Origin of the sequence: Streptomyces lincolnensis (assembly GCF_021173675.1) — a bacterium.
GTDB classification, from domain to species: domain Bacteria; phylum Actinomycetota; class Actinomycetes; order Streptomycetales; family Streptomycetaceae; genus Streptomyces; species Streptomyces lincolnensis_B.
Genome location: NZ_JAIHON010000005.1, coordinates 687,032 through 744,702 on the forward strand (window position 1 = coordinate 687,032; position 57,671 = coordinate 744,702).

47 protein-coding genes and 1 pseudogene (2 of these 48 running past the window's edge) are annotated in these 57,671 nt (G+C 72.8%); 31 read left to right on the forward strand and 17 right to left on the reverse strand.

The window, feature by feature from the left end; translation table 11 throughout:
- A protein-coding gene (locus K4B79_RS17300) for a TIGR03767 family metallophosphoesterase (RefSeq protein ID WP_232027500.1) crosses the window boundary here: on the reverse strand, positions 1 to 839 show its 5' end (the start). The gene continues 937 nt to the left of window position 1, outside the view; the window shows 839 of its 1,776 coding nt (coding positions 1–839); its start codon is at positions 837 to 839; its stop codon lies beyond the left edge, outside the window.
- A gap of 275 nt (positions 840 to 1,114) precedes the next feature.
- Positions 1,115 to 1,573 carry an NUDIX hydrolase gene (locus K4B79_RS17305; protein WP_232027501.1) on the reverse strand — a complete coding sequence of 153 codons (459 nt, stop codon included), beginning with the start codon at positions 1,571 to 1,573 and terminating at the stop codon, positions 1,115 to 1,117.
- Between the two features lie 247 nt (positions 1,574 to 1,820).
- Between K4B79_RS17305 and K4B79_RS17310 the strand changes: the two genes are divergently transcribed.
- Entirely contained in the window at positions 1,821 to 5,132 is a 3,312-nt protein-coding gene (locus K4B79_RS17310) for a S8 family serine peptidase (protein WP_232027502.1), read from the forward strand.
- A gap of 67 nt (positions 5,133 to 5,199) precedes the next feature.
- Here the strand turns inward: K4B79_RS17310 and K4B79_RS17315 are convergent, their stop codons facing one another.
- Both K4B79_RS17315 and K4B79_RS17320 read right to left on the reverse strand, forming a co-directional pair.
- Entirely contained in the window at positions 5,200 to 5,925 is a 726-nt protein-coding gene (locus tag K4B79_RS17315) for a hypothetical protein (RefSeq protein ID WP_232027503.1), read from the reverse strand.
- Position 5,926: 1 nt separating this feature from the next.
- Positions 5,927 to 6,454: an RNA polymerase sigma factor gene (locus K4B79_RS17320; RefSeq protein WP_232027504.1), complete on the reverse strand. Its 528-nt coding sequence runs from the start codon at positions 6,452 to 6,454 to the stop codon at positions 5,927 to 5,929.
- A gap of 307 nt (positions 6,455 to 6,761) precedes the next feature.
- Between K4B79_RS17320 and K4B79_RS17325 the strand changes: the two genes are divergently transcribed.
- A complete protein-coding gene (locus tag K4B79_RS17325) occupies positions 6,762 to 7,778 on the forward strand; it encodes an aspartate-semialdehyde dehydrogenase (protein WP_232027506.1) in 1,017 nt (338 codons plus the stop codon).
- 19 nt (positions 7,779 to 7,797) lie between these two features.
- Here K4B79_RS17325 and K4B79_RS17330 read toward each other — a convergent pair whose 3' ends face one another.
- Positions 7,798 to 8,280, reverse strand: coding sequence for a DUF1203 domain-containing protein (locus tag K4B79_RS17330; RefSeq protein WP_232027508.1), 483 nt, complete (start codon positions 8,278 to 8,280; stop codon positions 7,798 to 7,800).
- Positions 8,281 to 8,392: 112 nt separating this feature from the next.
- Between K4B79_RS17330 and pepN the strand changes: the two genes are divergently transcribed.
- On the forward strand, positions 8,393 to 10,981 hold the full coding sequence (pepN, locus tag K4B79_RS17335) for an aminopeptidase N (RefSeq protein WP_232027510.1): 2,589 nt from the start codon (positions 8,393 to 8,395) through the stop codon (positions 10,979 to 10,981).
- 72 nt (positions 10,982 to 11,053) lie between these two features.
- Here the strand turns inward: pepN and K4B79_RS17340 are convergent, their stop codons facing one another.
- The 3 genes from K4B79_RS17340 to K4B79_RS17350 all read right to left on the reverse strand — a co-directional run bounded on the left by K4B79_RS17340 (position 11,054) and on the right by K4B79_RS17350 (position 14,241).
- Positions 11,054 to 11,812, reverse strand: a complete 759-nt coding sequence (locus tag K4B79_RS17340; RefSeq protein WP_232027511.1) for an SDR family NAD(P)-dependent oxidoreductase — start codon at positions 11,810 to 11,812, stop codon at positions 11,054 to 11,056.
- An 85-nt stretch (positions 11,813 to 11,897) separates the two neighbouring features.
- Positions 11,898 to 13,265, reverse strand: coding sequence for an RNA polymerase subunit sigma-70 (locus K4B79_RS17345; protein WP_232027512.1), 1,368 nt, complete (start codon positions 13,263 to 13,265; stop codon positions 11,898 to 11,900).
- A gap of 40 nt (positions 13,266 to 13,305) precedes the next feature.
- Entirely contained in the window at positions 13,306 to 14,241 is a 936-nt protein-coding gene (locus tag K4B79_RS17350; protein WP_232027513.1) for an EamA family transporter, read from the reverse strand.
- A 120-nt stretch (positions 14,242 to 14,361) separates the two neighbouring features.
- Between K4B79_RS17350 and K4B79_RS17355 the strand changes: the two genes are divergently transcribed.
- Positions 14,362 to 14,862, forward strand: a complete 501-nt coding sequence (locus K4B79_RS17355; protein WP_232027514.1) for a MarR family winged helix-turn-helix transcriptional regulator — start codon at positions 14,362 to 14,364, stop codon at positions 14,860 to 14,862.
- 22 nt (positions 14,863 to 14,884) lie between these two features.
- Here K4B79_RS17355 and K4B79_RS17360 read toward each other — a convergent pair whose 3' ends face one another.
- Complete coding sequence (locus K4B79_RS17360; RefSeq protein WP_232027515.1) at positions 14,885 to 16,336, reverse strand: FAD-dependent monooxygenase; 1,452 nt, start codon at positions 16,334 to 16,336, stop codon at positions 14,885 to 14,887.
- A gap of 155 nt (positions 16,337 to 16,491) precedes the next feature.
- Between K4B79_RS17360 and K4B79_RS17365 the strand changes: the two genes are divergently transcribed.
- The gene (locus tag K4B79_RS17365; RefSeq protein ID WP_232027516.1) at positions 16,492 to 17,094 is read left to right on the forward strand and encodes a TetR/AcrR family transcriptional regulator; all 603 of its coding nucleotides are present in this window, start codon (positions 16,492 to 16,494) and stop codon (positions 17,092 to 17,094) included.
- Positions 17,095 to 17,256: 162 nt separating this feature from the next.
- Here the strand turns inward: K4B79_RS17365 and K4B79_RS17370 are convergent, their stop codons facing one another.
- From K4B79_RS17370 to K4B79_RS17380, 3 genes are all read right to left on the reverse strand, one after another.
- Complete coding sequence (locus K4B79_RS17370; protein WP_232027518.1) at positions 17,257 to 17,556, reverse strand: hypothetical protein; 300 nt, start codon at positions 17,554 to 17,556, stop codon at positions 17,257 to 17,259.
- A 127-nt stretch (positions 17,557 to 17,683) separates the two neighbouring features.
- Positions 17,684 to 19,777 carry a 4-alpha-glucanotransferase gene (malQ, locus tag K4B79_RS17375; RefSeq protein WP_232027520.1) on the reverse strand — a complete coding sequence of 698 codons (2,094 nt, stop codon included), beginning with the start codon at positions 19,775 to 19,777 and terminating at the stop codon, positions 17,684 to 17,686.
- Positions 19,778 to 19,871: 94 nt separating this feature from the next.
- Complete coding sequence (locus tag K4B79_RS17380) at positions 19,872 to 20,123, reverse strand: hypothetical protein (RefSeq protein WP_232027522.1); 252 nt, start codon at positions 20,121 to 20,123, stop codon at positions 19,872 to 19,874.
- A gap of 240 nt (positions 20,124 to 20,363) precedes the next feature.
- Between K4B79_RS17380 and K4B79_RS17385 the strand changes: the two genes are divergently transcribed.
- From K4B79_RS17385 to K4B79_RS17405, 5 genes are read left to right on the forward strand one after another with little or no spacing between them, the layout of a single operon-like run.
- A complete protein-coding gene (locus K4B79_RS17385) occupies positions 20,364 to 20,969 on the forward strand; it encodes an RNA polymerase sigma factor (protein WP_232027524.1) in 606 nt (201 codons plus the stop codon).
- Positions 20,966 to 21,970, forward strand: coding sequence for a zf-HC2 domain-containing protein (locus tag K4B79_RS17390; protein WP_232027526.1), 1,005 nt, complete (start codon positions 20,966 to 20,968; stop codon positions 21,968 to 21,970). The genes K4B79_RS17385 and K4B79_RS17390 overlap by 4 nt, the downstream gene beginning before the upstream one ends.
- A gap of 47 nt (positions 21,971 to 22,017) precedes the next feature.
- Positions 22,018 to 22,806 carry an ABC transporter ATP-binding protein gene (locus tag K4B79_RS17395; protein WP_232027528.1) on the forward strand — a complete coding sequence of 263 codons (789 nt, stop codon included), beginning with the start codon at positions 22,018 to 22,020 and terminating at the stop codon, positions 22,804 to 22,806.
- The gene (locus tag K4B79_RS17400) at positions 22,803 to 24,131 is read left to right on the forward strand and encodes a hypothetical protein (protein ID WP_232027530.1); all 1,329 of its coding nucleotides are present in this window, start codon (positions 22,803 to 22,805) and stop codon (positions 24,129 to 24,131) included. Before K4B79_RS17395 ends, K4B79_RS17400 begins: the two co-directional genes overlap by 4 nt.
- Entirely contained in the window at positions 24,128 to 24,748 is a 621-nt protein-coding gene (locus tag K4B79_RS17405) for a hypothetical protein (RefSeq protein ID WP_232027531.1), read from the forward strand. The genes K4B79_RS17400 and K4B79_RS17405 overlap by 4 nt, the downstream gene beginning before the upstream one ends.
- Before the next feature lie 130 nt (positions 24,749 to 24,878).
- Here K4B79_RS17405 and K4B79_RS17410 read toward each other — a convergent pair whose 3' ends face one another.
- Positions 24,879 to 25,415 carry an HNH endonuclease gene (locus K4B79_RS17410; RefSeq protein ID WP_030044337.1) on the reverse strand — a complete coding sequence of 179 codons (537 nt, stop codon included), beginning with the start codon at positions 25,413 to 25,415 and terminating at the stop codon, positions 24,879 to 24,881.
- A 340-nt stretch (positions 25,416 to 25,755) separates the two neighbouring features.
- Here K4B79_RS17410 and K4B79_RS17415 point away from each other — a divergent pair, with 340 nt between their 5' ends.
- The 14 genes from K4B79_RS17415 (at position 25,756) to K4B79_RS17480 (ending at position 44,884) form a co-directional block, all read left to right on the forward strand.
- Entirely contained in the window at positions 25,756 to 26,853 is a 1,098-nt protein-coding gene (locus K4B79_RS17415; RefSeq protein WP_232027532.1) for a mechanosensitive ion channel family protein, read from the forward strand.
- A 212-nt stretch (positions 26,854 to 27,065) separates the two neighbouring features.
- Positions 27,066 to 28,277 (forward strand): ROK family transcriptional regulator, encoded by a 1,212-nt coding sequence (locus K4B79_RS17420; RefSeq protein WP_232027533.1) that lies wholly within the window; start codon positions 27,066 to 27,068, stop codon positions 28,275 to 28,277.
- A 70-nt stretch (positions 28,278 to 28,347) separates the two neighbouring features.
- Positions 28,348 to 29,679: an ABC transporter substrate-binding protein gene (locus K4B79_RS17425; RefSeq protein ID WP_232027534.1), complete on the forward strand. Its 1,332-nt coding sequence runs from the start codon at positions 28,348 to 28,350 to the stop codon at positions 29,677 to 29,679.
- 2 nt (positions 29,680 to 29,681) lie between these two features.
- A complete protein-coding gene (locus K4B79_RS17430; protein WP_232027535.1) occupies positions 29,682 to 30,623 on the forward strand; it encodes a carbohydrate ABC transporter permease in 942 nt (313 codons plus the stop codon).
- A 2-nt stretch (positions 30,624 to 30,625) separates the two neighbouring features.
- Positions 30,626 to 31,519, forward strand: a complete 894-nt coding sequence (locus K4B79_RS17435) for a carbohydrate ABC transporter permease (protein WP_232027536.1) — start codon at positions 30,626 to 30,628, stop codon at positions 31,517 to 31,519.
- Between the two features lie 7 nt (positions 31,520 to 31,526).
- The gene (locus K4B79_RS17440) at positions 31,527 to 32,792 is read left to right on the forward strand and encodes a 6-phospho-beta-glucosidase (protein ID WP_232027538.1); all 1,266 of its coding nucleotides are present in this window, start codon (positions 31,527 to 31,529) and stop codon (positions 32,790 to 32,792) included.
- Positions 32,783 to 33,754 (forward strand): N-acetylglucosamine kinase, encoded by a 972-nt coding sequence (locus tag K4B79_RS17445; RefSeq protein WP_232027539.1) that lies wholly within the window; start codon positions 32,783 to 32,785, stop codon positions 33,752 to 33,754. Before K4B79_RS17440 ends, K4B79_RS17445 begins: the two co-directional genes overlap by 10 nt.
- Before the next feature lie 309 nt (positions 33,755 to 34,063).
- On the forward strand, positions 34,064 to 35,485 hold the full coding sequence (locus tag K4B79_RS17450) for a hypothetical protein (RefSeq protein ID WP_232027618.1): 1,422 nt from the start codon (positions 34,064 to 34,066) through the stop codon (positions 35,483 to 35,485).
- A 14-nt stretch (positions 35,486 to 35,499) separates the two neighbouring features.
- The gene (locus K4B79_RS17455) at positions 35,500 to 36,558 is read left to right on the forward strand and encodes a glutamate ABC transporter substrate-binding protein (protein ID WP_232027542.1); all 1,059 of its coding nucleotides are present in this window, start codon (positions 35,500 to 35,502) and stop codon (positions 36,556 to 36,558) included.
- Between the two features lie 48 nt (positions 36,559 to 36,606).
- The gene (locus K4B79_RS17460; RefSeq protein WP_232027543.1) at positions 36,607 to 37,941 is read left to right on the forward strand and encodes a hypothetical protein; all 1,335 of its coding nucleotides are present in this window, start codon (positions 36,607 to 36,609) and stop codon (positions 37,939 to 37,941) included.
- The gene (locus K4B79_RS17465; protein WP_232027544.1) at positions 37,938 to 40,571 is read left to right on the forward strand and encodes a serine/threonine-protein kinase; all 2,634 of its coding nucleotides are present in this window, start codon (positions 37,938 to 37,940) and stop codon (positions 40,569 to 40,571) included. The genes K4B79_RS17460 and K4B79_RS17465 overlap by 4 nt, the downstream gene beginning before the upstream one ends.
- On the forward strand, positions 40,572 to 41,918 hold the full coding sequence (locus K4B79_RS17470) for a PP2C family serine/threonine-protein phosphatase (protein ID WP_232027545.1): 1,347 nt from the start codon (positions 40,572 to 40,574) through the stop codon (positions 41,916 to 41,918).
- A gap of 98 nt (positions 41,919 to 42,016) precedes the next feature.
- Entirely contained in the window at positions 42,017 to 43,363 is a 1,347-nt protein-coding gene (locus K4B79_RS17475) for a vWA domain-containing protein (protein ID WP_232027546.1), read from the forward strand.
- Between the two features lie 60 nt (positions 43,364 to 43,423).
- Complete coding sequence (locus tag K4B79_RS17480; protein WP_232027547.1) at positions 43,424 to 44,884, forward strand: FHA domain-containing protein; 1,461 nt, start codon at positions 43,424 to 43,426, stop codon at positions 44,882 to 44,884.
- 33 nt (positions 44,885 to 44,917) lie between these two features.
- Here K4B79_RS17480 and K4B79_RS17485 read toward each other — a convergent pair whose 3' ends face one another.
- Positions 44,918 to 45,898 carry a methyltransferase domain-containing protein gene (locus K4B79_RS17485; protein ID WP_232027548.1) on the reverse strand — a complete coding sequence of 327 codons (981 nt, stop codon included), beginning with the start codon at positions 45,896 to 45,898 and terminating at the stop codon, positions 44,918 to 44,920.
- A 97-nt stretch (positions 45,899 to 45,995) separates the two neighbouring features.
- Between K4B79_RS17485 and K4B79_RS17490 the strand changes: the two genes are divergently transcribed.
- From K4B79_RS17490 to K4B79_RS47785, 6 genes and pseudogenes are all read left to right on the forward strand, one after another.
- Entirely contained in the window at positions 45,996 to 46,409 is a 414-nt protein-coding gene (locus K4B79_RS17490; protein ID WP_232027549.1) for a globin, read from the forward strand.
- A gap of 142 nt (positions 46,410 to 46,551) precedes the next feature.
- Entirely contained in the window at positions 46,552 to 49,800 is a 3,249-nt protein-coding gene (locus K4B79_RS17495; RefSeq protein WP_232027551.1) for an FtsX-like permease family protein, read from the forward strand.
- A gap of 69 nt (positions 49,801 to 49,869) precedes the next feature.
- Positions 49,870 to 52,608 carry an ABC transporter permease gene (locus K4B79_RS17500; protein WP_232027552.1) on the forward strand — a complete coding sequence of 913 codons (2,739 nt, stop codon included), beginning with the start codon at positions 49,870 to 49,872 and terminating at the stop codon, positions 52,606 to 52,608.
- 57 nt (positions 52,609 to 52,665) lie between these two features.
- Entirely contained in the window at positions 52,666 to 53,631 is a 966-nt protein-coding gene (locus K4B79_RS17505; protein WP_232027553.1) for an ABC transporter ATP-binding protein, read from the forward strand.
- A gap of 24 nt (positions 53,632 to 53,655) precedes the next feature.
- Positions 53,656 to 53,889 (forward strand): annotated as a pseudogene (locus tag K4B79_RS47780) (NAD(P)-binding domain-containing protein); the annotation flags it as partial.
- Positions 53,890 to 54,015: 126 nt separating this feature from the next.
- On the forward strand, positions 54,016 to 54,315 hold the full coding sequence (locus tag K4B79_RS47785) for a GntT/GntP/DsdX family permease (protein WP_269463632.1): 300 nt from the start codon (positions 54,016 to 54,018) through the stop codon (positions 54,313 to 54,315).
- 39 nt (positions 54,316 to 54,354) lie between these two features.
- Here K4B79_RS47785 and K4B79_RS17515 read toward each other — a convergent pair whose 3' ends face one another.
- From K4B79_RS17515 to ettA, 3 genes are read right to left on the reverse strand one after another with little or no spacing between them, the layout of a single operon-like run.
- Positions 54,355 to 55,023 carry a hypothetical protein gene (locus K4B79_RS17515; RefSeq protein WP_232027555.1) on the reverse strand — a complete coding sequence of 223 codons (669 nt, stop codon included), beginning with the start codon at positions 55,021 to 55,023 and terminating at the stop codon, positions 54,355 to 54,357.
- Entirely contained in the window at positions 55,020 to 55,433 is a 414-nt protein-coding gene (locus tag K4B79_RS17520) for an acyl-CoA thioesterase (RefSeq protein WP_232027556.1), read from the reverse strand. Before K4B79_RS17520 ends, K4B79_RS17515 begins: the two co-directional genes overlap by 4 nt.
- 6 nt (positions 55,434 to 55,439) lie before the next feature.
- Positions 55,440 to 57,104 (reverse strand): energy-dependent translational throttle protein EttA, encoded by a 1,665-nt coding sequence (ettA, locus tag K4B79_RS17525; protein ID WP_232027557.1) that lies wholly within the window; start codon positions 57,102 to 57,104, stop codon positions 55,440 to 55,442.
- Positions 57,105 to 57,430: 326 nt separating this feature from the next.
- On the opposite strand from ettA, the gene K4B79_RS17530 reads away from it, so the two are divergent.
- Positions 57,431 to 57,671 carry the start of an NUDIX domain-containing protein gene (locus K4B79_RS17530; protein ID WP_232027559.1) on the forward strand. Its footprint extends 551 nt past the window's final position, so 241 of the gene's 792 nt are visible here — the first part of the coding sequence; its start codon is at positions 57,431 to 57,433; its stop codon lies off the right edge, out of view.

A 57,671-nucleotide genomic window follows, 5' to 3' on the forward strand; every position in this document is an offset into this window, starting at 1 on the left:
GAGTCGTGGTTGCCGACCGTGGAGTACCAGGGCATGTTGAGGCCCGGGCTGTTCAACTCCCGCATCGCGGCGGCCAGATAGCCCTGGATGTGGGGGAAGCCGAGCTGCTTGTCGGCGTCCCGGACGGCCGTGTCGGGCTGCCAGTACTGCTTGATGCCGCTGTTCTGGACGCCCTCGTAGTGGCGGGGGTCGCCGGAGTTGGCGGTGATCCGGCCGCCGCTCATGATCGTGAGGAACCACTCCAGCTCGGTCCCCGCGTTGTTGTCCGTGTTGTCGCCGGTGGTCATGGCGAAGTGCAGCGGGGAGCCGGTGACGGGGGCACCCCGCAGCGCGTTGATCCGCTCCACCAGCGAGATGGCGCCGGGTACGGTCAGCGCCTCGTGCGGCCGCCAGGCGTGCACGTCGGTGGAGCGCAGGTACTCCAGCCGCATCGGGTGCTGGGTGTCGATCAGGTGCAGGTCGGTGAGCTGCACGAACGCGGCGAGCGCGGTACGGCGTCCGATCCGGCCGCTCTTGGGCGCGGCCAGCTCGCCGCGGACCTTGCGGTGCCAGCCGGGGCCGTCGCCGAGGCGGCGGAAGCCGGAGTTGTTGCGGGGGGCGGCCACGGTCGCGGCGGTGGTGCCGCGGGTGTAGGGCACGAGGGGGGCGGCGGGGGCCTTGCGGGACTGGGCGACGGGAGCCCCGGCGGCGGCCTGTCCGGTGGTGGTGGCGGCCTGGCTGTCGGTGGGCCGCAGGGCGTAGCCGACACCCGCGGAGAGGGACACCGCCGCGGTGGCGGCGAGGACGGAACGGCGGTGCGGCCCCAGAGCGGAACCGGCGACAGAGCGTATGCGCGACATGGCGCGATCTCCCCGAGTGCGAACGCGTCGGCAGTGGTCGCGGGCACGGTCGCTGTCGCGAACATCCCGCTCACTCTGGATCGTTGGCACCGGGAATGACCTGCGCGTGAACGAGACGGCAACGGGCAACGCCGATCACCGTACGTGGATCTTGGCAAACCCTGTGCGTCCATGACAGCTCCCCGAACGGCCGGGAGGCGGTCACGCGCCGTTCATTTTGCGGGGCAGTGCAATCATTTCGCGGGCAGCGCGATCATCGCGCGGGGCAAGTGCGGTTATCCCTCGGGGAGCGTCACCCGTCCCGTGGCCGGCCGCTCCCGCCACAGGCCGAGGCCGAAGTCGACCAGGGGCACCCGGACCAGACCGGCCACGGCGTCCAGATCGTGCCAGGCGGCCATGTCGGTGGATCCGCCGACCTCGTAGCGGAGTTCGCCGCCGGTGATCCGCCCCTCGTAGACGATCCCGACGCCGTGGTGGTCGACGGAGCGGCGCAGGCGGCGGGAGTGGATGCGGCGCCGGGAGCGCACGCCGAGCAGGCCGGTGACCTCGACGCGGTATCCGGTCTCCTCGGTCACCTCGCGCAGGACGGTGTCATGAGGGTCCTCGCCGTGCTCCATGCCGCCGCCGGGCAGGGTCCACTCCGCCCGGCCGGCGCGGTCGATCCACCGGGCGAGCAGGATCTGTCCGTCCCGTACGCACACGGCGTAGGCCGCCACCCTCAACTTCCGTCGCATGGCAGGACGTTAGCCCAGGACGGCGATCGCCTACGTCCCTCGGGGACCGTTCTGGGCGACTCAATACCTTCACACACCCCTCACCCCACATCACCTGATATGCCATCGGGGGTTTTCCCCATGGGCCTATATCGATTCGGTCAACTCTCCCTAAACATCCTTCCCATGCGTAAGGCTGTGCGACTGCGACCGGGGCTGATCAGTCCTGGTCGCACACCGTTCGTTCCTTTACCAACAAGGGATGCCGATGACCCTCACCCCCCAGCGCGACCGTGAGTCGACACCGGGCGCGAGACGCGTGGCCCGAATAGCCGTGGCCGCCGGCCTGGTGGCCGCGCTCTCCGCGGCCGGGCCGATACCCATGGCCCTGGCCGCCGACGAGACACCCGTCGCCGCCGACCCGGGCGTGAAGTCCGCCCACGACAAGCTCGGCTCCGACGACGCCGACGCCCTCGCCGAGGCCAAGGCCGACGGCGAGAAGAGCGTCACGATGATGGTGGCGACCGCGCCCGGGAAGACCGAGCAGGTCGCCGATCAGCTGGACTCGCTCCAGGGCGGCCTCGTGGGCCGCACCGACGACAAGCTCGGTTACGTCCGGGCCACCATTCCCACCGCGAAGGCCGACTCGGCCATCTCCGCCGCCACGAAGCTCTCCTCCGTGCACGGCATCGACCTCAAGCGGGACATCCCGCTGGACGACCCGACGCCGGCCGCGGACGCCGCGAAGGGCGCCACGGCCCAGGGGACGACGAGCTACCCGGCGCCGAGCAGGAAGACGCCCGCGGAGAACCCGTACAACCCGTCCTTCGAGACGGGTGCCGTCGACTTCGTGAAGAAGAACCCGAAGGCGGACGGCCGGGGCATCACCATCGGCGTCCTGGACTCGGGTGTGGACCTCGCCCACCCGGCGCTCCAGAAGACCACCACCGGCGAGCGCAAGATCGTCGACTGGATCACCTCGACCGACCCGGTCTCCGACGGCGACGGCTCCTGGCGGCGGATGCTCACCTCGGTGGCGGGACCGGTGTTCTCGGCCACCCCGGTCGGCGGCTCCACCGAGTCGTTCACGGCCCCGGGCGGCTCGTACAAGTTCAACTACTTCTACGAGTCCGCGACGGCCGGCGGCGACCAAGCCGGTGACGTCAACCGCGACGGCGACAAGACGGACGTCTGGGGCGTGCTGTACGACGCCGCCACCGGTACCGCGCGCGTCGACCTCGACGACGACCTGGACTTCACCGACGAGACGCCGATGAAGCCGTACAAGGACGGCTTCCAGATCGGCTACTTCGGCACGGACAACCCGGGGACCGAGGTCGCCGAGCGCATCCCGTTCGTGATCGAGATCCGCAAGGACGTCGTCTACAACGCCGCCGGTGCCAAGGCCGACTACGTCAACATCGGCATGATCTCCAGCGAGCACGGCACCCACGTCGCCGGCATCACCGCCGCCCACGGCCTGTTCGGCGGCAGGATGAACGGCGCCGCCCCCGGCGCGAAGATCGTCTCCTCGCGCGCCTGCGAGTTCGGCCCCGGCTGCACCAACGTGGCGCTCACCGAGGGCATGATCGACCTCGTCGCGGGCCGTGGCGTCGACATCGTCAACATGTCGATCGGCAGCCTGCCCGCGCTGAACGACGGCAACAACGCGCGCGCCGAGCTGTACACGCGGCTCATCGACACCTACGGCGTCCAGCTGGTGATCTCCGCGGGCAACTCCGGCCCCGGCGCCAACACCATCGGCGACCCCGGCCTGGCCGACAAGGTCATCTCGGTCGGCGCCTCCATCTCCAAGGAGACCTGGGCCGCCAACTACGGCTCGGTCGTGGAGAAGAAGTACGCGATGATGCCGTTCTCCTCGCGCGGCCCGCGTGAGGACGGCGGCTTCACCCCGACCCTGGTCGCCCCGGGCGCCGCGGTCAACACCATCCAGACCTGGCTGCCGGGCGCCCCGGTCGCCGAGTCGGGCTACACCCTGCCGGCCGGCTACGGCATGCTCCAGGGCACCTCGATGGCCTCCCCGCAGGCCGCGGGCGCCTCCGCGCTGCTGCTGTCCGCCGCCAAGGCCAAGGGCATCGAGCTCACCCCGGCCACCCTGCGCACCGCGCTGACCTCCACCGCCGACCACATCAAGGGTGTGCAGGCGTACGAGGAGGGTGTCGGCCTCATGAACATCGTCGACGCCTGGACGTCGATCCGCGAGGGCGCCACCGCCCACGAGTACGCGGTCAAGGCCCCGGTCGACACCGCGATCGACCAGTTCCTGAAGACGCCGGGCTCCGGCACGGGTCTCTACGACCGTGAGGGCGGCCTGAAGGCCGGTCAGAAGAAGACGTACGACATCACGATCACCCGTACGTCCGGCGCCGACAAGGCGATCCGCCACGAGCTGCACTTCGAGAACAACGCGGCGGGCACCTTCCGGATCGTCGGCTCCGACGAGGTGAAGCTGCCGCTGAACCAGCCGGTCACCGTCAAGGTCCAGGCCGCGCCGAAGTCCGCCGGGATCAAGAGCGCGATCCTGGAGGTCGACGACCCGAAGACCGAGGGCATCGACCGTCAGGTCATGACGACGGTGGTGGTCGCTCAGGAGCTGAAGTACAGCTACTCGGCGTCGGACACGGTCCAGCGCAACAGCAACCACTCGTACTTCGTGACCGTGCCCGAGGGCGCCAAGTCCCTCGAAGTCGCGATCGGCGGGCTGAAGGGCACGAGCCAGACCCGGTTCATCGCCATCCACCCGTACGGCGTTCCGGTCGACACCACCAGCACGCCGAACTGCTACAACAACTACCTCGACGGCAACGGCTGCCGCCCGGACGTGCGTTCCTACGCCGACCCGGTGCCGGGTGTCTGGGAGATCGAGGTCGAGTCGCGCCGCACCTCGCCGCTGCTCGACAACCCGTACAAGCTCGACGTCGCCGTCCTCGGCGCGGCCTTCGACCCGGAGACCGTGACCGTGCCCGAGGCCAAGGTCGGTACCCCGGCCGCCGCCTCCTGGAAGGTGACGAACAAGCTCGCCGCGCTCGACGGCAAGCTGGTGGGCGGCCCGCTCGGCTCGGCCAAGTCGGCCCGGCCGACCGTCGCGCAGGGCGAGACGCACGAGACCACGGTCGAGGTGCCCGCGGGCGCCGCGTCCCTGGACGTCGCCATCGGCAACGTCTCCGACCCGGCCGCCGACCTCGACCTGGTCGTGCTGAACGCCGCCGGTGACCAGGTGGGCCTGTCCGCCGACGGCGACTCGGAGGAGTCGGTCTCCCTGCCGAAGCCGGCCGCGGGCACCTACACGATCCAGGTCATCGGCTACGCGGTCCCGGCCGGGTCCACGGCCTACGACTACCAGGACGTGTTCTTCTCCCCCGCGCTCGGCTCCGTCACCGTCGACGGTTCGACGCCGGTGAAGCTCGGCACGGGCGACTCCGCGAACGTCTCGGCGAGCGTCACCGCCCAGGCCGCCGCTCCGGAGGGCCGTGAGTTCTTCGGCCAGGTCCAGCTGGTCAACGCGCGCGGCACGGCCGCGGGCATCGGCAACGTGAAGATCGAGAAGGTTCTGCCGTAGTCGAAGGTTGTGCCGTAGTCGTTCCTACGGTGGTGAGGGCGGGCGTCCGTGCGGGCGCCCGCCCTTCTCATTGCCCGCAGGTCAGTCCACGTGACTCGGGCAGCGAGGCGATCACCCTGACCCGGTCCCGGGCGACCGCCTTCTCGCCCACGGCCCAGTAGTCGGCCTGGCCGGACTCCCGCACTCCGATCAGCACGGGGTCGCCCTTGCGGAGGGGGGTGACGCTGTACCGGTCGATCACATGGGTGAGGTCGGCGGCGCCGCCCTTGTCCGGCTTGAAGTAGCGGACCACGTGCACGGTGATCCGGAGCTGCTCGGTGCCGGGGATCGGCTCGACCTCGGTGACCGTGGCCTCGGCGACGAGGACGGTGCAGGCCAGGTAGCGGGGACTGCCGTAGAGGAGTCCGCCGTCCTCCTGCTTGCTGCCCGCGTCGGCGCTGTCGCTGGAGCTCAGGGCGTCGCCGCCGCCCTGCGCGACCAGCCACCCCATACCGGCGATCACGCTGATGACGGCGGCCGCCACCAGTGTGGCGAAGGCGACGGTACGTGCCCGGCGGCGGGTGCGCGGCGGTCGCAGGGGGACGGGCCCGGGGGCCTCGGCGGGCGGCCGGGGGTCGGCGAGGGCGTTCCCGATGATGCCCAACTGCTCGCGCAGCAGGGCGAGATCGGCCTGGGCGGCCCGGTGCTCGGCCAGGAAGGCGGGGTCCTCGCGGGCCGCGTCCGGCAGCGGGTCGTCGGTGAGCGCGGCCATCAGCGCGTCGGCGCCGTCGTACGCGTCGCGTCCGGCGGTCATGTCACACCACCTCGTCCTCGTGCAGGCGGGCGCGCAGGGCCCGCACCGCCGTGTGCAGCCGGCTCTTGACGGTGCCCTCGGGGATGCCGAGCTCCTCGGCGATCCCGCGCACCGGGAGGTCGGCGTAGAACCGCAGGACGAGGACCTGGCGCTGGGCGTCGGGCAGCTCGTCCAGGCCTCGCGCGACGGCGAGGGAGAGCAGGCTGGTGTCCTCGCCGGAGGGGTGCTCCGACTGCCTGAGCGCGGCCAGCCGCTCCCCCAGCCGCTCCTGGCGGCGCTTGGCGCGGTGCCAGTCCATGGCCAGGTTGGAGGCGACGACCGCCGCCCACGCGGACACGTCACGCGGCGCCTCGGCCCCGCGGGCCGCCCGCTCCAGCAAGCGCAGGCGGACCTGCTGCACCCCGTCCGGCAGGTCCGCCTGCGGCACCCCGCCCAGGGCGAGCACCGCCCGCACCCGGTTCTCCTGGGCCGCGTCCAGGGGATCCTCGTGCACGTCCCCCTGTCCGCGGCGGGTCCTTCTGCGCAGCACAGCCACCCCTCCCCCTCCGCGTTTCCCCTATGACGCCGGTGGGGGCGGAAACGTTCGGCTCGGTCTCCGGGGATTCGTGCGGAGGCGTACGTCACACCGTCACGCGGTGCAGCACAGCTTCCGGCAGGACGTGACCGTAGGGCGAATTTCTCCAGTTCAGAAGGGGTGCGGCGGAATTTCCGCAACCAACGGTCGCGGCCGGGCGTCCCGGTCCCCGGGCATGAAGCGCAAAGAAGTGGACAGGTGGACCCGGGTCGGCCGCATGATGGAAACGCCGGACACAGGAACACCACGCAAGGGAGACGTCGTGAGGGTCGGAATCGTCGGAGCCACCGGTCAGGTCGGCACGGTCATGCGCAGGATCCTCACGGAGCGGAACTTCCCCGTGACGGAGCTGCGTCTGTTCGCCTCGGCGCGGTCGGCGGGGACGGTCCTGGACGGCGTGACGGTCGAGGACGCGACCACCGCCGACTACACCGGCCTGGACATCGTGCTGTTCTCCGCGGGCGGCTCCACGTCGAAGGCGCTGGCCGAGAAGGTCGCCTCCCAGGGCGCGGTCGTGATCGACAACTCGTCGGCGTGGCGGCGGGACCCGGACGTACCCCTGGTCGTGTCCGAGGTGAACCCGCACGCGATCGCCTCCCGCCCCAAGGGCATCATCGCCAACCCGAACTGCACGACGATGGCCGCGATGCCGGTCCTGAAGCCGCTGCACGCCGAGGCCGGTCTCGAAGCGCTCGTCGTCGCCACCTACCAGGCCGTCTCCGGCTCCGGTCTGGCCGGTGTGGACGAGCTGTTCGAGCAGGTCAAGAAGGTCGGCGACGACGCGCCGAAGCTGACCCACGACGGTTCGGCGGTGGAGTTCCCCGCGCCGGACAAGTACGTCGCCCCGATCGCGTACAACGTGCTGCCGCTGGCCGGCTCGATCGTCGACGACGGCCTGAACGAGACCGACGAGGAGCAGAAGCTCCGCCACGAGTCCCGCAAGATCCTGGAGATCCCCGGGCTGAAGGTCTCCGGCACCTGCGTCCGCGTCCCCGTCTTCTCGGGCCACTCCCTCCAGGTCAACGCCCGCTTCGCCCGCCCGATCAGCGTCGAGCGCGCCAAGGAGCTCCTCGGCGGCGCCCCCGGTGTCGCGGTCACCGAGGTCCCGACCCCGCTCCAGGCGGCCGGGCAGGACCCCTCCTACGTCGGCCGCATCCGCGCCGACGAGACCGTCGACAACGGCCTCGCCTTCTTCGTCTCCAACGACAACCTCCGCAAGGGCGCCGCGCTGAACGCGGTGCAGATCGCGGAGCTGGTGGCGGCGGAACTCAAGGGCTGACGCCTGGCGGGCTCCGGCGTCAGGCCCTGCGCACCTCGTAGAGGAAACAGCCGTACTCGACGGCCCGGACGTGGACGAGCGCCACGGACGGGTCGTCGAAGGCGTTCCGGAGGGCGGCGCGGAAGGCCTCGTCGCCGGGTGCCTCCACCAGCTCTCCGCCCAGGATGTGGCCGTCGGCCGAGTAGCGGCGGACCGTGCGGTGGGAGTTCGTGAAGGGCAGCCGGTCGCTGTCCGGGCCCGGACAGTCCTCGGCGTGGATGAAGACCGGGCCCTGTTCGTCGTAGGCCCTCGGATCGGCGCCCGTCTCCGCGGCCCAGCGGCGCAGGGGGGCGTAGGAGACGAGGGTGATCCGCTCGCCCGGCTCGCTGTGGCGCAGGCAGCATCTCAGGGGCGATCCGCCCTCCTCGTCCGTCACGGGAACCATTCGGCGTCCCGCGTCGTCAGCGGAGCGGAGTTCTTTCAGGACCGTCGGTTCGACGGGGCGTGGGAAGTAGGTCGTCATGGCCTCAGACTCGCCCGTGTCCGCCCCGCCCACCGGCGGGAAACGGACATCGCGCCGGCCGTGGGTCCCATGGAAGGATGGCCGAACCGACACATATCGAGGAGATGACCGCGTGCCTGGCACAAACCTGACTCGCGAAGAGGCACAGCAGCGGGCGAAGCTGCTCACCGTTGACTCGTACGAGATCGATCTCGACCTCTCCGGGGCGCAGGAGGGCGGTACCTACCGGTCCGTGACCACGGTGCGCTTCGACGTCGCGGAGAGCGGCGCGGAGGGCGGCGCGGCTTCCTTCATCGACCTGGTGGCGCCGACCGTTCACGAGATCACGCTCAACGGCGACCAGCTCGACCCGGCGGAGCTCTTCGCGGACTCCCGCATCGCGCTGCCCGGCCTGCTGGCGGGCCGCAACATCCTGCGGGTCGTCGCGGACTGCGCGTACACCAACACCGGCGAGGGGCTGCACCGGTTCGTCGACCCGGTCGACAACCAGGCCTACCTCTACACCCAGTTCGAGGTCCCGGACGCCCGCCGCGTCTTCGCGAGCTTCGAGCAGCCGGACCTGAAGGCCACGTTCCAGTTCACCGTGAAGGCCCCCGACGGCTGGACGGTCATCTCCAACTCCCCGACGCCCGAACCCAAGGACAACGTCTGGGAGTTCGAGCCGACCCCGCGCATCTCGACGTACATCACGGCCCTGATCGTGGGCCCGTACCACAGCGTCCACAGCGTGTACGAGAAGGACGGGCAGAGCGTCCCACTGGGCATCTACTGCCGTCCGTCCCTCGCCGAGCACCTCGACTCGGACGCCATCTTCGAGGTGACCCGGCAGGGCTTCGAGTGGTTCCAGGAGAAGTTCGACTACGCGTACCCGTTCAAGAAGTACGACCAGCTGTTCGTGCCGGAGTTCAACGCGGGCGCCATGGAGAACGCGGGCGCGGTGACCATCCGCGACCAGTACGTCTTCCGGTCCAAGGTGACGGACGCCGCGTACGAGGTGCGCGCGGAGACCATCCTGCACGAGCTGGCCCACATGTGGTTCGGCGACCTCGTGACCATGGAGTGGTGGAACGACCTGTGGCTGAACGAGTCGTTCGCCACCTACACCTCCATCGCCTGCCAGGCGGCCCACCCCGAGTCGCGCTGGCCGCACTCGTGGACCACGTTCGCCAACTCCATGAAGACCTGGGCGTACCGGCAGGACCAACTGCCCTCCACGCACCCGATCATGGCCGAGATCCGCGACCTGGACGACGTGCTCGTCAACTTCGACGGCATCACGTACGCCAAGGGCGCCTCCGTGCTCAAGCAGCTCGTCGCCTACGTCGGCGAGGACGAGTTCTTCGCGGGCGTGCAGGCGTACTTCAAGGCGCACGCGTTCGGCAACACGCGCCTGAGCGACCTCCTCGGCGCCCTGGAGAAGACCTCGGGGCGTGACCTGAAGGCCTGGTCGAAGAAGTGGCTGGAGACGGCCGGCATCAACGTGCTCCGCCCGGAGATCGAGACGGACGCGAACGGCGTCGTCACCTCCTTCGCCATCCGCCAGGAGGCCCCCGCCCTGCCGACCGGCGCCAAGGGCGAGCCCACGCTCCGCCCGCACCGCATCGCCGTCGGCCTGTACGAGCTGGACGACGACAGCGGCAAGCTGGTCCGCGACGAGCGCATCGAGCTGGACGTGGAGGGCGAACTGACGGCCGTACCGCAGCTGGTCGGCAGGCGCCGCCCCGCGGTGGTGCTGCTCAACGACGACGACCTGTCGTACGCCAAGGTCCGCCTGGACGAGCAGTCGCTGGCCTTCGTGACGGAGCACCTCGGCGACTTCGAGTCCTCCCTCCCCCGCGCCCTGTGCTGGGCCTCGGCCTGGGACATGACCCGGGACGCGGAACTCGCGACCCGCGACTACCTCTCCCTCGTGCTGTCGGGCATCGGCAAGGAGTCCGACATCGGTGTGGTGCAGTCGCTGCACCGCCAGGTGAAGCTGGCGATCGAGCTGTACGCCGCCCCGGCCTCCCGTGAGGCCCTGCTGACCCGCTGGACGGACGCCACGCTGGCCCATCTGCGGTCCGCGGCCGCGGGCAGCGACCACCAGCTGGCCTGGGCGCGCGCGTTCGCGGCGACCGCCCGGACGCCGGAGCAGCTGGACCTCCTGGAGGCCCTGCTGGACGGCTCGCAGACCATCGAGGGCCTGGCCGTCGACACGGAGCTGCGCTGGTCGTTCGTGCAGCGGCTGGCCACAGTGGGCCGCTACGACGAGGCCGAGATCGCCGGCGAGTACGAGCGCGACAAGACCGCCGCCGGCGAGCGGCACGCGGCCACCGCCCGGGCCTCCCGCCCGACCGAGGAGGCCAAGGCGGAGGCGTGGGCGTCGGTCGTGGAGTCCGACAAGCTCCCGAACGCCGTCCAGGAAGCCGTCATCGGCGGGTTCGTCCAGACCGACCAGCGTGAGCTGCTGGCCTCCTACACCGACAAGTACTTCGCGGTGGTCAAGGAGATCTGGGACGCCCGCTCCCACGAGATCGCCCAGCAGATCGCGGTCGGCCTCTACCCGACGATCCAGGTCTCCGAGGAGACCCTCGCCAAGACGGACGCCTGGCTGGCCTCCGCCGAGCCCAACGCGGCCCTGCGCCGCCTGGTCTCGGAGTCCCGCGCGGGCGTGGAGCGCGCGCTGAGGGCCCAGGCGGCGGACGCGGCGGCGGGCGAGTAGCCGTCCCTGCGACGCCTCTACGGCGATGGGGGCGTCCGGCATCGTGCCGGGCGCCCCCTTTTCCGTTCGGTTTCAGCGCACCACCATCCCGCCCGTGACGTTGACGAAGGTGCCGGTGATGCCGGCCGCGTGGTCGGAGGCGAGGAAGACGGCCGTGGCGACGACCTCGGCGAGGGTGGGGCTGCGCCGGATCATGCGCATCCCGGCGAGGTGGTCGAGGATGCCCTGGACGGCGGCCTCGCTGATGGCGGGGTCGACCGCGGCGAGCTTCTCGTGGGTCAGCGTCTCGGGCACCCCGGCCGCCCACAGGCCCACCGCCCGCACCCCGCGCGGTCCGAGCTCCGCCGCGAGATTGCGGACGAGCGTGTCGACGGCCGCGTCCGCCGGTCCCGTCCCGCCCATCATCGGACTGCCGTGCGCGGAGGCGCTGTTGAGGGTGAGGAGGACACCGGAGCCGCGCTCGGCCATGCGGCGGCCGGCGGCCCGGGCGGTGATGAAGTTGGCCCGGGCACCGTTGATCACCGGCCGCAGGAAGTCGTCCACGGCCAGGTCGGTGAGCGGGGTGCCCTGCACGTCCCCGCGGCTGACGAGGTTGAAGGAGATGTCGACGTCGCCGACGGAGGCGAGGTGGTCCTCCACGGCCGCCTCGTCCAGCGCGTCCACCACGGCCACCTCGGCGCCCTCGAGGCCGGCGGCCGCCGCCTCCAGCGTCGTACGGGTGCGGCCCACGAGGTGCACCCGCGCACCCTCCTCGGCGAAGGCACGGGCGACCGCGCCGCCGATCGATCCGCCGGCGCCGTAGATGACCGCGGTCCTGTCGGTGAACAGCATGGTGAACTCCTGGGAAGTGAGTCGTACGTCGAACGGGACATCCATGCAGACGTACGGCCCCCCGGATGCTCATCACCCGGCCGTCTCACAGCCGCAGCGGCAGCCCGAACGCCGGGAACAGGTGCGGCTCGAAGGACGTGATCTCCGCGATGCGGTCCTCACCGGCGGCGAAGCGCAGCACGTCCAGTACCTGGGCGCGGTGGACGCTCGTACCGGGCCTGCGGATGTAGTGGCCGACCGCCAACTGGCCGTTGGCGCGGGCGGGCAGGCTCCGCCAGTGCCCGATAAACATCGGGGAGGCCGGATCGAGGCTGACCCGGACGAAGTCCACGAGCGCGTCCCGGCCGACGAACCAGAACGGGTTCGGCGGCATGGTCAGGGTCACGTCCTCCGTCAGCAGCGCGGCCATCGCGTCGAAGTCGAGACGTCCGACGGCGGCCATGTACCGCTCCAGCACGGCCCGTTGGCCCTCGGTGGGCTCGCCCGCCCGCCAGTCGGCACGCTCCCGGGGCAGGTGCTCGCGCAGCACGGGCCGGGCTCGTTGGAGGGCGCTGTTCACCGAGGCCACGCTCGTCCCCAGGGCCTCGGCCGTCTCGGCGGCGGTCAGCCCGAGCACGTCCCGCAGGATCAGCACGGCACGCCGGCGGGGCGGGAGGTGCTGGATCGCGGCGAGGAAGACCAGCTCCAGCGTCTCCCGGGACAGGGCCGCGGTCTCCGGCTGCTCCGGCGCCTCCACGACGGGCAGCTCGTCGTCGGGATAGGGCTGCAACCAGGTGATGCGGGCGGGTGGTTCGCCCTCGCCGTGGTTCATCCCGGGGATCGGCTCGTACCGCCGCGGCCTGCGCGCGGTCCTGCGCTGGAAGTCCAGGCAGGCGTTGGTGGCGATCCGGTACAGCCAGGTCCGCGCACTCGCCCGCCCCTGGAACCCGTCCCGCGCCCGCCAGGCCCGCAGGAACGTCTCCTGCACCAGGTCCTCGGCCTCGTCGTAGGAGCCGGTCATGCGGTAGCAGTGCACCTGGATCTCACGGCGGTGCCGTTCGGTGAGGGCGGCGAAGTCGGTCTCGGTGAGTTCCGTAACACCGGCAGGGGCTTCCGTGACGCCATCCGGCACTTCCGTCACGGCAGCCTGGGCTTCCGTAACGGAGGTGGGTGTTACGGAATCCTCCGCCGTGTCCCGTGCCGTCCGGGCGACCCGTCTGAGCCGGGCGACGGAGGCCGACAGCTCGGTGACCGTGTCGTAGAGGACGGCCGGCGGCTGCGGCACCAACCGCCCGGCCCGCCGCCCGATGTCCTCGATCAGCTCCCGCACTCCCCCGCCCGCGACCGGCTCCCGCCGCTCCCGGTACGCCTTCTGCCGGCAGGCGGCCGAGCAGTACACGGAGCTGCGTCCGGTACGGCCGGCCCGCGCGGGGAGCGGTCGTCCGCACACCGGACAGCTGTCTGGGCCACCCATGAGCGCCTCCGGGAGTTGCGTAACACGGGACGGTGTGACGCTACCGCCGCAGCGCCCCGTCCATCCGGTCCGTCGCGTCTTTCCGAGCCGCCCTTCCGGCGACGGTGAACGACCGGCCCGGCACCGCCCGCTGTCCGAGCTGTCCCGCCACCGTCGCCGCGAACGCCAGGGCCATGCCCGCCACCTGGACCGGTGTCAGTGCCTGGCCGAGGGCCGCCCAGCCGACCACCGCGGCGGTCAGGGGCGAGAGCGGGCCGAGGAAGGTGACCTGGGTGGCGGTGAGGCGGCCGATGCCGCGGAACCAGAGCCAGTAGGCGATCGCCGTGTTGGCGAACGCGAGGTAGAGGTAGCCGCCGATCGCCCGGGTGTCCAGCGCGGGCGGCGCGCCCTCGACCAGGAGCGCGAGGGGGGCGATGAGCAGGCCGCCCGCGGTCAGTTGCCAGGCGGTGAGGGCCAGCGGGCCCACGCCCTCCGGACGTCCCCAGCGCTTGGTCAGCACGGTGCCGGCGGACATCGAGGCGGTGGAGGCGAGGGCCGCCAGCACGCCGACGGGGTCGAGCGCCCCGGCCGCCTTCAGGACCACCAGGCTCACCCCGAACGCGGCCACGAGCCCGGTCAGCACGCTCCGCGTGGTCGGCCGCTGCCCCAGCAGCAGTGCCGAGAGGCCCACGACGAACAGCGGCCCGACCGACCCGACGACCGCCGCCATCCCGCCCGGCATCCGGTACGCCGACAGGAACAGCAGCGGGAAGAAGGCGCCGATGTTGAGCGCGCCGAGCACCGCCGCCTTGCCCCACCACACGCCCTTCGGGAGCCGCCGGGCCAGGGCCAGCAGGACCAGCCCGGCGGGCAGGGCACGCATGAGCCCGGTGAACAGGGGGCGGTCGGCCGGGAGGAACTCGGTGGTGACGGCGTAGGTGGTGCCCCAGGAGACGGGGGCGAGGGCGGTGAGCAGGATGATCGCGGGCCGTTTCATGACCGGCACCCCTCCGTGAAGTAGCTTGGCGATGATTAGCTTAGCGCTAAGCAACTTGCAGTCAAGCTACTCTCTCGTCACTTTCTTGCAGGCGTCCGGAACGGGGCGGATACTCGTCCCATGAGTGCGCAGCGCAAGGACGAGGTCGACGCGATCATCGAGCAGTGGGCGGCCGTGCGGCCGGACCTGGACACCGCCGCGATGGAGGTCTTCGGCCGGATCTACCGGCTCTCCCGCGCGATGAGCGACCGCACCGAGAAGGCCTACGCGCCTCTCGGCCTCTCCCGCGGCGAGTTCGACGTGCTGGCCACCCTGCGCCGGTCCGGCGAGCCGTACACCCTCTCGCCCCGCCAGCTGTCGGCGACGCTGATGCTCACCACCGGCGGGATGACCGGCCGCCTCGACAAGCTGGAACGGGCCGAACTGCTGCGCCGCTCCCCCGACCCGCACGACCGCAGGGGCCTGCAGGTGACCCTGACCGAGAAGGGACTGGAGCTGGTCGACCGCGCGGTCGGCGCGGGCCTCGCCGCCCAGACGGAGGCCCTGTCCGCCCTGAACGCCGAACAGGCCGGCCACCTGGCCGACCTGCTACGGGAGTTGCTGTCCTCGACGGAGAGGTGACACCCGCCCCGCGGCCGTGCGGTCACCCGACGTGCGCGGCGAGGGCCGCCTCGACGGCGGCCGGGTCGGCGGTGTCGGCCGCCCAGGCCACGTATCCGTCGGGGCGCACCAGGACCGTCGTTCGGCGCTCGCTCGCCCAGCGCTCCACGGCGAGGCGGTTCTCGCCGGCCCCCTGCGCGTCGTAGGACTCCGGCGTGATCAGGACGAACCGGCCGCCGCGCAGGGCCTCGTAGAGGCGGCCGCCGCCGGCGAGGGTGACGTCCGGGACACGGGTGCCGGTCAGGCGGTGGGAGCCGCGCGGGGCCGGGTAGCGGTAGCCGATGCCGGAGATCTGGGCGAGCGCCTTGCGCTGGGCGGGGCCGACCAGGTTGACGAAGGCGGTGACCAGCGCGCGTGCGGCACGCGGCACGGGACGCTGCGCCCGCGCCAGCCTGACCAGGCCCCCGCTGCTGCGCAGCACCGCCTTGCCGACCGGGTGGCGCTCGGCCTCGTAGCTGTCCAGGAGGCCTTCGGGCGCCCGGCCCCGGACGGCCGCGGCGAGCTTCCAGCCGAGGTTGGCCGCGTCCTGGAGCCCGGTGTTCATGCCCTGTCCGCCCGCCGGGGAGTGGATGTGCGCGGCGTCGCCGGCGAGGAAGACCCGGCCGACCCGGTACCGCGGCGCCTGGCGCTCGTCGCTGTGGAAGCGGGACAGCCAGCGGGCGTCATGCATGCCGTAGTCGGTGCCGAGGGCCCGGCGGGTGACCTCCTTGACCTCCTCCAGGTCGAGCGGCACGTCGTCGGCCACCTCGTGACGCCGGTTCCAGCCCATGACCCGGTACCAGCCGTCACCGAAGGAGGCGATCATCGCGAAGGCGTCGCCCGCGCCGTTGACCGTGAGCACACCCTCGGGCTCCCGCTCCAGCCGGACGTCCGCCAGGAACAGGGACTTGATGACGGAGACTCCCGGGAACGGCAGGCCGATCGCCCGGCGTACGGCGCTCTGGTGGCCGTCCGCGCCGACGACGTAGGCCGCGCGCCGGGTGGTGACCGTGCCGTCCGCGCCCCGTACGTCCAGGTCGACGCCGTCGTCGTCCTGGCGCAGCCCGACGACCTCGCTCTCGTGGGCGAACTCGACGCCCGCCTCGCGCGCCCGCCGCTCCAGCAGCCGTTCGACCTCGTACTGCGGGGTGATGAGCAGGAAGGGGAAGCGGGACGGCAGCGTGCCGAGGTCGAGGGAGAGGCGCCGGAAGAGCCGCAGCCCGGTGATGGTGTCGCCGGTGGCCAGCAGCGGGTCGGCGAGGCCGCGGGCGTCCAGCTGCTCCAGGGTGCGGGCGTGGACACCGAAGGCGCGGGAGAGGTTGCTGATCTTGTGGGGGCGCTTCTCCACGACGGTGACGGGGACGCCGGCGGTGGCGAGGTCACCGGCCAGCAGCAGGCCGGTGGGGCCGGAGCCGACGACGATCACGGGGGCGAGGTCGGTGCGGGTGCCGTTCATGGGGGCCTCCTGGTACCAACGGGTGTTTGCCAACGGATGTTTGCCAACGCTTGTTGACGAACTTAGGGCTATCGAGAGCCAGAGTCAACAGCTGTTGGCAAACACTTGTTGGCAAACACTTGTTGGCACACGTGCGTTGGCCTACGCTTGTTGGCATGAACGGCCCTGACAGCAGCAGCCCCTCACCCGCATCCGGTTCCGGCACCCGGCGCCGGTCCGACGACACCCGTGACGCGATCCTGGCCGCGGCCCGCGAGCGGTTCGCCGCCGAAGGGTACGAGCGGGCCACCATCCGCGCGATCGCCAAGGACGCGGCCATCGACCCGTCGATGGTGATGCGCTACTACGGCAACAAGGAGGGCCTGTTCGCGGCCGCCGTGGCCGTGGATCTGGCCATGCCGGACCTGGGTCCGCTGCCCCGGCAGGACGTGGGCCGGGTGCTGGTGACGCACTTCCTCGGCATGTGGGAGGAGAACGAGGTGCTGACCGCCCTGCTGCGGGTCGGTGCGACCAACCAGGCGGGGGCGGAGCGGATGCAGGGCATCTTCCGCGACCAGGTGATGCCGATCGCCCGGCAGGTGTGCCCGGATCCCGAGCAGGTGCCGGCGCGGGCCGCGCTCACGGCGACCCAGTTGCTCGGGCTCGCGCTGACCCGGTACGTGCTGCGGTTCCCGCCGGTCGTGGCACTGGCCCGGGAGGAGGTCGTGGCGTGGCTGGCGCCGACGGTGCAGCGGTATCTGACCGCGCCGAGTCCCTGAGCGGCGTCGCCGCCCCCCCCTTGAGCGGCCCCGGAGGGCCTGCCGGACACGGACGCGGACGCGTCGAGGGCGCCGGCCTCGCGGCACGTACGGCTGGCGCGGGTACGTGCGGCGGGGCCGGCGCCCTCGGTGAAGAGTGCGTGCCGGGCGGTCGGCGGGCCGTCAGGCCTTGGAGCCGACCTCGGTCTTGGTCTTGGCCTTGGTCTTCGCCTTGGTACCGGGGACGTTGACCCGGTGGGAGGGGTGCGACTTGTCCAGGACCAGCACCAGACCGGCGATGACCGCGAACAGGGCGATCGGGGCGACGACGAAGAGGCCCAGCGTCTCGATCACGCTCAGGCCCTTGCCGGGGTCGTCGCCGTCGTCGCGGGTGAGCGCGAGCGCGGGGGACGACATGAGCAGCATCATCAGCGTCGTACCGGCTGCCAGGGTGCCGGCGCGCAGGGCGTTCTTCTTGTCCACGGTGCCAAAAGTATCGAATGCCGGGAGGGGGTGCGCGCCCGGGGTGCCGTATGAGGTGCCCTCGGCCCGGCGGAGGGGGTGGGGGGAGCGACCCCAGCGGCACGACCGCCCGCGGTTCTGCCGACCGTCACCCCCCGTCCCCCCTCCCCCGCAGCACCTCCACCAGGGCGTGCACACGCGGCGACGCCGCCAGTTCCTCCAGCGTCACCGGGCGGCCCTCCGTGTCGGCGATGGGCAGGCGCCAGTTCGGGTACTGGTCCCAGGTGCCGGGGAGGTTCTGGGGACGGCGGTCGCCGAGGCCGTCGGGGAGCCAGATGCCGATGAGGCGGGCGGGAGTGCGGAGCAGGAAGCGGTGGACGGCCTGGATCTCGGCCTCCTCGGAGGAGGTGTCGATGGCGCCGCTCGTGCCGCGGAGGAGGCCGAGCCGGGCGAGGAGGTCCAGCCACTCGCCGGTGTCCGCCGCCGCCTCGGCCCGTTCCTCGTCGAGCGAGCGGGTCAACAGGCCGAGACTGTCGCGGAGTTCGACGTGCTCGCCGGTGAGGCGGGCCGCGGTGGGCGGCAGGTCGTGGGTGGTGGCGGTGGCCAGGCAGTCGGCGCGCCAGCGGTCGGGGGGCAGGGGGCGGCCGTCGCCGTCCCAGTCCCGTTCGAACCACAGGACGGACGTGCCGAGCACCCCGCGTTCGCGCAGCGTCTCGCGTACGCCGGGCTCGACCGTGCCCAGGTCCTCGCCGATGACGAGCGCGCCGGCCCGGGACGCCTCCAGGACCAGGACGGCGAGCATGGCCTCGGCGTCGTAGTGGACGTAGGTGCCCTCGGTGGGCAGGTCGCCCTGGGGGACCCACCAGAGGCGGAACAGGCCCATGACGTGGTCGATGCGCAGGGCGCCCGCGTAGCGGAACAGGGCGCGCAGGAGCTGCCGGAAGGGGGCGTAGCCGGACTCGGCGAGACGGTCGGGGCGCCAGGGCGGCAGGCCCCAGTCCTGGCCGCGGGCGTTGAAGGCGTCCGGGGGCGCGCCCACCGACATGCCCGCCGCGAAGTGGTCCTGCTGGGCCCAGGCGTCGGCGCCGTCGGGGTGGACGCCGACCGCGAGGTCATGGATCACGCCGACCGGCATGCCCGCCTCCCTCGCCGCGCGCTGGGCGGCGGTCAGCTGGGCCTCGGTGAGCCAGGCGAGACGGCAGTGGAAGTCGACGCGGTCCATCAGCTCCGAACGAGCGCGGGCCGTCTCGGGCGACCGGGGGTCGCGCAGCCCGGCCGGCCACCGCCGCCAGTCGGAGCCGTGCACCTCGGCGAGCGCGCACCAGGTGGCGTGGTCCTCCAGGGCCTGGCCCTGCTCGGCGAGGTGGTCGACGTAGGCGGCACGCCGGCCCGGGCCGAGAGGGACCTCGCGGACCAGTTCCAGCGCCTCCCGCTTGAGCTCCCACACGGCGTCCCGGTCGATCAGCGCGCCCTTCTCCAGCACCGATTCCCGCAGCCGGCCGGATCTGTCCAGCAGGGCCCGGACCCGCTCCCGGTCGCCGACGTGGGCGTACTCCGGAATGTCCTCGATCCGCAGGTGCACGGGGTCGGGGAAGCGGCGCGAGGAGGGGCGGTAGGGGGACGGGTCGGTGGGGGCGCCGGGGACGGCCGCGTGCAGCGGGTTGACCTGGACGAAGCCGGCGCCGAGGGCACGGCCGGCCCAGGAGGTCAGCTCGGCGAGGTCGCCGAGGTCGCCCATGCCCCAGGAGCGGTGCGAGAGCAGGGAGTAGAGCTGGACGAGGAGGCCGTAGGAGCGGCCGGGGGGTGCGGGCAGCCGGGGCGGGGCGACGATCAGGTGGGCCTCGGTGGTGCGGCCGTCGGTGGCGGTGGCGGTCAACCGGTGGACGCCGGGCGGGAGTTGGTCCGCGGTGGCGCGGGTCTCGCCCTGTTCGGTCACGACGCGCAGGCGGGTACCGGCCGGGAGGGCGTCGAGCGCGGCGCACGGACCGCCGCTCCAGCGGACGACCGTCGGCGGCAGCAGCCGTTCTCGCAGGTCGCGCTCCCGGGTGTCGAGCGCGGCCCGTACCCCCTCGGGGCTGCCGGCGTCGACGCCCAGGGCGGCCAGCACGCGGGTGAGGGCACCGGCCGAGGCCGCGACCGTACGGTCCGGGGAGGGGCTGTAGGAGGTGGCGACGCCGTACAGCCCGGCGAGCCGGGACAGGTCCTCGCCGGGTGGCTCGGGCTGCTGCCCGGGAGCGGTCATCCAGTGCCTGCCTTTCGGATCAGGTCGGCCGTGCGGACAGGGCTCTGGGAAGCCGTGCGGACAAGGCTCTGGGAAGAGATACCCCGATCCGGCCCTAGTGTTCCGCGGGGGCGTCGGACTCGCTGGTCAGATGGGCGGCGTCGGCGAGCGGGGGTTCGCTGGTGAGGGGTTCGGCGTCCGGGAGGGGCGGTTCGCTGGTCAGGGGCGCCTCGGCGCAGGCGCCCTCCGCGCTGAACACGCAGTAGTGCACGTCGGACGCGGCGGACGGTTCCGCCTCGGACAGGGCGGACGGGTCCGCCCAGGGTTTGGAGAGGGCCGGGAGCAGAAGGTGTGCCGATGCGGCCACGGGGGCCTCCTTGTATCGAGTACGGCGGCCTACGGCCTGTCCGGCGGATCGCGCGGGACGGCGGGACAGGCCCTTGCGGGTTGTCGAAGCCCTACCCAGCGCGCGCGACGGCAGACGTGGAGAACAGAACAACGTGCCCCGCGTCACATTTTGTTCCACCGTGGGGTGCGTGAACGGTGGGGTGCGTGAACCGGGCGGCCCGAGGCCGTCGATAGAGCGGGTGTGAGACTGTTCCGCCCCATGGGGGGCCACCGGGAGACGGACACGGCGGACGCCGAGGGCTCCGACGCGGCGCTGTTGCGGGCCGTGGCGGGCGGGGACCCGTCGGCGATGGCGGCGCTGTACGACCGGCACGCGGGGTGGCTGCACGCGCGGCTGACCCGGCGCTGCGCGGACGCCGAGGTCGTGCGCGAGGTGCTCCAGGACACGTTCGTCACCGTCTGGCGGTCGGCGGCCGGGCATCACGGCGAGGAGGCCGGCGGCTGGCTGTGGACGATCGCCGCGCGGCGCCTGGTCGACGCGCGCCGGGCCCACGAGCGCGCCACGCGGCTCCGGGCGGCGCCGATGCAGGAGCAGCACGCCCCGGCGCCCACCGCGCCCTCGGCCGAGGACCGGGTGCTGGCCGGACTGGAGTACGGCGATGTCGGCACCGCCCTCGACCGGATCTCGCCCGAGCTGCGCGAGGTGCTGCGCGCGACCGTCGTCGACGGACTGACCACCCGCGAGGCGGCCCGGCTGCTCGGCATCCCCGAGGGCACCGTCAAGTCCCGCGCCCTGCGCGCCCGCGCCGAACTCCGCGCCGCCCTCGCCCAGTTGAACCCGTCCCCGCTGGGAGGCCCGGCATGACCGACTGGCACGCCACGGACCCGCACGCCGACGACCGGCTGCACCCCACGGACCCGCACGCCGGCGACCGACCGCACTCCACCGACCCCCACACCCCCGACCCACACGCCCCCGACTGGCACGCCCCCGACGACCTCGCCTTCCGCTACGCCGACGGCTCCCTCCCGGAAGCGGACGCCTGGTCCCTGGAGAAGCACCTGGAGCACTGCACCCCTTGCGCGTCCCGCGTGTCCCGCGCGGTGCGCGAGACGGCGGCGGGGGCGGTGCTGGCGGAGGTGAGGCAGTCGGTGCTCAGGGCTGCGCCGAAGAGCGCCCGAAAGCCTGCGCCTGCGCCCGCCCCTGCGCCTTCCCCTACCCCTGCCCGCGCCCCCGCCCCTCGCCTCGCCCGCGTCCTCTGGGCCGCCGGCCCCGCCCTGCGCGGTGCCTGGCTGTCGGCCGTGCTGATCGTGGCCGTCGGGGCGGTCGTCCTGGCGTACGGGGCCGGGTACACGGGGGCGCGGCCGCTGCTGCTGGCGGTGGCGCCGGTCGTGCCGGTGATCGGGGTGGCGCTGTCCTACGGGGCGTACGCCGACCCGCTGCACGAGATCACGGCGTCGACGCCGTCCGCGGGGCTGCGGCTGGTGCTGGTGCGGGCGGCGGCCGTACTGGTGGTGAGTCTGCCGCTGCTGACGCTGGCCGGGGTGCTGGTGCCGTCGTCGGGTGCGCCGGGCGCGGCGGCATGGCTGCTGCCGGGGCTCGCGCTGACGCTGGCCTCGCTGGCCCTGGCCGGGTACGTCGGCTGCCCGGCGGCGACGGCCGTGACGGGCGGCGGCTGGCTGTGCGCGGTCCTCGCCCCGGCGCTCGCCGCTCCCGGCGGCCGTCTCACGGCACGGCTGGCCGACCAGCTCGCCACCGTCCTGGACGGGGCCCCGGCCCAGGGCGCCTGGGCGGCGGCGGCCGTCCTGAGCGCCGTCGCGCTGGCCGTCCGCCGTCCCGCCTACGACCACCTGGGCAGGCCGTGAGCGCCTCCGCGCCGCCCGCCTGCCTCCCATCCACTCCTGGAGAACCGTTGAGCACGATACGAGTGGCCGGGCTGCGCGTCCGGCACCGCAGAACCGTCGCCCTGGACTCGGTGGACCTCGACCTCGGCCCGGGGGTGCACGGTCTGCTCGGTCCGAACGGCGCCGGCAAGACCTCGCTGATCCGGGTCCTGGCCACGGTCGCCGCGCCCACCGGGGGCCGCGTGGAGCTGCTCGGGGACGACGTCCGGGACCGCCGGCACAGGTCGGCCGTACGGCGGCGGCTGGGGTATCTGCCGCAGGAGTTCGGCTACTACCCGGGGTTCACGGTGCGGGAGTTCGTGGCGTATGTGGCCTGGCTGAAGGAGATGCCCGCCGCGCAGGTCCCGGCCGCCGTGGAGCGGGCCGTGGAGCGGGTCGGTCTCGCCGAGCGGGTCGACGCGAAGGTGAAGACGCTGTCCGGCGGCATGGTCCGCCGCGTCGGCATCGCCCAGGCCATCGTCAACGAGCCCGACGTGCTGCTGCTCGACGAACCGACGGCCGGTCTCGACCCGGAGCAGCGTGTGGAGTTCCGGGCGCTGCTGCGCGAGCTGGGCACCGCCACCACGGTCGTCGTCTCCACCCACCTGGTGGAGGACGTGGCCGCGGCCTGCACGGAGGTCACGCTGGTCGAGGCGGGCCGGATCGCGTACCGCGGCACGCCCCCGGCCCTCGCCGAGCTGGGCGAGTCGGCGGGCGGTGCCGGCGACAACCCGATCGAGCGCGGCTACACGGCGGCCCTGCGCACCCACCGCGCGGCAGCCCTGGAAGAGGCAGCCCTGGAAGAGGTCGCGCGATGACCCTCGTAGCGGAGCGCACGCACGCGCCCCACCCCCTGCGCGGCGAGGTCGTGCACGGCTTCGGACCGTGGGCCGGGGCCGCCGTCCTGCTCACCCTCGCGATCGCACTGGCGGCCAGCCTGGACCAGTGGCAGGGCGGCTGGGCGGAGACCCGCGAGCAGCTGCACACCGCGGCCACTCTGCTCGGCGCCCCACTGGCCCTGGCCGCCGGTTGCCGGCACGGCGGACGCGAGCGCCGACGCCGTACCGAAGAACTGATGGCGTCGGCCGCGCGCGGCCCGCTCGCCCGGCTGCTGGCCTCCGCGCTGCCCCTGGCGCTGTGGGTGGTCGCCGGATACGCGGGCGCGGTCGTGCTCGCCTGGCTCGCCACCTGGTACTGCTCCATGGGCGACGGCCCGTACCCGGTCGCCGTCCTCACGGACGCGGTGGTCCTGGCGTCCGCCGTCCTCGTGGGCCAGGTGGTGGGGCGGCTGGTGGCGTGGCGGCTGGCGGCGCCGCTGCTGGCGGTGGGGGCGTACGCCGTCCTCGGTGTGCTGTCGTACGACGGTCAGGACGCCCTCGGCCATCTGTCGCCGGTGGTCGACGGGACGACCGACGACGTGCCGGTGTGGTGGCAGCCGGTGGCGATGACGGTGTGGACGGGCGGCCTCGCGGTCACCGCGGTGATGGCCCACGCGGCCCGCCGCCGTCGGTTCGCCGTGCTGCCGCTGGCCGCTGCGGCCGCCGCGGGCGCGTTGCTGGTGCAGACCGACAACGCCGGGCTGTGGCACACCGGCGCTCTCGCCGACCGCCAGGTGTGCGACACCTCCACCACTCCGCAGATCTGCGTCAACGCCCGCTACGGAGATCTCCTGCCGCAGGTCACGGACGCCCTGTCCGGACTCACCGGCCGTCTGGAGGGCGTACGGAACCTACCGGTCCGGTTCGAGGACCGGCCCGGCGAACCGCGTCGGGACGAGGCCCAGCTGCCGATGCTCGCGCCGATCGGCCGGAGCGTCGTACGCGGTGAACTCACCGAACCGCGGCGGTACGCGTGGGAGGCCGGGATGGCGTTGTACGGCCGGGCGTACTGCTCCGTCGAGGAGACACGGGACTGGGACCCGGTCGACAACGCCGTGGAGCACTATCTGGCACCCATTCCGAAGCAGGCGTACTTCGACGAGCAGTTGGCGGAGGGGAGCGCGGCCGACCGGGACCGCCTGGAGGCCCGGCTCGCGGCCCGCGCCCGGCTGGAGGCGATGGGCGAGGCGGAGCGCCGGGCCTGGCTGTCGGAGTACTTCGCGACGGTGGACCGGTGCGACGGGCGGGGGGTGCCGACCCTGTGACCGCTCTCCTCGGCGCACGAACCGCCACCCCGCTCGCCGGCCCGCTCCTGTACGCCCGCTCGCGTGCCGTCCCGCGCGCCCTCGTCGTGCTCCTCGCTTCGGCCGGTCTCGCGGTGTGGGCGGCGCACGGTCTGGACGCCTACGTGGATCCGTCACGCCGGGTGCCGGTGGTGGCGCTGACCCCGCTGTTCACGTCCGCGGTGATCGGGACGAGCCTGTACACCGCCTCCGACGAGCTGGACCGTACGGCGGTGCGGCCCTGGTGGCGGCTGCGGGCCGTCCATCTGCTGACCCTCTCGGCACTCACCGCGGGGCTGCTGTCCCTCGCTGTGCTGGGGCATCCGTCGGTGTTCGGTCCGCCCGCGATGGTCCGCAACACGCTCGGTACGACGGGGCTGACGGCCGCCGCGGCGGCGCTGCTCGGCGCCCGGCTGAGCTGGCTGCCGGCCTTCGCCTACGTCAGCGCGGTGTACGTGGGGGCGGCGAGCGCGCACGGACGGCTGGTCACCGTGTGGGCCTGGCCGATGCAGCCGGACGGCGGGGCGGGCGCGTGGGCGGCGGCGGCCGCCTTCGTGGTGGGCGGTGGGCTGTACGTGGTGCGAGGGGCGCGGCCCTGAGAACCCTGGGACGGCACGCTGGGACGGGCTCCCCATAGGCATGCTGAGAGGGGCTCCACGTACCGGACGTGGGCCCCTCGACGGCACCGGGTGCGCGCGGGCGGCGCCGGGTATGCGAAAGCCCGGAGTCTCAGGCGGAAATGCCGTCGATCCGGGCCAGAGCGTCGTCCGCGCCGAACGGCTGCAAGTACGGCAACCAGCGCGGGTCCCGATGGCCGGTCCCGATGATGCGCCAGGCCAGGCCGGTGGGTGGGGCGGGTTTGTGGCGCAGCCGCCAGCCGATCTCGACGAGATGACGGTCGGCCTTGACGTGGTTGCAGCGCCGGCACGAGGCGACGACGTTGTCCCAGACGTGCTTGCCCCCGCGGCTGCGCGGGATGACGTGGTCGACGCTGGTTGCGACGCCACCGCAGTACATGCACCGGCCCCCGTCACGGGCGAACAGCGCCCGCCGGGTCAGAGGAACGGGCCCCCGATAGGGAACCCGGACGAATCGCTTGAGCCGGACCACGCTGGGTGCGGGGACTGTGACGGTCGCGCTGTGCATGAAGGCGCCGGACTCCTCTAGGCACACGGCCTTGTTCTCCAGGACGAGGATGAGCGCGCGGCGGAGCGGTACGACGCCGAGCGGCTCGTACGACGCGTTGAGGACCAGGACGTGCGGCACGGATGCCTCCTTGGGCGTCGGCGGCGCGTGGCTCGCGCCGGGACGATTCGTAGTCAGTCTCCCCTCATGCCTGGTGGAAGCGCCACCATGTCCCGGTAACGGGCTGGGAGTGTTTTCGACCACATCTGCTTCATTCCCAGGATCATGAGCAGTTCATCCCACCCTTACATCCCCAGGTGGGCGCGTTCTCTCCCTCGAACATTGCAACGATCCCCACACGATGCCCCGATAGTGTGGTGGAGCTGCCCCACCGGTGACCTTTTCGTGACCTTGAAGACCGACGTACGACCGACCGACGTACGACCTGTGGGGCGGACCGCCGCACCTGGAGGTACCCGCCGTGTCCTTGCCCGCCGTCCTACTGGCCGCCGTGTCGCCGTCGCCGTCACCGTCTCCCTCCGAGACGACGACCCCGACCGTGCCGTCGCTCCAGGACGCCCAGGAGAGCGCGACCAACGCCGCCGGCTGGGTCGAGCAGAACTGGTCGACCTGGCTCGCGATCGGCCTCAGGGTCCTGCTGATCCTGGTGATCGCGGCGGTGCTGAGAGTCGCGGTGCGGCGCGCGATCACCAAGCTGATAGACCGCATGAACCGCTCGGTGGGCACGGCCGACGGCACGGCGCTCGGCGGGCTGCTGGTGAACGTGGAACGCCGCCGCCAGCGCTCCCAGGCGATCGGTTCGGTGCTGCGCTCGGTGGCGTCCTTCCTGATCCTGGGCACCGCGGCCCTGATGATCCTCGGCACCTTCCAGATCAACCTGGCCCCGCTGCTGGCCTCGGCCGGTGTCGCCGGTGTCGCGATCGGTTTCGGCGCCCGGAACCTGGTGACGGACTTCCTCTCCGGCGTCTTCATGATCCTGGAGGACCAGTACGGCGTCGGTGACACCATCGACGCGGGCGTGGCCTCCGGCGAGGTCATCGAGGTCGGGCTGCGCGTGACGAAACTGCGCGGCGACAACGGCGAGATCTGGTACGTCCGCAACGGCGAGGTCAAGCGCATCGGCAACCTCTCCCAGGGCTGGGCCACGGCCGGCGTCGACGTCACCGTCCGCTCCGACGAGGACCTCGACAAGGTGAGGCGGACCCTCGGCGAGGTCGGCGAGCGGATGAGCAAGGAGGAGCCCTGGAACGAGCTCCTGTGGGGCCCGATCGAGGTCCTCGGCCTCGACAGCGTCCTGCTGGACTCCATGGTCGTCCGTGTCTCCGCCAAGACCATGCCCGGCAAGGCCCTCACCGTCGAGCGCGAGTTGCGCTGGCGCATCAAGCACGCCTTCGACGCGGCGGACATCCCCATCGTCGGCGGCCCCGCCCTCCCCGCCGACCCCGCCGCGGACGCGGACCCGACGGCCGGCATGGCACCCCCGTCGGCCTACTCCAACACCGGCTCCCCCCAGGCCCAGGCGGCGACCCCGCTGACACCTCCGGCGCCCACGAAGTAACAACCCGCGCTCGCGCTCCGCGCACACAGCCCCCGCAGGTAACGACTCCGTTGCCGCGGGGGCTTCCTCTTGACGCCCTCCCGCTTCCGGTCCTATGGTCCAGACCATCAAACAGGAAACCTTCCTAACAATCATCGCCCGGCTCCTCGCAGATGGACTTCGCGGCCTGATCACTGGGAACCTGGACAGCCGAGAGGCAGGTGTCGACATCCATGGCAGGAACCGCCGGTACGCCGGGCACCCCGCGCGTCCTGCGCGCCATGAACGACCGTGCCGCGCTGGACCTGCTGCTGGAGCACGGGCCGCTGTCGCGGACGCGGATCGGCAAGCTCACCGGCCTGTCGAAGCCGACAGCCTCGCAGCTGCTGGCCAGGCTGGAGGCGTCGGGGCTGGTCCTGGCGACCGGCACCAGCGAGGGGCGGCCGGGGCCCAACGCCCAGCTGTACGAGGTGAACCCGGCCGCCGCGTACGCCGCCGGACTCGACGTCACCCCCGAGCGGATCCTCGCCGCCGTCGCGGACGTCACCGGCCGCACGGTCGGGTCGTACGAACTACCCACCCCCGGCAGGCGTGCGGCGCGGTCCGTCGTCCAGCAGGTGACCGACGCGCTCGACGGCGCGGTCAAGGCGGCGGGACTGGCCCGTGACGACGTCCACCGGCTCGTCATCGGCACCCCCGGCGCCTTCGACCCGAACACGGGCCGACTGCGCTACGCCTCCCACCTGCCCGGCTGGCACTCCCCCGCCCTGCTGGAGGAACTCGCCGCCGCCCTGCCCATGCCGGTCGAGTACGAGAACGACGTCAACCTCGTCGCGGTGGCCGAGCAGCGGCTCGGCGCGGCCCGCGGCCACGCGGACTTCGTGCTGCTGTGGAACGAGGGCGGCCTCGGCGCCGCCCTGGTCCTCGGCGGCCGGCTGCACCGCGGCTGGACCGGCGGCGCCGGCGAGGTCGGCTTCCTGCCGGTGCCGGGCACTCCCCTGGTCCGTCAGGTGAGCAAGGCCGGCAGCGGCGGCTACCAGGAACTGGCCGGTTCGCAGGCGATCCCGCGACTGGCCCGTGAACTCGGCGTCGAGGACATCCCCCCGGGCCCGTACACCGAGGTGGCGGCCACCCTCGTCGCCCGCGCCGCCGCGGCCGACGACGCCCCGCACCGGCGCCTGCTCCAGACCTACGCGACGAACCTCGCCACCGGTCTGGCCTCCCTCGTCTCCGTCCTCGACCCCGAACTCGTCGTGCTCAGCGGCGCCTCGCTCGCCTCGGGCGGGGAGCCCCTGCGCACCCTCGTCCAGGCCGAACTGGAGGAGCTGGCCGCGTCCCGGCCCCGGCTCGTCCTCGGCGACGTCCGTCACCACCCGGTGCTGCGCGGCGCGTTGGAGAGCGCGCTGGCGGCCGCCCGCGACGAGGTCTTCGACACCTCCCGCTGAACCCCCCGCACCCCCGTATCTCCCGCACACCCACCACCCTCATCCCACCCTGCCCCAGGGAGACCCTGCCATGCCCGGAATATCCAGGAAAGTCGCGCTCGTAGCCTCCGTCTCCGCCGTCCTCCTCGCCACCGCCTGTACCGGCCAGTCGAGTTCGGGCGCCGAGGACGACGCCTCCGCCGAGACGACCGTCACCTTCTGGCACGCCTGGAGCGCGCCCGCCGAGACCAAGGCCGTCAAGGCGCTCGTCGCCGGCTTCGAGAAGGCCCACCCCAACATCCACGTGAACGTCGTCGGCAACATGACCGACGACAAGATCAACCAGGCGCTCCGCTCGGGCGGCGCCAAGGCACCGGACGTGATCTCGTCGTTCACCACCAACAACGTGGGCAAGTTCTGCTCGTCGGGCGCGCTGGTGGACCTCAACCCGTTCTTCGAGAAGGCGGGCATCGACCCGGAGAAGACCTTCCCGAAGGCGATGAACGAGTACACGCAGTTCGAGGGCGACCGGTGCAGCGTCCCGCTCCTCGGTGACGCCTACGGCCTCTACTACAACAAGACGGCGTTCGAGAAGGCCGGCATCACGAGCCCGCCGAAGACCTGGTCGGAGTTCGAGGCCGACGCCGAGAAGCTGACGATCCCCGACGGCGACAGCTACAAGCAGCTGGGCTTCATGCCGAACTACCACGGCTGGGAGACCACCACCGAGCACTACCTCGGGCAGTTCTCGCCGACGTACTTCGACAAGGACGGCAAGTCCACGGTCGCCGGCGACCCGGCCGTCTCCGCCGCCTTCACCGTCCAGAAGAAGCTCGTCGACCAACTCGGCGGCTACCAGCGCCTGGAGAAGTACCGCACCACCCTGGGCGACGAGTGGGGCCCCAAGCACCCCTTCCACACCGGCCAGGTCGCCATGCAGCTCGACGGCGAGTGGCGCCTGGGCATGGCCCTGGACGCCAAGCCCGAGTTCGAGATCGGCGTGGCCCCGCTGCCCGTCCCCGACGACCAGGCCGACCAGTACGGCAAGGGCTACATCACCGGCACCATCGCCGGTATCGCCGCCACCAGCAAGAAGCAGAACGCGGCCTGGGAGCTGGTGAAGTACATGACCACCGACACCGACGCGGTGATCGGCTTCTCCAACGCCATCCACAACGTGCCCTCCACGCTCGCCGCCCTGAAGTCCCCGAAGCTCAAGTACGACCCCCGCTTCAAGACCTTCCTGGACATCGCCGCCAACCCGAACTCCACGACCTCGCCGGCCTCCGTCAACGGCGGGGTGTACCTGGCGACGATCCAGGAGTTCGGCTACGACTACGAGAGCGGCAAGGCCAAGGACCTCAAGGCGGGCCTGGCCGCGGCGGCGAAGCAGATCGACACGGACATCGCGCAGGCGAAGTGACGATGAGCACGATCACCCTGGCCTCGAAGCGGCGCCGCGCGTCGCTTCGAACCGCCGCCTTCATGTCGCCCTGGCTGATCGGCTTCGCGGTCTTCTTCGCGTACCCGCTGATCTCGACGGTCTACTTCTCGTTCATGCACTACGACGGCTTCAGGCCGCCGACGTGGAACGGCACGAAGAACTGGACGTACGTCTTCGAGCACTACCCCCTCTTCTGGCCCGCCCTGCGCAACACCCTGTGGCTGGTCCTGGTCATGGTGACCCTGCGGGTCGCCTTCGGGCTCGGCATCGGCCTGCTGATCACGAAGATCAAGACCGGGGCAGGGGTCTTCCGCACCCTGTTCTACCTGCCCTACCTGGCCCCACCGGTGGCGGCCACCATGGCCTTCGCGTTCCTGCTCAACCCCGGTACCGGGCCGGTCAACTCGATCCTGGAGAGCGTCGGCATCCCGGCGCCGGGCTGGTTCAACGACCCCTCCTGGTCCAAGCCGGCCCTCACCCTGCTCGCCCTGTGGGGCATCGGCGACCTGATGGTCATCTTCATGGCCGCGCTGCTCGACGTGCCCCGGGAGCAGTACGAGGCCGCCGAGCTGGACGGGGCCTCGGCCTGGCAGCGCTTCCGGTTCGTCACGCTCCCCACCATCTCGCCGATCGTGATGTTCGCCGTGGTCACCGGCGTGATCCAGACCATGCAGTACTACGCGCAGCCGCTGATCGCCGGGAAGGTGGCCTCGGGCGTGATCCAGGGCGCCGGCACGCAGTTCCAGCCCGGCTACCCGGACAAGTCGACGCTCACCCTGCCCCAACTGGTCTACAACCTGGGCTTCCAGCGCTTCGACTACGGCTCCGCCTGTGTGGTGGCGCTCGTCCTGTTCGCCCTGTCGATGGTGTTCACCGCGTTCCTGATGCGGCGCCGCGGCGGTCTCATCCAGGCAGGTGACTGACGATGACCCAAGTACTGGACAGACCCGCCGAGTTGGCGGCCGATTCCGCGGTGGAGGCCCGTACCGCCCGCCGCCGGGCCTTCCTGGAGTGGGTCGCGGTGCACTCCCTCGGCGTCGCCGCCGCCCTCTTCTTCACGCTGCCCTTCGTGTTCGTCCTCCTGACGTCCCTGATGAGCGACTCCCAGGCCCTCAGCCGTGATCTGATCCCGCACACCTGGGAGTGGGACAACTACCGCAAGGTCTTCGACACCCCGGGCTTTCTGACCTGGTGGCGCAACACACTGCTCTACGCCGGTCTGGGCACCGTCCTGACGGTGGTGTCGTCGCTGCCGGTGGCGTACGCGCTGGCCAAGTTCCGCTTCCGGGGCCGCAATCTGTCCCTGATGCTGGTGATCTCGATGATGATGCTGCCGCCCCAGGTGGTCGTCATCCCGATGTACCTGTTCTGGGCCAAGCAGTTCGACCTGTCGGGCACCCTGTGGCCGCTGATCATCCCCATGGCGTTCGGCGACGCGTTCTCCATCTTCCTGCTGCGCCAGTTCCTGACGACCATCCCGAACGAGTACGTGGACGCGGCGAAGGTCGACGGCTGCGGCGACCTGCGCACCCTGCTCAAGGTCATCGTCCCGATGGCGAAACCGGGGATCGCGGCCGTGGCCCTCTTCCAGTTCTTCTACGCCTGGAACGACTACTTCGGCCCCCAGATCTACGCCTCGGAGAACCCCGGCGCCTGGACCCTCTCCTACGGCCTGGAGTCCTTCAAGGGCATGCACCACACCGACTGGAACCTCACCATGGCCGCGACCGTGCTGGTCATGGCCCCCGTGATCCTCGTGTTCTTCTTCGCCCAGAAGGCGTTCGTCGAGGGCGTCACGCTCACCGGAGTGAAGGGTTAGGCACGACATGAAACTCACCGTGGTCGGCGGCGGCTCGACCTACACACCCGAACTCGTCGACGGCTTCGCCCGGCTGCGGGACACCCTGCCGGTGGAGGAACTCGTCCTGGTCGACCCGGCCGCCGACCGCCTGGAGCTGGTCGGCGGTCTGGCCCGGCGCATCTTCGCCAAGCAGGGTCATCCCGGGCGGGTCGTCACCACCTCCGACCTGGACGCGGGCGTCGAGGACGCCGACGCGGTCCTGCTCCAGCTCCGCGTCGGCGGCCAGGCGGCCCGTGAACAGGACGAGACCTGGCCCCTGGAGTGCGGCTGCGTGGGCCAGGAGACGACCGGCGCGGGCGGCCTGGCCAAGGCGCTGCGCACGGTCCCGGTCGTCCTCGACATCGCGGAGCGGGTCCGGCGCACCAACCCGGACGCCTGGATCATCGACTTCACCAACCCGGTCGGCATCGTGACCCGGGCGCTGCTGAAGGCCGGCCACAGGGCGGTCGGGCTGTGCAACGTGGCCATCGGCCTCCAGCGGAAGTTCGCGGGGCTGCTGGACGTGGCGCCCGCGGAGATCCACCTGGACCACGTGGGCCTGAACCACCTCACCTGGGAGACGGGGGCGCGCCTCGGCGGACCCGAGGGCGAGGACGTCCTGCCCAAGCTGCTGGCGGAGCACGGCGACACCGTCGCGGCCGACCTGCGCCTGCCGCGCCCCCTGCTCGACCGCCTCGGCGTGGTCCCCTCGTACTACCTGCGCTACTACTACGCGCACGACGAGGTCGTACGGGAGCTGGCCACGAAGCCGTCCCGGGCGGCCGAAGTGGCCGAGATGGAACGGCGGTTGCTGACCATGTACGCCGATCCCGCCCTGGACGAGAAGCCGGAACTGCTCGCCAAGCGCGGCGGCGCCTACTACTCGGAGGCGGCGGTGGACCTGGCCGCCTCCCTGCTCGGCGGGGGCGGCAGCCCCTACCAGGTGGTGAACACCCTCAACCGCGGGACGCTGCCCTTCCTGCCGGACGACGCCGTGATCGAGGTGCAGGCGGCGGTGGGCCACCAGGGCGCCACCCCGCTGCCCGTGCCGGCCGTGGACCCGCTCTACGCGGGCCTGATGGCGAACGTGACGGCGTACGAGGACCTGGCGCTCGACGCCGCGCTGCACGGCGGCCGGGAGCGGGTCTTCCGGGCGCTGCTCGCGCACCCGCTGGTGGGCCAGTACACGTACGCCGAGCAGCTCACCGACCGACTGATCGCCCACAACCGGGAGCATCTCGCGTGGCTCTGACCGCAAGCGTCCTCGCCGTCGACGCGGGCAACAGCAAGACCGACGTGGCGGTCGTGGCGGCCGACGGGACCGTCCTCGCCACGGCCCGCGGCGGCGGGTTCCGGCCACCGGCGGTGGGGGTGGAGGCGGCGATGGACAAGGTCGCCGAGGCGGTGGCGCGGGCCTTCGCCGCCGCGGGCGTCGACTCGGTCGGCCATGTCTCCGCCTGTCTGGCCAACGCCGACTTCCCCGTAGAGGAGGAGCAGTTGGCCGCCGCGCTGCACGCGCGCGCGTGGGGGGCGAGCACGGAGGTCCGCAACGACACCTTCGCGGTGCTGCGCGCGGGTGTCACCGAGCCCCGCGGGGTCGCGGTGGTCTGCGGCGCCGGCATCAACTGCGTCGGGATGCGCCCCGACGGCCGTACCGCCCGCTTTCCCGCGCTCGGCCGGGTCTCAGGGGACTGGGGCGGCGGCTGGGGCCTGGCGGAGGAGGCGCTGTGGCACGCGGCCCGCGCGGAGGACGGCCGCGGCGGCCCGACCGCCCTCGCCCGCACGCTGCCCGCGCACTTCGGACTGCCGTCGATGTACGCCCTGATCGAGGCCCTGCATCTGGGGCGGGTCGAGACGGCCCGCCGCCACGAGCTGACGCCCGTCCTGTTCGCCACGGCCGAGGACGGCGACCCGGTGGCCCGCGCGCTGGTCGACCGGCTCGCCGACGAGGTGGTGACCATGGCCACCGTGGCCCTGACCCGTCTGGACCTCCTGGACGTGCAGACCCCGGTCCTCCTCGGCGGCGGTGTCCTCGCCGCCCGCCATCCCCGACTGGACGACGGGGTACGCGATCTGCTGGCCGTGCGGGCCCCCAAGGCGGTCCCCGAGGTGGTGACGGCACGGCCGGTCCTGGGCGCCGCGCTGCTGGGTCTGGACCGGGTAGGAGCGGCGGCCGGGGTGCGGGAACGGGTGCGCGCGTACTTCTCCGCCTGAACCGGCGTACGCCACCGCCCCGACCCGGCGTACGTCGTCCCCCTGAACCGGCGTATTTCTCCCCCCGGGCCCTGGAACCGAACCGATTCCCCCGGCGTATTCATGGGCAAGGGGTGGTGAAGGGGGCGCGGCGGACCGTCGGCGGACGTTCTGTTCCGCTGCGATCTGATCAAGATCAAGCCAAGGCCGGTGCGGAATGTCGGTCCCGGCGGCGATACTTGCCGCGACGGATGACCATGGGGGAGGTCAGGAGTGACACACCCGCCGAAAAGCAGCGCGGCGCCACCTGCGGGTGCCGTCGTGCCCACGATGCCGTCGATCCCGCCGCCACAGCCCCCGCGGGCCGTGGTGGTCCCGCAGGGAAACTCCGCGCCACCCGTCGCCCCCGGCCCGCCGGAGCCCCGGCGGCGCACCGCTTTCGCGGAGGGCGTCGACCAGCTGCGCGCGGCGGCCACCACGGAACCGGGCCGGCTGCGGATCATCGGCGCCGTGCTCGCCCTGCTCGTCGTCGCGTTCGGCGCCGTCACCGCCTGGCAGACCACCGAGCGGTCGGCCGCGGCCGACGACGTCCTGAACAACAGCCAGCCGCTCAGCTCCGCCGCGGCCGACATCTACCGCGCGCTCGCCGACGCCAACACCGCCGCCTCCAGCGGCTTCCTGGCGGGCGGTCAGGAGACCCCCGCCTCCCGCGAGCGGTACGAGAAGGACATCGACACCGCCTCCGCCGGTCTGATCAAGGCCGCCGCGAACTCCGACCCCGACTCCTCGGCGGCCCGGACGGTGTCCCGGCTCAACCAGCTGCTGCCGGAGTACAAGGGCCTGGTCGAGCGGGCCCGGACGTACAACCGCCAGGGCTACCCGGTGGGCGGCGCCTATCTGCGCTACGCCAACGCCAAGATGCAGGAGCAGATGCTCCCGGAGGCCGAGAACCTCTACAAGAGCGAGAACCAGCGGCTGCGCTCCGACTACGGGGACGCCACCCCGTACCCCTGGGCGGCGATCGGTCTCGGCGTCCTCGCGCTCGGCGCTCTGGCCTGGGCGCAGCAGCGCAACTACCGGCGCACCAACCGGGTGCTGAACCACGGTCTGGTCGCCGCCACGGCCACCACCACGGTGGTCCTGCTGTGGATGGTCGTCGGCCACAGCGTCGCGCGCGCGGACCTCAACGCGTCCTACGACCACGGCGTCCGCTCGCTGAACGTGCTGCACGACGCCCGGATCGCCTCCCTGAAGGCCCGCGGCAACGAGAACCTGACCCTGGTCGCCCGCGGCGCCGAGACGATCACGGTGAAGGAGCGAGGCGTGGAGACGACCCACGACTCCTACGACTACGACTTCGGCAAGGACATCGACGCCCTCGGCAAGGGCCTCACCAAGGCCCGGGAGCTCGCCGACGACGCCGCCGGCGAGAAGCCCGTCACCGCGGCCGTGGGCAACATGACGGAGTGGAAGAAGCGCCACACCGAGGCGCGCAAGGCGGACGACAACGGCAACTACGAGGACGCGCTGAACCGCGTGATCGGCGCCAAGGGCGCGACCGGCGAGTGCTTCGACAGCGTCGACGCCAATCTCGTGCGGGCGATCGACCACGAGACGCGGGAGTTCGAGCAGGCGGCCGGTGACGGTCTGGGCGCGATGACCGGGCTGCCGGTGGGCGCGGCCGTCCTCGCGGTCCTGGGCGCGGCCGGCGCGGTGCTGGGCATCGGCCGCAGGCTGTCGGAGTACCGGTGAAAGGGGGCGTGACGATGTGGGTTCGACGCGTGCGGGCCGGCCTGAGGGGCTGGGGCGGGGTGGGCGCCATGGCGGCCGTCTGCGCTCTCGCGGTGGCCTTCGCGCTGCTGCTGCCGCAGACCCAGTCCGGCGGCTCGGGGAAGGCGGGCGGGGTCCCGGAACTCGCCCACGCCACCCAGGCGAGGGCCGAGGGGGGCTGCTCCACTCCGGCGATGGAGAAGGCCCCGGAGAAGTACACGCTGTCCCCGTCGGGCGCGGACGGCTCCACGATCGCCGCGATCAAGGCCCGCCAGGGCGAGAAGCGCAAGCTGGTCGTCGGCGTCGACCAGAACAGCTACCGCTGGGGCTACCGCAACCCCAACAGCGGCGGCAGCGGCGACCTGGAGGGCTTCGACATCGACCTGGTCCACCGGATCGCCAAGGACATCCTCGGCGACGAGAACGCGGTCCAGTTCAAGGCCATACCCACCAACCAGCGCATCCCGGCGATCAAGGACGGCCGTGTCGACATGGTCATCCGCACCATGACGATCAACTGCGACCGGCTGGCCCAGGTCGCTTTCTCCGCGCCCTACTTCAAGACCGGCCAGCAGGTGCTGGCGCCCAAGTCCTCGACGATCGAGGGCTACGACGACTCGCTCGCGAACAAGAAGGTCTGCACCGCGACGGGCTCCACCGCCAACACCAAGCTGACCGGCGACCAGAAGGCGGGCGACCTGCCCGGCTCCGTGGACCTGAGGACCACCGTGCCCAACCAACTCGACTGCCTGGTGCGGTTGCAGCTCGGCGAGGTCGACGCGGTGGTCACCGACGGCGCGCTCGCCGCGAGCCAGGCCGCGCAGGACCCGACGGTCGAGCTGAAGGGCGCCGCGTTCACCACCGAGTACTACGGCGTGGCGATGAAGAAGGACGCGGACGATCTGGTACGCCGGGTCAACCAGATCCTGGTGGACTACCGCGCGGACAAGGCCGACGGCTGGCAGGCGTCGTACGACAGGTGGCTGTCGGCCACACTGCGCGGTGGCTCCTCGAAGTCGGAGCCGCCGGCCCCGCAGTACCTGCGCACGAACTGACGGGCACGCGACCGAACTACGGACACTCAACGCAGCGAGAGGTGATCGATGGGCGTCACGGACCCCGCCGGGCCGGTGATGGACCGGGACGAGGTGGACCGTGCGCTGGCGCGGCTCGGCGCGGAGCACGAGGCGATCGAGACCTCCCTGCTCGCGCTCCAGGACCACGCGGGCCGCAGACTCCTGGAGGGCGCCGACCTCACCGGCGTCACCAAGGAGCGCTGGACCTCCGCGGAGGCCGCGATCACCCTGCTGTGGACGTACTTCGACGCCTACGCGGACGCGCTGCGCTCGGCCCGCGAGATCCGCGCCCGGCGCCGCTGGTCCAGCCGCGAGGACCTGGTGGAGCTGACCGAGCTGCTGCGCGGCGACTCCGTCACGGTCGCCGGTTCCGCCACCGCGACGGCCAACGCGCCCACCCTGCACGGCGGTTCGGGCAAGCTCAGTGAGCGGTTCTCGCTGGTCACGCTCGTGGACCGGATGAACGAGCTGTACGCGGGCTCGCTGGACATGGTGGTCGCCGCCGACGCGGTGTGGTCGGCGCTGCCCGCCCGGATCGATTTACTCTCCGCGGAACTGCAGCGCACCCGCAAGCTCGCCCACTCGGTCGGCGTCCGTCCCGGCGAGCACCCGGCGGGCGACGACCTGGAGCGCATCACCCGCACCCTGACGTCCCTGCGCGAGCAGGTGATCTCCGACCCGCTGGCGTTCTGGGTGCCCACGCAGGGCAGTTCGGCCCCGGGCGGCGGCCGGCCCGACACCACGGTCTACGACCGCCAGGCGCGCGCCCTGGAGGACGTCCGCCGGGAGATCGACGCCGTGCTGACCGTCCGGCAGGACGCGGAGGCCCGGCTGGTGAAGCTGCGGGACGTGCTCTCGCGCGCGGACCGCACGCTCGCCGAGGCCCGCACCGCGCGCGGCGAGGTGCTGGCGAAGATCGCGGCGACCGAGGTCCCGGTGGTCAGCGGCCCGCCGACCGCGCTCCAGGAGCAGCTGGCGACGGCCGCGGAGTACCGCAGACACGCCCAGTGGCACCGCCTGTCCCCGCTCCTGGAGTCCCTGGAGCAGAAGGCGGAGGACGAACTGCTGCGCGCCCGCGAGTCGTTGACCGCGGTCACCGCGCCTCTGGCGGTCCGCGCCGAACTGCGCGGCCGCCTCGACGCGTACAAGGCGAAGGTCTCCCGGCACGGCCTCGCGGAGGACTCGCTCCTGGTGGAGCGGTACGACGCGGCGCGCCGCATGCTGTGGAGCGCGCCCTGCGACCTGCGCGTCGCCGAACAGGCCGTGCTGCGCTACCAGCACGCGGCCGCCGAACTGCTGCGCGCCCCGCGGGTGCCGGAGCAGGACGGATCCGAGGAAGGCAGGGGGGAGACGTACTCATGAGCGAGACACCGCGGACCTGTCAGCGGCCCGACTGCGACGGTGCCTACGAGGACGTGGGCGGCGGCGAGCTGTACTGCGACACCTGTGGTCTGGCGCCGGTGGTCTCGCCGACCGGCATGGTCGGCTCGCCGCCGACGGGCATCACCGGCGGCGGCCGCGGCTCCCGGGGCTCCGGCAGCGGCAGTTCGCGCTCCAGCGGCCGCGCCAGCTCGCGTACGTCGTCCCAGTCCTCGAAGTCCCGGCGCTCGGTGTCGGGACGCCTGTCGCGGTCCCTGTCCGGCAAGTCCACGAGCCGTTCGGTGTCGGTGAAGAGCTCCGGCTCCAGCGCCGGCTCCTCCGGGCGCGGGCGGCTGGGCGCTGGCCTGGTCGAGGTGCCGGGGGTGCCGCGGCCCGACCCGCGCGCGATGGTGCTGGACAACCCGGAGGTGCCCGAACGCAAGCGATTCTGCTCGCGCTCGGACTGCGCGGCCCCGGTGGGGCGGGCACGCGGCGAGCGGCCCGGCCGCACCGAGGGATTCTGCACCAAGTGCGGTCATCCGTACTCCTTCGTCCCGAAGCTGAAGGCCGGCGACGTGGTGCACGGCCAGTACGAGGTGGTGGGCTGTCTGGCGCACGGCGGGCTGGGCTGGATCTACCTCGCCGTGGACCGCGCGGTCTCCGACCGCTGGGTGGTCCTCAAGGGCCTGCTGGACACCGGCGACCAGGACGCGATGGCCGCCGCGATCTCCGAGCGGCGCTTCCTCGCGGAGATCGAGCACGCCAACATCGTGCGGATCTACAACTTCGTGGAGCACCTCGACCAGCGCACCGGCTCGCTGGACGGGTACATCGTCATGGAGTACGTCGGCGGCAAGTCCCTCAAGGAGATCGCCAACGCCCGCCGCGGCACGGAGGGCCGGCGGGATCCGCTGCCGGTGGAGCAGGCCTGCGCGTACGGCATCGAAGCCCTTGAGGCGCTCGGTCATCTGCACAGCCGCAATCTGCTGTACTGCGACTTCAAGGTCGACAACGCGATCCAGACCGAGGACCAGCTCAAGCTGATCGACATGGGCGCGGTGCGCAGGATGGACGACGAGGAGTCGGCCATCTACGGCACGGTCGGCTACCAGGCGCCCGAGGTCGCCGAGGTCGGACCGTCGGTGGCCAGCGACCTCTACACGGTCGGGCGCACGCTCGCCGTCCTGACCTTCGACTTCCAGGGCTACACGAACGTCTTCGTGGACTCCCTGCCCGACCCCGACCACATCGAGGTCTTCCGCCGGTACGAGTCCTTCTACCGGCTCCTGGTCCGCGCCACCGATCCCGACCCGGCCCGCCGGTTCGCCTCCGCCCAGGAGATGGCCGAGCAGCTCACCGGCGTGCTGCGCGAGGTCGTCTCGCTCCAGACGGGCCGCGCCCGCCCGGCCCTGTCCACGCTGTTCGGTCCGGAAGTCCGCGTCACGGACACGGAGTTGTTCCCCCGGCTGGACGGGGAGGTCTCGCGGCTGGGAGCCCGCCTCGCGCAGCCGGGCCGGCGCGGTCGCAAGGCATCCGCCGCGGCCCCGGTCGGGGCCCTCCCGCTGCCCGCAGCCCCCTCGCCCGCCGGCACCCTCCCGCCGCCCGCTCCCGGCGCTCCCGCCGGGCCCCTTTCCTCCGGCCCCGGCGGGACCGGGCGGCCGGAGGGCGAGGCCCCGATCACGCCGGGGATCGTCAAGCCCGCCGACGCCTCCGCCGCGGCCCTCGCGCTGCCCGTCCCGCACGTCGACCCCTCCGACCCGAACGCGGGTTTCCTGGCGGGCCTGATGGCGACCGCGGCGGCGGAGCTGCTGGGGGCGCTGTCGGCGGCACCGGCGCCGTCGACCGAGACCCGGCTGCGGCAGATCCGGGCGTGGCTGGAGAACGGCGAGGCGCGGACCGCGCACGAGTCCCTGCTGCGGCTGGAGGGCGAACGGCCCGACGACTGGCGGGTGGTCTGGTACCGGGGCGTGGCCGCCCTGGTCACCGGCGACCACGAGGCCGGCGCGCTCGCCTTCGACGCGATCTACGACGCCTTCCCCGGCGAGATGGCCCCCAAGCTGGCCCTCGGCCTGTGCGCGGAGGTGCTGGGCCAGCTGGACAACGCCGCCGAGTACTACCGCCTGGTCTGGTCGACCGACCCGAGTTATGTGAGCGCCGCCTTCGGCCTGGCCCGCGTCCAGCTGGCCGCCGGGGACCGCCGCGGTGCCGTACGGACACTGGAGTCGGTGCCGGAGTCGTCCATCCACTACACGGCCGCGCGCGTGGCGGCCGTACGGGCACGGCTCCGGCAGCGCACCGCGCTCGCTTCCGACGTACCCTTCCTGGACGATCTGACGGCCGCCGCCGGTCAGATCGAGGCCCTTCAGGCATACGGTCTGGATCCGGCCCGGCGTGAGCAGTTGTCCGCGGAAGTGCTCGGCTGCGCGCTGGACTGGATACTCTCCGGTGGCCGGGATTCCGTCCCGCCCGCCGCCGGGGGACGGAAGCTGCTCGGCAGCGGACTGGACGAACGGGGCCTGCGCTTCGGCCTGGAGCGTTCGTACCGCACGCTGGCCCGGCTGGCGTCGGGCGGCGAGGAGAGGATCGACCTGGTGGAACGAGCCAATCGTTACCGCCCCCGGACATGGGTGTAGTTGATGTCGCAGATGCCCCAGCAGACCGCCCTGTCGAGGTGTCCGAGCTGCGAGGAGCCGCTCGAGTCGGGTGACCGTTTCTGCGGTGCGTGCGGATACGACCTGTCCGTCGTGCCCGCCCGGCCGGACGACCACCCGACCGTCGCCCTGAACGGCAGCCTGCCGCCGGACGGCGCCGCAGGTCCGGCCTGGCAGGCCGGGTCCGGGCCGGGCACCGGCCCGGCGGGTCCCGGCCCGCTGCCGGCGGAGTTCGGCGGCGCCGCCCCGGGCGGTCACGAGCCGCCCGCGCCGGGACCGCAGCCCCCGCTCACCGGCTCCCCCCTGTCCCCGGCCACAGGCGTGCGCTTCGACCGGCCGCCGCAGCCCGACGAGTACCCGCTCCAGGCGCCGGACCCGCGGGTGGCCGCCGAGCTCACCACCCCGCCCGAGGGCACCACCGTGTGCGTGGCCTGCCGCGCGGGCCGGGTGGACCACGACGGCTACTGCGAGAACTGCGGGCACGCCCAGCCCCGGGAACGGGACCACATGGAGCAGGAATGCGGCGCGATCGCCGCCGTCAGCGACCGCGGTCTGCGCCACCACCGCAACGAGGACTCCTTCGCCCTCGGCAACGCCGTGCTGCCCGACGGCTCGCCCGCCGCCCTGGCGGTCGTCTGTGACGGCGTCTCCTCCGCCACCCGCCCCGACGACGCCTCCCTGGCCGCCTCCCGCGCGGCGGGCGAGGCGCTGCTCGCCGCGCTCCCCCAGGGCACGCACCCGCAGCAGGCGATGCACGACGCGATCGTCGCCGCCTCCCACGCGGTCAACGCCCTGGCCGCCGAGCCCGCCACGGCCCGTGAGCACGCCCCGCACCAGAACGCCCCCGCCTGCACCCTGGTCGCCGCGGTGGTCACCTCCGGTCTGCTGGTCGTCGGCTGGGTCGGCGACAGCCGCGCCTACTGGGTCCCGGTGGACCGCAGCGGCCCGCCGGCCCGCCTCACCGAGGACGACTCCTGGGCCGCGCAGATGGTCGCCGCGGGCCTGATGAACGAGGCGGAGGCCTACGCCGACGAGCGCGCCCACGCGATCACCGGCTGGCTCGGCGCGGACGCCTACGAACTGGAGCCGCACACCGCGTCCTTCAAGCCGGACCGGCCCGGTGTGGTGGTGGTGTGCACCGACGGCCTGTGGAACTACGCCGAGGCCGCCGAGGAGATGGCCCAGGTCGTGCCGCTGGACGCCGCCGCGCGCCCCCTGCACAGCGCCCGCGTGCTGGTCGGCCACGCCCTGGACGGCGGGGGCCACGACAACGTAACAGTGGCCCTCCTGCCGTTCCCGGCACCTCCTCAGGGGGCAGGATCGGCCTGAGGCCGCTTACGGGGGAGCCTCGACGGACCGGAGGGGACCGGTCCGATCACAGTCGTCGCCTTGCCATGGCGAGGTCTACGAGGGGGATTTGAGTAGGTATGGCCAATTTCTCGAAATCGAGCGTGCCGCAGTTCTCGGTCGACGTGTACCAGAACGAGTACCTGCCGGAGGGGGGCCGCGAGGTCAACGCCATCGTCACGGTGACCGCCACCGGCGGCGGCACCATCGGCAGCGCGGTGGCGGCCCCGCATCTCTACGCTCCGGGCCAGGGCCCGGACGCGGCGGTGGCGATCATGGTCGACTGTTCGGGCTCGATGGACTACCCGCCGACCAAGATGCGCAACGCCCGGGACGCCACGGCCGCCGCCATCGACACCCTGCGCGACGGTGTGCACTTCGCGGTGATCGACGGCACCCACGTGGCCAGGGAGGTCTATCCGGGCGGCGGGCGCCTCGCCGTGGCCGACGCCACCACCCGCGGCCAGGCCAAACAGGCCCTGCGCAAGCTCAGCGCGGGCGGCGGCACGGCCATCGGCACCTGGCTGCGTCTGGCCGACCGGCTGCTGTCCTCCGCGGACGTCGCCATACGCCACGGCATCCTGCTCACCGACGGCCGCAACGAGCACGAGTCGCCCGAGGACCTGAAGGCCTCCCTGGACGCCTGCGCCGGCCGGTTCACCTGTGACGCGCGGGGCGTGGGCACCGACTGGGAAGTGAAAGAAGTCACAGGGATCGCCTCGGCGCTGCTCGGCACCGCCGACATCGTCGCCGACCCGGCCGCCCTCGCCGCCGACTTCACGCAGATGATGGAGACGGCGATGGGCAAGGAGGTCGCGGACGTCGCCCTCAGGCTGTGGACGCCGGTGGGCACCACGGTGAAGTTCGTCAAGCAGGTCGCGCCCACCGTCGAGGAGCTCACCGACCGCCGCACCGAGGCCGGCCCCCGCGCCGGGGACTACCCCACCGGCTCCTGGGGAGACGAGTCCCGTGACTACCACGTCTGCGTGGAGGTACCGGTGGCCAACATCGGCCAGGAGATGCTGGCGGCCCGGGTCTCGCTGGTCGTCCCGCAGCCTGACGGCACCACGCAGAACCTCGGCGCCCAGGGTCTCGTACGGGCCGTGTGGACCGACGACATGGTCGCCTCGACGTCGATCAACCCTCAGGTCGCCCACTACACCGGCCAGGCCGAACTGGCACAGGTCATCCAACAAGGGCTGGATCTGCGCAAATCGGGAGACATGGACGGAGCAACGGCCAAACTGGGCCGTGCCGTTCAGCTCGCGAGTGCCTCCGGGAACGCCGATACTGCGAAACTGCTTGCGAAGGTGGTGGACGTGGTCGATGCCGCGACAGGTACTGTGCGACTGAAGGCGAAGGTCGAGGAGGCCGACGAGATGACTCTCGAGACCAGGTCCACCAAAACCGTCCGCGTGAAGAAGTGACCCGGTCAGAAGTGACCTGCCACAAGTGACCTAGAAGGAACGAAGGAGGGACGCGCCGACATGCCGACCTGCCCGAACGGACACCAGTCGGGTTCCGACGACTGGTGCGAGGTCTGCGGTCACCGCATGGCCGGTGCCGTGCCCCCGCCTCCGCCGCCGCCCGGCGGGGGTTACGGTTTTCCGCCGCCGCAGGGTGGCCGACCGCCGCACCTGTCCGCCGTACCGGACCCGGAACCCGAGCTGTGCCCGCAGTGCCGTACGCCCCGTGAGGGCGGTGCGCCGTTCTGCGAGGAGTGCCGGTGGAACTTCCTGACCAACACGGCGACCTCGTACACGCCGGCCGCGCCGCCCCAGCCGGGACCTGGGCCGGGACCGGGTCAGAACCCGGCCGCGCGTTTCCAGCAGCAGCCCGGTCCGTCCTTCGGCGGCGGCGGTGACTCCTACGAGTACCAGGGCTCCCGCCCCTCGCAGATGAACCGGCCGGCCGAGCCGATCCCGCCGGGCCCGCAGTTCGGACAGCAGGGACCCGGCGGTCCGGGTGGGCCCGGCGGTCCCGGTGGTCCGGGTTACGGCCAGGGTCCGGGCGGACCCAACGGCCCCGGTGGACCCAACGGCCCTGGTGGTCCGGGCGGCCCGGGCGGTCCCGGCTACGGTCAGGGTCCCGGCGGACCCAACGGCCCCGGTGGTCCGGGCGGCCCCGGCCAGGGTCCCGGCGGCCCCGGTCCCTTCGGCGCCGACCCGTCCCGTCCGGTCCCGCCGCCGCCCGGTCCGCCCCCCGGTGGCCCGGGTGGTCCCGGCGGCCCCGGTCAGGGCGGTCCGCCCCAGGCACCGCAGGCGTTCCAGCAGCCCGGTCCCGGTGGCCCCGGTCCCGGCCAGGGCGGCCCGCCCGGCTACCCGCAGCAGCCGAACCAGCACCAACAGCAGCCCGGCAACCAGTCCTTCGGCGGCGGCGCCGACGACTGGGTCATCTCGCCTCCGTCGGGCGGCCCCGGCGGTCAGGGCGGCCCCGGCCAGGGCCCCGGTCCCGGCCAGGGCCCCGGCGGTGGCTACGGCTACCCGCAGCAGGGCGCCACGCAGGCCCCGCCCGCGCCCGGCCCCGGCTACCCGCAGCAGCCGGCGAGCTGGACCGCGACCATCGGTCCGGACCGCGACTACTTCATGGCGATGATGCAGCGCTCCGGCCCCGAGGCCGCGGGACTCAACCTGCCCGCGTACTCGCCCGAGCAGCAGCGCCGGCTCACCGGCAACCAGGTCACCATCGGCCGCCGCCGGCACTCCACCGGCGACACCCCCGACATCGACCTGGCGGTGCCGCCGGAGGACCCGGGCGTCTCGCACCAGCACGCGGTGCTGGTGCAGCAGCCGGACGGTTCCTGGGCGGTGGTCGACCAGAACTCGACCAACGGCACGACGGTCAACGGCTCGGAGGAGCCGATCCAGCCGTTCGTCCCGGTACCGCTCCAGGACGGCGACCGGGTGCACGTCGGGGCGTGGACCACAATCACGATCCGCAGGGGCTGACCCCTCGCGTCACCCGAGGGGCCAGGCGTCACGTCACGTGAGGGGCCAGGCGTACGGCCCCTCCGGGTCGTCCAGCCACGCCCACTCGTGCTCGCCGCTGACGGTGATGCCGTACCGCTCGCGCCGCGGGTGGCCCTCGCGCTCCCAGAGCGTGAACACCTCCTGCGGATCGAGGCTGCCGCGGGTCAGGACCAGCAGGAACCGGAAGAGTTCGTCCTCCCTGGCCCGGCGCGGCACTCCGCCGAGCGGGGCCGCTTCCGGCTCGGGCCCGCCGCCGCGCAGGGGCACGAAGTAGGCGGGCGTGTGCAGGAAACGCCCCTCCGCATGCTCGGCGTCCCGCACGGTGAGGGCGATCAGGCCGGTGGCCAGCGGGGCCAGGATGCGCGCACCGGGGCGGCTCTGGGCGAGCCAGGCGCGCGGTACCGACGGCAGGGTGCAGGTCGCGATGATCCGGTCGTAGGGGGCGCGTTCGGGCACTCCGCGCGCTCCGTCGCCGGTGACGACGGTGGGGTGGTATCCGGCGGCGGCCAGGTGCCGGCGGGCCGCCTCGGTGATCTCCGGTTCCAGGTCGACGGTGGTGACCAGGTCGTCGTCGCCGAGCCGGTGGGCGAGCAGGGCCGCGTTGTAGCCGGTGCCCGCGCCGATCTCCAGGACTCTGCTCCCGGGCTCCACCCGCAGGGCGGCCAGCATCATCGCCATCAGCGAGGGCTGGCTGCTGGAGGAGAGCAGTTCGCCGTCGCGCAGCCGGGTGGCCAGCGGGGCGTCGGCGTAGGCGCCGCGCACCCACTTCTCCCGGGTGCGCGGGTCGGGACTCTCGCCCCACCGCCGTTCGTGGCCGCCGACGACGCCGACGTAGTAGTACGGCACGAACAGATGCCGCGGGACCGCCTCGAACGCCTCCCGCCACACCGGGTCGGCGGCCCAGGCCCCGCTCGCGTCGATCTCCCGCACCAGCTCCGCCCGCGCGGAGGCGGCGAGGTCGTCCAGATCCTTGTCGAGAGCGTGCGCGCCCATACCTCCACTGTGCACCCTGCGGACGTCAGGGCCTAAGCGCCGGACCGGATACGGCAAGGTCCTAAGCCTTGAGTCCTCCTCCGCCCCGTCTGAGACCATGGGGAACGTGAAAGAGATCCGGCGCGGCACGCTTCAGACGCAGACCTTCTACGAGCAGGTCGGCGGGGAGGAGACCTTCCGCCGCCTCGTCCACCGTTTCTACGAGGGGGTGGCCGAGGACCCGCTCCTGCGGCCCATGTACCCCGAGGAGGACCTCGGCCCGGCCGAGGAGCGCCTCACGCTCTTCCTGATCCAGTACTGGGGCGGCCCGACGACGTACAGCGACAACCGCGGCCACCCCCGGCTGCGGATGCGGCACGCCCCGTTCGCCGTGAACCGTGAGGCGCACGACGCCTGGCTGCGGCACATGCGGGACGCCGTCGACTCGCTCGGTCTGTCCGAGGAGCACGAGACCACGCTGTGGAACTACCTGACGTACGCGGCGGCCTCGATGGTGAACACGGCTGACTGATCACCCGGGTTGAACCCCGGAATCCGGTCGCCCGACGCCGGAATCCGATCACAATCCGGTCAAGGCAGGTCCACAACCGCTTACCGACGACCCGTCCCCTCTGACAACATCCCGGGAGGTCTGGACAACGGCGGGGGGCCGGGTGACGGGGTGGGGCGGGGTCGCGAGGTTCGTCCTGCTGCGCGCACGGGCACACCGGCTGCTGCTCGCCGCCGCGCTGCTCACCGTCCTGCTGACCACGACGGTCCTGGCCACCCTCACCGCCTACTCGGGCGCGATCGGCGACGCCGCCCTGCGCCACTCCCTGCGCGAGCCCCGCAACGCCGCCGACACCGCGCTGGTCGTCAAGGCCGACGTGCCCGCGGACGGTCGTAGGGCCGCCGACGACGCCGTACGCAAGGCCGCGCGCGCCTCGTTCGACGGGCTGCCGGTGACGGTGCGGAGCCTGGTGCGGTCGGGGCCGTACGCTCTGCCGCGCTCGCTCCAGCCGCGCTCCGAGCGGTCCGGGGACCCGGATCTGACGCACTTCGCGGCGCTGGACCGGACGCAGGTCCGGGCGGTCGCCGGACGGCTGCCCGGGACCGCCTCCGGTGCCATGGAGGTGGCGCTCCCGCAGACCGCCGCCCGGGCCCTGGGACTGGAGCCCGGCGCCCGCCTCACCCTCGCCGACCGGCTGGACGGCCCGGACGTGCGGGTCACGGTCACCGGCCTGTACCGGCCCGTGCGGGCCGACGCGCCGTACTGGCGGCTGGACGACCTGGGCGGCCGGGGCATCCACAAGATCGACTTCACCACCTACGGCCCGCTGCTCACCGATCCCGCGGCGCTCACCGGCGGGCGGGTGAGCGCCGGGCAGTCGGCCTGGCTGGCGTCGGCGGACTTCGCGACGCTGACCACCGGACGGATCGACGCCCTGCGCGAGGCGGTCCGCGACGGCGGCGCGGCCCTGCGCACGCGGCCGGCGCTCGGCGGCTCGGCGACCGTGACCACGGGGCTGCCGGACGTCCTGGACCAGGTGGACCGCTCGCTGCTCGTCGCCCGTTCCACGCTGCTGATCGTCGCCCTCCAGCTGGTGCTGCTTGCGGGCTGCGCCCTGCTGCTGCTGGTGGCCCGGCTGCTGAGCGGCGAACGCACCGGCGAGACCCGGCTGCTGAGGGCCCGTGGCGCCTCCGGCCGGCGGATCGCGGGGCTCGCGCTGCCGGAGGCGCTGCTGCTCGCCCTGCCCGCGCTGGTGTGCGCGCCACTGCTCGCGGGTCCGCTGGCCCGGCTGCTGGCCGGGCAGGGTCCGCTGGCCCGGATCGGCCTGGAGCTGGACCTGCCGGCCCTGGGACGCCCCGGGGTGTGGCTGGTGGCCACGGCAGCGGCGCTGGGCTGCGCGCTGGCGATCACCCTGCCGGCGCTGGCCTCCGCGGGCTTCCGTGCGAGCCGGGCACGGGCCCTGCCCGCCTCGGTGCGCTCGGGAGCGGACCTGGGGCTGCTGGTGGTGGCCGGGGTCGCGTACTGGCAGCTGGACCACCAGACCTCCGGTGCCGTGACCGGCGAGCGCTCGGGCGGGCTCGGCATCGATCCGCTGCTGGTGGCGGCGCCCGCGCTCGCGCTGCTGGCCGGGACCGTTCTGACGCTGCGGCTGCTGCCGCCGGTGGCACGGCTCGCCGAGCGGCGGGCGGCCGGCGGGCGCGGGCTGACCGCGGCGCTGGCGGGCTGGCAGATCGCCCGGCGTCCGATGCGCGGCGCGGGCGCGGTGCTGCTGCTGGTCCTCGCCGTCGCCCTGGGCCTGCTGGCGATCGGGCAGGGCGCCTCCTGGAACCGTTCGCAGGACGACCAGGCCGACTTCCGGGCCGGGGTGCCGCTGCGGGTCCTGGCCGCCGGGGACGGCGATCCGGGCCGGACCGAGGAGTACGCCGCGCTGCCGCACGTGGTGCGGGCCGCCCCCGCGGTCCGTACCACGCTGTCGCTGTCCGACAACCGCACGGCGACCGTGCTGGCCCTGGACACCGCGCACGCGGCGGACGCCGTGCTGATGCGCCCGGACCTGGCACCCGAGCCGGTCCGCCCGCTGGTGGCCGGGCTCGGCCGGAAGGTGCCGACGGCGGGCGCGAAGGTGCCCGCGCGCACCACGCGGCTGGCACTGACGGCGTCCCTGCGCGGCCCGGACCCGACGACGACCGCGGACGTCACCGTCACCCTGGAGGACGGCTACGGCACCCCGTACCGGCTGCCGGCCGGGAAGCTCCCCGCCGACGGCCGCCTCCACACCCTCGAACTCGCCGCGCCCTCCGGCCCGTCGACCTTCACGGGACTGCAACTGGTCACCACCCAGCCGGTCGGCCGCGCCGAACAACACCGGTTCGTGCTCGAGGAGTTGACGGCCACCGGCACCGAAGGGACCGAGCGGCGGCTGACGTTGCCCGCGTCCTGGACGGCCGTGTCGGAGAGCGACAGCCGGGACGCCGCGCCGGACGGGAGTAGCAAGCCCACCCGGCCCCGGGTGAGCGCCTCGGGGCCGCCCTCGATCGAGTACCGCACGGGCTACGCGCCCCCGGACTCCTGGGGCATCTCCTCCCTGACGGTCCGGCTCCAGGTCGCGCAGCCCGCGCCGCCCGAGGTCACCGCCCTCGCCACCGACCGGTTCCTCGCCTCGGCGGGTGCCCGCCCCGGACAGCGTGTCGACGTGACGCTCGGCGGCGAGAGCGTGCCGGTGCGGATCACCCACGCCCTGCGCGCGCTGCCGACCACGACCGCGGACGCGGGCGGCGGGGCGCTCCTGGTGGACCTGCGGTCCGTGAACCGGTTCCTCCAGGCCCGCCACGGCACGAGCGTCACCCCCACCGAGTGGTGGCTGCGGACCACGCCGGGCGACGAGGCGGCGGTCGCCGCGGCGCTGCGGGCGCGGCCCGACATGGATCCCACGCAGGTCGTGGTGCGGGACGAGATCGCCGCGGAGCTGCGCGACGACCCCTTCGGCGCCGGTCCGGAGGCCGCGTTCGCCGCGGCGGCCGGTGCGGCGGCGGCTCTGGCCGCCGTCGGCTTCGCGGTGAGCGCGGTCGGGTCCCTGCGGGAGCGGAGCGCGGAGTTCGCGGTGCTGCGCGCCCTGGGCGCCCCCCGCCGCCGGCTGGCCCGCACGATCGCGGTCGAGCAGGGCGTCCTGGTGGTGCTCGCCCTGCTGGTGGGGGCGGCCCTCGGCACCGCGCTGACCCGGGCCGTCATTCCGCTGGTCCTGCTGACCTCCGAGGCCGCGCGGCCGGTGCCGGACGTCCTGGTCGAACTGCCGGTCGGCCGGGTGGCCGTACTGCTGGCCGCCGTCGTCGTCACACCGCTGCTGGTGACGGTGGCGCTGGCGGTGCGGCGGGCGGATCCGGTCGTGTCGCTGCGCGAGCAGGGGGGTGAGTGAGGTGAGTGAGGTGAATCCGCCGAGGCCGGTGCGCCGGGCATCCGTTCGCCCGCGAGGAGGTGGGCCGAGGTGACCCCCGTCGTCGCCCCCTGGATCCGTACCCGACTGCGTGCGGCGCCCGGTGCCGCCGGCGCGCTCGCGCTGCTGGTGGCGCTGACCGCGTGTCTGGCCGCGGTGTTCCCGCGGGCCGTCGACCACTACGAGGACGCCGGCCTGCGCCACGCCGTCGGCCGGGCCAACCCGGCCCGCACGAGCGTCCAGTTGTACGCCCCGCAGCCCGACCTGCTGCTGCCGCAGCACCTGCGCGAGGACGCGGTACGTCCCGGGACCCTGGCCCGGCAGTACCGCAAGGTCGTCGCCGCCGTCCCGGGCCCGCTCGCCGTCGACCGCCGCCAGTCGACGTACGGCGCCCGCACCACCGACCCGCCGGAGACGACGGACCCCTGGCTGCCCCGGCCCTACGGCCTGCCCGCGCGCGTGTCCCTGGTCGCCCAGCAGGGCCTGGCCGACCACGCGCGCGTCCGCGCAGGCCGTCTGCCGCGCGCCACCGGGGAGGTGACGGCGACGACGCCCGAGGTGGAGGCCGCGGTGACGGCCGAGACCGCCAAGGCCCTGCGAATCAGGGCCGGTTCGGTGATCCATGTGCCCGGTGTGGACCGCGAACCACTCGCCGTCCGGGTCACCGGCATCGTCGACCCGCGCGACCCGTCCGGCGCCTTCTGGTCGACCCAGCCCCTGCTGCGCTCGCCCGCCCTGGTCACCCTGCCCGGCACGGATCCCCCCAAGTACTGGCTCGGCGCCCTGCTCCTCGCCCCCGAGGCGGCCCCCGCCCTGCTGAGCACGGCGGGAATCCCGGAACGGTACTGGCAGTTGGCCCCCGCCGCCGCGAGCCTGCACGCCCACGAGACCCCGCGTCTGAAGTCCGCGGTCGCCTCCCTGGAGGCCGGTCCGGGCCTGCGGAAGGTCCGCACGACGGCCGAGGGCCTGATGCAGGTGAGCACCGAACTCGACGACGTGTTCACCTCCTACGACCGGCTGCGCACCGGTATCGCCCCGCTGATCGCGGTCGCCGCGTCCGGCGCCGGCACGGTCGCCGCCGTCGTCCTGCTGATGGCGGGCGGTCTCGCCGCCGACCGCCGCCGCTCCGAACTCGCCCTGCTGCGCGCCCGCGGCGCCTCCCTGCGCGGCCTGACCGCACGCCTGGTCGCCGAGACGGCGGTGGTGGCGCTGCCCGCGGGAGCGCTCGGATGCGCGGTCGCCCTGCTCGCGGTCCCCGCGCCGCGTACCGGGTACGCGGTCGCCGCGGCCGCCGCCGTCACGGCCGTCGCCTGCCTGGCCCTGCCGCTGCGGGCGGCGGCCGCCCACCGGACCGTCCGCGTCCACACCGACCGCGCGGACCTCACCTCCGTACGCCCCTCCCGGCGCCGTACGATCGCCGAGCTCACCCTGCTGGTGCCGGCGGCCGGTGCCGTGGAGACCCTGCGCAGGCGCGGCACCTCCGGGTCGGCCGGGGACCAACTGGTGTCCCTGGCACCGGCGTTGGTCGCGGTGATCGCGGCGCTGGTCCTGGTCCGCCTGCACCCGCTCCCGCTGCGCGCCCTGGCCCGTCCCGCCGCCCGCCTGCGGGGCGTGGTCGGCCCCCTCTCGCTCGCGCGCGCGGGCCGTACGTCCGTCTCGGCGGTGCTCCCCCTGCTGGCGCTGCTGACCGCTCTGACCACCGCGGCCTTCGGCGGTTCGGTCCTCGCGGGCGTCGGCGAGGCCCGCGACCGGGCGGCCCTGCTCACCATCGGCGCCGACGCCCGGATCGAGGCCGCCGACGCGCTGCCGGCCGACCTGCCCGACCGGATCCGCCGGTCCCCCGGCGTGCGCGATCTGGCGAGGGTGAGCATCGACCACCTGGCCCGACCGCTGGACGGCCCGTCCTCGGTCCCGCTGGTGGGCGCGGACCTCGGTGCCTATACCGACCTGGCGGCGCGGACGGGGTTCGGGCCGTTTCCCGAGGGGGAGTTGAGGGCGACGGCACGGGCGGACGGCCGTACCGACGACTCCGCCGCGCTGCCCGCGCTGGCCTCGCCGGCCACCGCCCGGACGTACGGCACCCGTCCCTTCCTCGTCCGCCTGGGCGACGGCAACACGGTCACCGTGCGGATCGCCCTCGTGCGCGGGCAGACCCCGGCGGTGTCCGGCAGCCAGTTCCTGGTGGTGGACCGGGCCGGGCTGAGCGCCCGCGCGGCCCGCCCGACGGCCCTGCTCCTGACCGGCGACCGGCTGGACGCGGGAGATCTGCGCCGGGCCACGGGCACCGCCGCGACCGTGCAGCTGCGGTCCGAGGAACGCGCCCGGTACGTCGACTCGCCCCTCCAGTCCGGTGCCGAACGCGTCTACACCGCCGCGGTCGCCGCCGGCGCCGGCTACGCCGTCCTGGCCCTGCTCCTCGCCCTCCTGCGCACCGCGCCCGAACGCATCGCCCTCCTGGCCCGTCTGCGCACGATGGGCCTCACCCGCGCCCAGGGCCGCCGCCTCCTCGTCCTGGAGTCCCTCCCGCAGGCCGCCCTCGCCGCGACCGGCGGCCTCCTCACCGGCTGGGCCACCATCCATCTGCTCGCCCCGGGCATCGACCTCACCACCATCGCCCTGGCCGCCCCCCAGGGCTCCGCGGGCCGCACCACCCTGCGGACGGACCCCCTCTCCCTGACCGCCCCGGCCGCCTCGGTACTCCTGCTGACGGTGGGAGTCGCCGCGGCACAGGCGTGGTGGTCGGGGCGCCGGGGTTCGGTACGGGAGCTGAGAGCGGGGGACAGCCGATGAACAGGGGGGACAGCCGATGAACGCCTCCATCCCCGGGCACCAGTCCAGGAGACCCGTATGACGACCAACCCGACCCTCACCGACCTGGCCGACCGGGCGAAGGCCGCCCGCGACACCCCGTCGTACGGCCACGACGCCCTCATCACGTGCGACCGACTGGTCCGCATCTTCACCACGGACGGCATAGAGGTCCAGGCCCTCCAGGGGCTGGACCTCCTGGTCCGCGAGGGCGAACTCATGGCCCTCGTGGGCGCGTCGGGCAGCGGCAAGTCCACCCTCATGAACATCCTCGCCGGCCTCGACACCCCCACCGCCGGGGCGGCCCGCGTGGCCGGCCGCGACCTGCTCACGATGACCGCCAAGGACCGCCTGGCCTACCGCAGGGAGGTCGTCGGCTTCGTCTGGCAGCAGACCTCCCGCAACCTGCTGCCCTACCTCACGGCCGCCCAGAACACCGCCCTGCCGATGCAGCTCGCAGGCGGCCTCCGCACCGGCCGGACCCACCGCGCCCGTACCGAACGCGCCCTGGAACTCCTGGACCTGCTGAAGGTCGCCGACTGCCGGGACCGCCGCCCGCACCAGATGTCCGGCGGCCAGCAGCAGCGGGTCGCCATCGCCGTGGCCCTCGCCAACAACCCCTCGGTCCTGCTCGCCGACGAACCCACCGGAGAGCTCGACTCCCACACCGCGGAACAGGTCTTCGCGGCCTTCCGCAGCGCGAACGAGCGGCTCGGCACGACCATCGTCATCGTCACCCACGACCAGGCGGTCGCCGACGAGGTCCGCCGCACGGTCGCCATCCGCGACGGCCGTACCTCCACGGAGGTCCTGCGCCGCAGCGAGGTCGACGCGACCACCGGCCACGAGACGGTCGTCGCCCGGGAGTACGCCATGCTCGACCGCGCCGGCCGCCTCCAGCTCCCCGCCGACTACACCCGGGCCCTCGGCATGCGCGACCGCGTGGCACTCGAACTGGAACCGGACCACATCGGCGTCTGGCCGGACGACAGCGAGCCGCACTGACGGCGCGGCCACGCGGACGTCGCCCTCCTCACCGTACGCGACCAACCCCAGGTGGAAACCGCCCTCTTCGGCAAGCACGGCGCCACCGAAACCCTCCGCCCCGGCACCACGGTCGTCCTCACCAGCACGGTCGGCCCGGAAGCCGCCCGAGCCACGGCCACCCGCCTCGCGGAACGGGACGTCCTCACGGTCGACGCCCCCGTCAGCGGCGGCCCCGCCCGCGCGGCGAACGGCGCCCCCCTGATCGTCGTAGGAGCGGACGACGAGGCGGGTGGCGGGCGCGGGCGGTGTCTTCGGCAAGGTGCTGGTGGCGAGCGGCATCGGCGACGCGATCGCCGACTCCTGGACCGGACCGGCCTGCCCGCGCTGGTCCTCGCCTTCCTCATGGCGCTGACCCTGCGGGCCGCCCAGGGATCGGCGACGGTCGCCCTGATCACCACGGCGGGCATCCTCACCCCGCCGCCGGCACGCGCCGACCTGTCCACCGCGCAGCTCTCGCTGGTCGCCCTGGCCATGGGCGCGGGCGGGCTCAGCGTCTCGCACACCAACGACGCGGGCTACTGGATGTTCACCAAGCCGACCGGCCTGGACGTGGCGAGCGGTCTGCGCACCTGGACGGTCCTGACGACCGTGATGGGCCTCATCGGCTTCACCCTGACGGCCGCGCTCCGGCCACTGGTGTGACCTCCGGCGGACGCGGAGGATGTCTCAGCGGGGGTTGTCTCAGCGGACGCTGACGTCCAACGCCCCGAGTCCCGCGCTGCGGACGGCGATCGATCCGTACGGCGTGCGCAGCCGCAGCCACGCGCCCGACGAGAGCAGGGCCAACTCCCCGCCGGCGCGCAGGAATCCCAGCGACTGGGCCGCGTGCACGGCCCGAACCGGCAGCCGGGTGTCCCCGACGGTCCGGGACCAGATCTCCCGCCCGATCCGGTCGAGTTCGGCCCGCGTACGCGCCTCGGGGGCCAACTCCCCGGTACGGGACCGGAATTCGGCGACCCCCGCGCCGACCATGGCCCGCAGGGCGTCCGGCGCCGGCAGGCCGGGCACGGGCCGCCATCCGCCCCGCGGCGGCAGCACACCCGCCCACGGCGGACCGGTCACCGCCGCCGGCACCACGGCCGTGGCGGCCGACTCGTCGACGGACTCCAGCAGTTCACCGGCGGACACGGTCACGTCCAGCGTGGCGTCGAGCCCGTTCTCGTACGGCTTGGCGAGGCGCACCGCGCGGATCGCCAGCACCTCGAAGGACGGCGGCCGCCCGAAGACGGCGAGCGCGGTCCCGGCGGCCTGGAGGCGTACCGCGGCCGAACGGTCGTAGTGGAGCAGCCGGGAGAGGAAGGCCGCGAGGTCCGCCGCCTCCCCCTCGTCGGCAAGGTGGAGGGCCGTCATGCGGCGACGGCCTCCTCCTCGTCGTCGTCCCGGTACTCCTCCAGGAAGTCCCGCTCCTCGGAGGTGATCCGGCGCGGGCGCTGGGCCTCGAAGTCGAACGGCACTATCACCGTCGAGGCCCGGACGTAGATCTCGTCGCCGTCCTTCACCTCGTAGGAGATGGTGAAGGACGCCGCTCGGATCTGCGTGACCCACAGCTCGATGTCCACGGGCCGGTGCCGGTGGACGAGCTGCCGCTTGTAGTCGATCTCGTGGCGCGCCACCACCGACCCCTGCTTGAAGTCCTTGTCCGGGCGGAACAGGAAGTCGATACGGGCTTCTTCCAGATAGCGGAGGAACACCACGTTGTTCACGTGGCCGTACGCGTCCATGTCCGCCCAGCGCAGCGGGCAGCGGTAGATGTGCCGCAAGATCGATCAGCCCCGGGTCAGCTTCTTGTAGGTGGCGCGGTGCGGACGCGCGGCGTCCGGGCCGAGCCGCTCGATCTTGTTCTTCTCGTACGAGTCGAAGTTGCCCTCGAACCAGAACCACTTGGAGTCACCCTCGTAGGCGAGGATGTGCGTGGCCACCCGGTCCAGGAACCACCGGTCGTGGGAGACGACCACGGCCGCACCGGGGAACTCCAGCAGCGCGTTCTCCAGCGAGGACAGGGTCTCGACGTCGAGGTCGTTGGTCGGCTCGTCGAGGAGCAGCAGGTTGCCGCCCTGCTTGAGGGTGAGCGCGAGGTTGAGGCGGTTGCGCTCACCGCCGGAGAGGATGCCGGCCGGCTTCTGCTGGTCCGGGCCCTTGAAGCCGAAGGCGGAGACATAGGCGCGCGACGGCATCTCGACCTGGCCCACATTGATGTAGTCCAGCTCGTCCGAGACCACGGCCCACAGGCTCTTCTTCGGGTCGATGTTCTCGCGGCTCTGGTCGACGTAGGAGATCTTGACGGTCTCGCCGACCTTGATGGAGCCGGAGTCGGGCGTCTCCAGACCCTGGATCATCTTGAACAGGGTGGTCTTGCCGGCGCCGTTCGGGCCGATGACGCCGACGATGCCGTTGCGCGGGAGCGTGAAGCTGAGGTCGTCGATGAGGAGCTTGTCGCCGAAGCCCTTGCTGAGGTTGCTGACCTCGACGACGATGCTGCCCAGGCGCGGGCCCGGCGGGATCTGGATCTCCTCGAAGTCCAGCTTCCGCATCTTGTCGGCCTCGGCCGCCATCTCCTCGTAGCGCGCCAGACGCGCCTTGGACTTGGCCTGCCGCCCCTTGGCGTTGGAGCGAACCCACTCAAGCTCTTCCTTGAGCCTCTTCGCCCGCTTGGCGTCCTTCTGCCCCTCGACCTTGAGACGGGTCTGCTTGGTCTCCAGGTACTTGGAGTAGTTGCCCTCGTAGCCGTGCAGCCGGCCGCGGTCGACCTCGCAGATCCACCCGGCGACGTTGTCCAGGAAGTACCTGTCGTGGGTCACGGCCACGACGGTGCCCTCGTACTTGGCGAGGTGCTGCTCCAGCCAGTTGACCGACTCGGCGTCGAGGTGGTTGGTGGGCTCGTCGAGGAGCAGCAGGTCGGGCGCCTCAAGCAGCAGCTTGCAGAGCGCGACGCGGCGCTTCTCACCACCGGAGAGGTTGACGACCGGCCAGTCGCCGGGCGGGCACCCGAGCGCGTCCATGGCCTGCTCCAGCTGGGCGTCGAGGTCCCACGCGTTGGCGTGGTCGAGCTCCTCCTGGAGCTTGCCCATCTCGTCGAGCAGCGCGTCCGAGTAGTCGGTCGCCATCAGCTCGGCGATCTCGTTGAACCGGTCGAGCTTGCCCTTGACCTCGGCGACACCCTCCTGGACGTTCTCCAGGACGGTCTTGTCCTCGCTGAGCGGCGGCTCCTGGAGGAGGATGCCGACGGTGTACCCGGGCGCCAGGAACGCGTCACCGTTCGACGGCTGCTCCAGCCCCGCCATGATCTTCAGAATGGTCGACTTACCGGCTCCGTTCGGGCCGACCACACCGATCTTCGCGCCGGGCAGGAAGTTCAGCGAGACGTCGTCAAGGATGACCTTGTCGCCGTGCGCCTTGCGCGTCTTGCGCATGGTGTAGATGTACTCAGCCAAGAGAAACCGTCCGGCAGCTTGAAATCAGGCAGTGGGCAGATACACCCCATCTTGCCGCACCGCCACCCCCCGGGGGAAACCCGTATGGCGGAGGGGCCCTGACCAGGGGCGCAGCAGTCGGCCCCGCGCCCGGTACCCGTCGTTGTCGGTCGTTGTCGGTCGTCGTTGGCCACCCTCGGACGGCCCGTAGACGGCCCAGGAGACACCCTCCGACCTGCTGCGATGCGGCGGACCGTGCTCCCAATTTTCCACCCAATGCCGGAGGCAGTGTGAGCCTGGCCCACTACGCTGGTATGCACCACCTGAGAACGGAGAGTGCTCCACGGATGGGACCGAAGACGACCAAGGTCTATGAGACGCTGCGCGATCGACTCGCTACGGGCCGGTACGCCCCCGGCGACAAGTTCCCCTCAGAACGGGCGCTCGTAGAGGAACTCGGTATCGGCCGTACCGCGCTACGTCAGGTGCTGGCCCGACTCGTCTCTGAGGGCGCTTTGGAGGTTCGAGGGCGGAGTTCGTACCGGGTACCGGGAGCGGTGAGCGTCAAGACACCCGAGGGGCTAGAGC

Bases quoted from the DNA above. Each gene is read 5' to 3' on its own strand.
- K4B79_RS17305 (WP_232027501.1), bottom strand. From the start codon at position 1,573: ATGCGACGGAAGTTGAGGGTGGCGGCCTACGCCGTGTGCGTACGGGAC.
- K4B79_RS17310 (WP_232027502.1), top strand. From the start codon at position 1,821: ATGACCCTCACCCCCCAGCGCGACCGTGAGTCGACACCGGGCGCGAGA.
- K4B79_RS17315 (WP_232027503.1), bottom strand. From the start codon at position 5,925: ATGACCGCCGGACGCGACGCGTACGACGGCGCCGACGCGCTGATGGCC.
- K4B79_RS17330 (WP_232027508.1), bottom strand. From the start codon at position 8,280: ATGACGACCTACTTCCCACGCCCCGTCGAACCGACGGTCCTGAAAGAA.
- K4B79_RS17340 (WP_232027511.1), bottom strand. From the start codon at position 11,812: ATGCTGTTCACCGACAGGACCGCGGTCATCTACGGCGCCGGCGGATCG.
- K4B79_RS17345 (WP_232027512.1), bottom strand. From the start codon at position 13,265: ATGGGTGGCCCAGACAGCTGTCCGGTGTGCGGACGACCGCTCCCCGCG.
- K4B79_RS17350 (WP_232027513.1), bottom strand. From the start codon at position 14,241: ATGAAACGGCCCGCGATCATCCTGCTCACCGCCCTCGCCCCCGTCTCC.
- K4B79_RS17355 (WP_232027514.1), top strand. From the start codon at position 14,362: ATGAGTGCGCAGCGCAAGGACGAGGTCGACGCGATCATCGAGCAGTGG.
- K4B79_RS17360 (WP_232027515.1), bottom strand. From the start codon at position 16,336: ATGAACGGCACCCGCACCGACCTCGCCCCCGTGATCGTCGTCGGCTCC.
- K4B79_RS17365 (WP_232027516.1), top strand. From the start codon at position 16,492: ATGAACGGCCCTGACAGCAGCAGCCCCTCACCCGCATCCGGTTCCGGC.
- malQ (WP_232027520.1), bottom strand. From the start codon at position 19,777: ATGACCGCTCCCGGGCAGCAGCCCGAGCCACCCGGCGAGGACCTGTCC.
- K4B79_RS17385 (WP_232027524.1), top strand. From the start codon at position 20,364: ATGGGGGGCCACCGGGAGACGGACACGGCGGACGCCGAGGGCTCCGAC.
- K4B79_RS17390 (WP_232027526.1), top strand. From the start codon at position 20,966: ATGACCGACTGGCACGCCACGGACCCGCACGCCGACGACCGGCTGCAC.
- K4B79_RS17400 (WP_232027530.1), top strand. From the start codon at position 22,803: ATGACCCTCGTAGCGGAGCGCACGCACGCGCCCCACCCCCTGCGCGGC.
- K4B79_RS17420 (WP_232027533.1), top strand. From the start codon at position 27,066: ATGGCAGGAACCGCCGGTACGCCGGGCACCCCGCGCGTCCTGCGCGCC.
- K4B79_RS17425 (WP_232027534.1), top strand. From the start codon at position 28,348: ATGCCCGGAATATCCAGGAAAGTCGCGCTCGTAGCCTCCGTCTCCGCC.
- K4B79_RS17430 (WP_232027535.1), top strand. From the start codon at position 29,682: ATGAGCACGATCACCCTGGCCTCGAAGCGGCGCCGCGCGTCGCTTCGA.
- K4B79_RS17435 (WP_232027536.1), top strand. From the start codon at position 30,626: ATGACCCAAGTACTGGACAGACCCGCCGAGTTGGCGGCCGATTCCGCG.
- K4B79_RS17440 (WP_232027538.1), top strand. From the start codon at position 31,527: ATGAAACTCACCGTGGTCGGCGGCGGCTCGACCTACACACCCGAACTC.
- K4B79_RS17450 (WP_232027618.1), top strand. From the start codon at position 34,064: ATGCCGTCGATCCCGCCGCCACAGCCCCCGCGGGCCGTGGTGGTCCCG.
- K4B79_RS17455 (WP_232027542.1), top strand. From the start codon at position 35,500: ATGTGGGTTCGACGCGTGCGGGCCGGCCTGAGGGGCTGGGGCGGGGTG.
- K4B79_RS17460 (WP_232027543.1), top strand. From the start codon at position 36,607: ATGGGCGTCACGGACCCCGCCGGGCCGGTGATGGACCGGGACGAGGTG.
- K4B79_RS17465 (WP_232027544.1), top strand. From the start codon at position 37,938: ATGAGCGAGACACCGCGGACCTGTCAGCGGCCCGACTGCGACGGTGCC.
- K4B79_RS17475 (WP_232027546.1), top strand. From the start codon at position 42,017: ATGGCCAATTTCTCGAAATCGAGCGTGCCGCAGTTCTCGGTCGACGTG.
- K4B79_RS17480 (WP_232027547.1), top strand. From the start codon at position 43,424: ATGCCGACCTGCCCGAACGGACACCAGTCGGGTTCCGACGACTGGTGC.
- K4B79_RS17485 (WP_232027548.1), bottom strand. From the start codon at position 45,898: ATGGGCGCGCACGCTCTCGACAAGGATCTGGACGACCTCGCCGCCTCC.
- K4B79_RS17490 (WP_232027549.1), top strand. From the start codon at position 45,996: ATGGGGAACGTGAAAGAGATCCGGCGCGGCACGCTTCAGACGCAGACC.
- K4B79_RS17505 (WP_232027553.1), top strand. From the start codon at position 52,666: ATGACGACCAACCCGACCCTCACCGACCTGGCCGACCGGGCGAAGGCC.
- K4B79_RS47785 (WP_269463632.1), top strand. From the start codon at position 54,016: ATGGCGCTGACCCTGCGGGCCGCCCAGGGATCGGCGACGGTCGCCCTG.
- K4B79_RS17515 (WP_232027555.1), bottom strand. From the start codon at position 55,023: ATGACGGCCCTCCACCTTGCCGACGAGGGGGAGGCGGCGGACCTCGCG.